Raw genomic sequence first — 44,606 nt, forward strand, 5'->3', positions numbered from 1 at the left:
TGATCCCCGCCGTCGCCGTCTCGGCGCTGCTGTTCGCCGGATGCTCGTCGGACTCGTGGCCACAGCTGGCCGGCAGCCCGACGCCCAGCCCGAGCGAGTCGGTGATCGTGCCCGAGGGCCAGCAGGCTCCGGCGGTCACGAAGGCGCAGGCCGAGCGAATCATCGCCCGGATCGCCTCCGCGACCGCAGCCGCGGACGAGACCATGGATGCGACGCTCGCCGCGACCCGCCTGGAGGGCGCGGTGCTCGCTGAGCGCACGACGAATTACACGCTTCGCGGTGCGCTGACGGACTACCCCCCGCCGGCCGCCATCCCGACCAAGCCGCTCAAGATCGTGCTGCCGCAGGCGTATGACGGCTGGCCGCGTTCGGTCATGGCCGTGGTCAACGACGAAGCCGACAAGACCGCGAGCATCATGCTGGCCACGCAGGAAGACGCGTGGTCGCCCTACAAGCTCACCTACCTCTCGAGCCTCGAAGCGGCCACCCAGATGCCCGACCTCGCCCCGGTGTACGTCGGCGCGCAGCAGGTGCCGCCGGATTCCTCGTTCCTGGTGATGGCGCCCGACCAGCTCGCCGCCGCATACGCCGACGTGATCAACAAGGGCGAGGACAGCGAGCTCTACGATCAGTTCGAGGCCGAGGGCGATCAGTTCCGTGCGAGCGTGGCCGCGGACCGTGAGAAGCGGCTTGCGGACTTCAACACCACGGCGGCATCCACCGGCAGCCTCTCGTTCGACACGATGGCAGGGACGCACCCGCCTCTGGCCCTTGCGACCCTCGAGAGTGGCGCGATCGTCGCGGTGAACGTCAACGAGGTCGACACGGTCAAGCCGACCAACGCCGACGCGGTGATCAAGCTCGACACCAACCCGACGGTGAAGACCCTGGCGGGAGCCGAGCAGTCCGCCACCGGCTTCACGACGACCTTCAGCGATCAGCTGTTCTTCTACGTGCCCGGCCTCGGATCTACGGAGAAGATCCGCCTGCTGGGGTACGCTTCCGAGATCCTCGATGCAAAGGTGATCAATTGACGGACATCCCTCCCGGTGCGCCCCTGCGCGGCGCCGTCGACCTGTCAGCGCTTCGCAATCGCCCCGCTGCGAGCGAGGCGACGGCCGTCGCGCCGACGTCTGCTCCCTCGCTGGTGATGGATGTCACCGACGAGACGTTCCCGCAGGTGCTCGAGCTGTCCCGCTCGGTCCCTGTGGTCATCGATCTGTGGGCGGAGTGGTGCGGTCCGTGTAAGCAGCTGAGCCCCATCCTCGAGCGCGTCGTCCTCGAACTGGGCGGTCGCCTGTTGCTGGCGAAGGTCGACGTCGACGCCAATCCGCAGCTGTCGCAGGCCTTCCGCGCGCAGTCGATCCCGCTCGTGGTCGCGCTCGTGGGCGGTCAGCCCGTGCCGCTGTTCACCGGCGCGGTGCCTGAACAGCAGGTGCGCGAGGTGTTCGCGCAGCTTCTGCAGCTCGCCGCACAGAACGGTGTGACCGGTTCGATCGATCTCTCCGGCGAAGAGGGTGCGGATGCCGAGCCCGTCGAGCCGGCGCTGCCGCCATTGCACGCCGAGGCGTTCGACGCGATCGAAGCGGGTGATTACGTACGTGCGATCGCGGCCTACCAGAAGGCGCTTGCAGAGAACCCCCGCGACGAAGACGCGCGCGCCGGCCTCGGACAGGTGAAGCTCCTGGACCGCGTCCAGGGCCTGGACTCTCAGAATGCGCGGGCTGCGGCTGCGGCCGCACCGCTGGAGGTCGACGCGCAACTGGCCGTCGCAGACCTCGATCTTGCAGGCGGGCACGTTGACGACGCCTTCAGCCGCCTGCTGGATCTGTTCGCCGCACTCCCCTCGGACGAGCGTGCCCCCGTCCGGGAGCGGCTCCTCGAGCAGTTCGCGCTCATCGGCGATGCCGATCCGCGCGTGTTGCGCGCGCGCGGCCGGCTCGCCTCGCTGCTGTTCTAGTCGCCTCTTATCGGCGTCACCCTCAGGGGAGCAGCAGTCGCCCGGTGCTCGTCTGCGAGGGCAGGTTGGCCTGCGGGTCGTGCTGCAGCCACAGCACTCCCAGCGGGGGAAGCACCATGGTCGCGCGGCCGGATTCGCCCGCATGCACGACACCCAGGTTGCCCACGCCGGAGCCGCCGTACTCCTGGGCGTCCGAGTTGAGGATCTCGTGCCAGACACCGGACTCCGGCAGGTCAAGCGTGTAGCCGTGCAGGGGAACGCCGGAGAAGTTGCAGACCACGACCACAGTGTTGCCGTGCCAGTCGCGGCGCGAGAACGCGATCACATTCGGATTCCACGATGGTGCCCCGAGCCGTGAGAACGCGGCACCGTCGCTGTCGCGCGCCCAGAGGGGCGACTGCGCCTTATAGACGCTGTTGAGCGTCGCGACGAAGCTGTGCAGCTGAGCGTGCGAGGGCTGGTCGAGGATCCACCAGTCGAGGCCGCGGCCTTCGGCCCACTCCGAGAGCTGGCCGAACTCCTGCCCCATGAACAGCAGCTGCTTGCCCGGGTGGCCCCACATGTACGCCAGGAACGCACGCATGTTCGCCAGCTTCTGCCAGTGGTCGCCGGGCATCCGGGCGAACAGGCTGCCTTTGCCGTGAACGACCTCGTCGTGGCTGATCGGAAGGATGAAGTTCTCGCTGAATGCGTACACGAACGAAAACGACAGCTCTCCCTCGTGATGCGAGCGGTACATCGGGTCTCGCCCGATGTACTGGAGTGAGTCGTTCATCCAGCCCATGTTCCACTTGAAGCCGAAACCCAGACCCGCCCGGTCGGTGGCAGCGGTGACTCCGGGGAAGCTCGTGGACTCCTCGGCGATCATCGAGATGCCGGGGTAGCGCTTGTAGGAGGTGGCCGTGACCTCCTGCAGGAATCGGATGGCTTCGAGGTTCTCCCGGCCGCCGTGGATGTTGGGAACCCACTCCCCTTCTGCACGAGAGTAGTCGAGGTACAGCATCGAGGCCACGGCGTCGACCCGGAGGCCGTCGATGTGGAACTCCTCGTACCAATACAGAGCGTTCGCGACGAGGAAGTTGCGGACCTCGTTGCGGCCGTAGTCGAAGATGTGCGTGCCCCAGTCGCGGTGTTCGCCGCGGCGCGGATCGGGATGCTCGTAGAGTGCCTCTCCGTCGAACCGGGCGAGTGCGAACGCGTCTTTGGGGAAGTGCCCGGGCACCCAGTCCATGATCACGCCGATGCCCGCCTGGTGCAGCCGGTCGATCAGGTAGCGCAGGTCGTCAGGCATGCCGAAGCGACTGGTGGGGGAGTAGTAGCCGGTCACCTGATAGCCCCACGACCCGCCGAACGGGTGCTCCGACAGGGGGAGGAACTCGATGTGCGTGAAGCCCTGACCGGTCACGTACTCGATGAGCTGGTCGGCCCCGTCGCGGTAGGACAGCCCGGGCCGCCAGGAGGCGAAGTGCACCTCGTAGATCGACATCGGCTGCGAAGAGGGCTGGCTGGATGCGCGCGCCTTCATCCATGCGGCATCCGCCCACGTGTAGGACGAATCGGTGACGACGGACGCCGTCGCCGGAGGTACCTCGGCGTAACGCGCCATCGGGTCGGCTTTGAGCGCCCATTCGCCGCTGCGTCCCATGATCTGGAATTTGTAGGTCGTCCCGATTCCGATGTCGGGCACGAACAGCTCCCAGACGCCGCTGGCGCCCATCGACCGCATCGCGTGCGCCGATCCGTCCCAGCTGTTGAAATCGCCCGCCAGCCGCACGGCGCGAGCGTTCGGTGCCCAGACGGTGAACGAGGTTCCCTCGGTGCCTTCGATCTCGCGGACGTGCGCGCCGAGGACGCGCCACAGCTCCTCGTGGCGGCCCTCGCGGATCAGGTGCAGGTCGACTTCGCCGATCGTGGGTCCGAACCGGTACGGGTCCACGGCGGTGTAGTCGGGTGCATCGTCGTACGTCGTCACGAGCTCGTACATGCCGCTTTCGCCAGAGCGAACGCCTTCCCAGATCCCCGCGCGAACGTGCTCGAGGGGCACGCGCGTGCCGTCCGGGAAGACCGCCGTGACGTTGCGCGCGAGCGGGCGGCGTGCCCGGATTGTCCACTCCACGGAACCGTCAGAGTCTCTGCGGAGATGCATTCCCAGCACGGAATGCGGGTCGTGATGAGAGCCGGCCGCGACGGCGTCGAGCAGATCATCGGTGGGGCTCGTCATCGAGACTCCTTCACGTGCAGAATGTGGACTGGTTCGGTGAAGGCGTCGAGCTTGACGAAGTTGTGATCCGACCACGTCCAGTGCGCACCGGTGAGAAGCTCTTCGACTTCGAACCGCTCACCCGGTTCGACGCCCCAGATGCGGGTGTCGAGGTGCACCATCGTCTGGCGCACCGAGTGCGGGTCGACGTTCGCGACGACCAGGATCGTGTCGGAGTGCCCGGTCGGCGACAGTTCGGCGCCGATGCGCTTGGAGAACACGAGGATCGCGTCATCGTCGCTCCAGTGCACGCGCAGGTTGCGCAGCTGACCGAGCGCGGGGTGTGCGCGCCGGATCTCGTTCAGCTGCGTGAGGTAGGGGGCGAGGGAGTTGCCGTCGGCTTCGGCGGCGGCCCAGTCGCGCACCTTGTACTCGTACTTCTCGTTGTCGATGTTCTCTTCGGACCCGGGACGCGCGACGTTCTCATACAGCTCGTAGCCCGCGTAGACGCCGTAGGTGGGCGCTCCGGTCGCGGCGATCGCTGCCCGGATCTTGTATGCCGGCCGACCGCCGTACTGCAGATACTCGGTGAGGATGTCGGGTGTGTTCACGAAGAGGTTCGGGCGCAGGAAGTCCGCGGTCTCCAGCGCCAGCCCGGTCAGGAACCCCTCGAGCTCGAGCTTGGTGTTGCGCCATGTGAAGTACGTGTAGCTCTGCTGGAAGCCGGCCAGCGCGAGGCCCTGCAGCGGCGCAGGGCGGGTGAACGCCTCAGCCAGGAACACCACATCGGGAGTCTCCGCCGACACGGTCGCGATCAGCCACTCCCAGAACTGCAGCGGCTTGGTGTGCGGGTTGTCCACCCTGAAGATCTTCACTCCCTGTGCGATCCAGTGGCGCAGGACCCGCAGCGCCTCGGCGCGGATGCCCTCCGGGTCGTTGTCGAAGTTGATCGGATAGATGTCCTGATACTTCTTGGGCGGATTCTCCGCGTATGCGATCGAGCCGTCGGGGAGCGTGGTGAACCACTCCGGGTGCGAAGTGACCCAGGGGTGGTCTGGCGCGGCCTGCAGGGCGAAATCCAGGGCGACTTCGACTCCTTCAGCCCGGGCGGACCGGACGAACGCGCGGAAGTCTGCCATCGTGCCCAGATCGGGATGCACCGCGTCGTGGCCGCCCTCGGCGGCACCGATCGCCCACGGCGAACCCGGATCACCCGGCTGCGGATCGAGCGTGTTGTTGCGTCCTTTGCGGTTGACGCGGCCGATCGGGTGGATCGGCGGCAGATAGATCACGTCGAAGCCCATCGCCGCGACGGCGGGCAGCCGGCGGGTGGCCGACCGGAAAGTCCCGCTCTTGATGGTGCCGTCGTTGAGGCGTCGAGCCCCTTCTGAACGGGGGAAGAACTCGTACCATGACCCGAGGCCCGCCCGCTCCCGCTCCACCAGCAGCTCCGAGGGCGGCCCGATGCTCATGAGCGAGGTCAGTGGCCGCATCGCGAAGAACTCGGCGAAGGTCGGGTCGCGAACGATCTCGAGAGTTGCTGCGTCGCCGACATCCGGGTCACGCAGCGAGACCGCCGCGTTCTCCAGTCGACGGCGCTCGGTGATCGGCCTCGTCTTGTCAGCGACGGCGCGATCGAACAGCTGCGCCCCCATCTCGCGCATGACGGCGGTGTCGACGCCGGCTGCGATCTTCAGATCCGCTGCATGCTCCCACGTGGCGAAGTCATCGGCGAAAGCTTCGAACTGGAATCTCCACACGCCCTCCTCGAGCGGCGCCACCGCGGTCTCCCAGCGGTCGAATCCGTCGTTCAGGGCAAGGAGACGGTGCAGCGACTCGTCGCCGGACGGGGAGAACAGCCGCACGTGCACGCCGATGCGATCGTGGCCTTCGCGGAACGCGGTGGTGCGGAAGGGGACGATCTCGCCCGAAAACGCACTGGGCCGGAACCGTCCGTCGGGGACGGACGGCGAAGACAGTGTGATCGGGATGCGGGACGTCACCGTCGTGCGATCGGGCTGGCTGTCGGATGCCGCTCGCACCGGGATCGAAGAGGCGCTGCGCCAAGGGCTTGTTCGCGCGGCGCGCGTCGTCTTGACCACCTCTCGAACCTACCGTGCGCGATGCCGGGAGGACAGCCTGGGGCGCGCCGGATCGTGGTCGGGCTACTCCGCGCGGAACAGTCTCATCGAGGTTCCGGCGAGCGTGACGACTTCGCCCGGGAGGAACTCTGCCGGTGCCGCGTGGGGCGTGTCGTCTTCGCTCGACCACAGTGACAGGAACGAGGCGACGCCCTCGATCACGGGGAGCGTGACATCGACGGGCCTCTCGTTGCCATGCACCATCAGCAGGATCCGGTTGAAGCTCTCATGCTCCGGGGTGGATGCCGCGACGTACTGCAGCGTGCGGTTGGACGGATCGGTCCACTGGTCGATGGACATCGTGCTGCCGGTCTGGTCGTACCACTCCATGACCGACGCGGACGGCGTGCGTTCGTCCAGCTTGGCGAACCGACTCGGGCGCAGCGCGGGGTTCTCGCGGCGCAGGCGCAGCAGGCGCTGCACGTGCGCGAAGAGATCGTCCTGCCATGGCGCGTGATCCCAAGAGATCCAGGTCAGCGGAGAGTCATGGCAGTATGCGTTGTTGTTGCCGCGCTGAGTGCGGGCGAACTCGTCGCCGGCCGTGAGCATCGGAACGCCCGCCGACAGCAGGAGCGTGCCGAGGATGTTGCGCATCGCCTTGCGGCGGGTGGCCAGAATGGCCTCGTCTGTCGTCGGACCCTCTGCCCCGTGGTTGAAGGAGCGATTCGTGTCGGCGCCGTCGCGGTTCTGCTCGCCGTTGCCGACGTTGTGCTTCACGTCGTAGGACACGAGATCGCGCAGGGTGAAGCCGTCATGCGCCGTCACGAAGTTCACGCTCGCGAGCGGGCCGCGCTCGGCGCTGAATGTGTTCGAGGAGCCTGACAGCCGGGTGGCGAAGCCGCCGATGCCCACGGGAGCAGTCGATGCGCGTCGTGCGTAGTCGACGTCGCTCAGCCAGAAGTTGCGCACGCGGTCGCGGTAGCGGTCATTCCACTCCATCCACCCGTCGGCGAAGTTTCCGGTCTGCCAGCCGCCCATGCCGACATCCCACGGCTCGGCGATCATCTTCACGCCGGCCAACGCGGGGTCGTCCATGATGGCGCGCAGCAGCGGGTGGTCGGGCGTGAAGTGGTGCGCGGCATCCCGGCCCAGCGTGGCCGCCAGATCGAAGCGGAACCCGTCGATCTGGACGTCGCCCGCCCAATAGCGCAGCGAATCCAGGATGAGCCGGGCGGCGGCATCCGTCGAGGTGTTCACCGAATTGCCGCACCCGGTCACATCGATGTAGACACCGTCGTCCTGCTGCCGATAATACGAGCGGTTGTCGATTCCGCGCAGGCTCGTGCGAGGACCCCCGATGCCTTCTTCGGCGGTGTGGTTGTAGACCACGTCGAGGATGACCTCCAGGCCCGCCTGGTGGAGCAGCTTCACCATGCCCTTGAACTCGCGGAGGATCGCCTCGGGACCCTGGCGCCGGTTCTCCTCGGTGGCGTACGCGCCGTGGGGGGTGAAGAAGTTGAGCGAGTTGTAGCCCCAGTAGTTCGAGAGGCCGTGCTGCAGCAGCCGCGGCTCGGTCGCGAAGGCGTGCACCGGCAGCAGCTCGATGCTCGTGACTCCCAGAGTCAGGAAGTGCTCGATCATCGCGGGATGGGCCAGGCCCGCGTACGTGCCGTGGAGCGCCGGCGGGACGAGCGGATGCCGCTTCGACATGCCTTTGAGATGACCCTCGTAGATGACCGCCCGGTCCATGGGGACGGCCGGCTTGGCGATCCCGCCCCAGTCGAACGAGCCGTCGATGACGACCGAGCGCCAGTCCTCGTACCCTCCGCTGACCAGGCCCCTGGAATAGGGCTCGACCAGGAGGGTGCCGGGGTTGAAGGTGCCGCCCGGCGTGGAGGGGCCGTCCACGCGGATCGCGTATCTCGTGCCCGGCCGCAGCAGTGGCGTCGTGACGCTCCACACCCCGCCGACGGTGGGCGCGAGGGGGATGGTGTCGGTGATCCAGTCGAGGTCCGCGTCGTCGAAGACGACGAGCTCGATCTCGCCGGCGTGGGCCGACCACACCCGCAGAGTGCCGCCGTCCGGCCCGAGCGTGACGCCGAGATCGTCGAGATCGGAACTCAGCAGTCCTGGCGGGGAGGCCAGCGCTGTCAGGGGTTCGGGCGAAACCATGCGCTCTACAGTAGTAAGGCGGTGAGTCAGTCAGGTTACGTGGAGTGGGGGAATTCCATGGTCGTGTACCTCGACCATGCCGCGACGACGCCCCTGCGTCCCGAGGCGCGGGAGGCGTGGCTCGCCGCGGCGGAGGGTGTCGGCAACGCGTCGTCGATCCACGGCGCGGGGCAGTCCGCACGCCGTCTGCTCGAAGACGCGCGTGAGCGCCTCGCGGCCGCCCTGGACTGCGACCCCGTCGAAGTCGTCTTCACCTCGGGAGGCACCGAATCGGTGAATCTCGGCATCACCGGGCTGTACCGCGCGCGCCGCGAGATGACCGGACGCACCGCAGTCGTCGCTCCCACCGCCGAGCACCACGCGACGCTCGACACGCTGGCCTGGCTCAGCGCGCACGAGGTCGCGGATCTGGAGGGCGTGCCCGTCGATCGCGACGCGCGCGTGGATCTGAGCGCCTGGGAGAGTGCCGTCGGCGGAGGGGATGCCGCCGCAGCGACCCTCCTCGCGGCGAACAACGAGGTCGGCACGCTGCAGCCGCTGGCGGCGGCATCCGCGGCCTGCGCCGAGGCCGGCGTGCCACTGCATGTCGACGCGGTCGGCGCATTCGGGCATGTCCCCCTCTCGTTCCGGGCGCTGCGCACCGCGTCGGGCTCGAGCAGCGCAGGGCTGGTCGCGCTCAGCGTCGCCGCGCACAAGCTGGGCGGTCCGGTCGGCGTCGGCGCCCTCGTCGTGGCGCGCGAGGCGAGAGTGGAGCCTCTGTTTCACGGCGGCGGACAGCAGCGAGGCATCCGTGCCGGGACGCAGGACGCGCCGGGCGCGGCCGCTTTCGCGATCGCCGCCGAGCTCGCCGTCGCCGAGCTGGAGGAGGAGGCGGCGCGGATCGGCGGGCTTCGCGATCGCCTCGAGTCGGGTCTTCGTGAGCGCATACCCGGCATGCGCCCGTCGGCGTCGAGGGCCGAGCGTCTGCCCGGCCACTTCCACGCCGTATTCCCCGGTGCACAGGGCGACTCCCTGCTGCTGCTGCTGGATTCCGCCGGCATCGCGGTCTCGACCGGGTCGGCGTGCCAGGCGGGCGTGCCGGAGCCTTCGCACGTGGTCCGGGCGATGGGCCTCGGCGATGACGCCGCCCGCAGCGCTCTGCGCCTGACCCTGGGCCGCACCACGACCGCGGCGGATGTGGACGCAGTGATCGCGGTGCTTCCGTCCGCGTACGAGCGGGCCCGCACGGCCGGGCTGTCCTCGCGCCGGGTTGGCGCTGCCAGACTCGCCGGAAGCATCGGCTCGTAGACTCGTCTCATGCGCGTGCTGGCGGCGATGAGCGGGGGAGTGGACTCCGCGGTCGCCGCTGCGCGCGCCGTGGATGCCGGCCACGACGTGGTCGGGGTGCATCTGGCGCTCTCCCGCGCCGGCGGAACGCTGCGCGCGGGCAGCCGCGGCTGCTGCACCGTCGAAGATGCGATGGATGCCCGGCGGGCGGCCGACAGGCTGGGCATCCCGTTCTACGTATGGGACTTCTCGGAGCGATTCCGCGACGATGTCATCGAGGACTTCGTCACCGAATACAGCGCCGGTCGAACCCCCAATCCCTGCATGCGGTGCAACGAGCGGATCAAGTTCGCGGCCGTGCTCGAGAAGGCCCTCGACCTCGGCTTCGACGCGGTCTGCACCGGTCACTACGCGATCCTGCGCGAGAGTGCAACCGGCGGACTCGAGCTGCACCGTGCGAGCGATGCGGCCAAGGACCAGTCCTACGTGCTCGGTGTGCTCACGGCCGAGCAGCTCGCCCACACGCTGTTCCCGCTCGGCGAGACTCCGTCCAAGGCGCTCGTGCGGGCCGAGGCCGAGGCGCGCGGTCTGACGGTGGCGCAAAAGCCCGACAGCCACGACATCTGCTTCATCCCCGACGGCGACACGCGCGGCTGGCTGGCAGAACGCGTCGGCGCCGAGCGGGGCGACGTGCTCGACCGGTCCGGCGCGGTCGTCGGCTCGCACGAGGGCGCCCACGCGTTCACGGTCGGCCAGCGACGCGGGCTCGCTCTCGGAGTCCCCGCCAGCGACGGCAAGCCTCGCTTCGTGCTGGAGGTGCGACCCGTATCGAACACCGTCGTGGTCGGCCCGAAGGAGGCATTGGCGACCGCCGAGATCGCCGGGGAGCGCTTCACGTGGACGGGAGAGGCGCCACCGGCATCCGATTTCGCGTGCCATGTGCAGATCCGCGCCCATGCGGAGCCGGTGCCGGCGCACGCGATGCTCGGCGACGGCTGGGTGACGGTCACGCCGGAGACTCCCCTGGACGGCGTCGCACCGGGGCAGACCGCTGTGCTCTACGACGGCACGCGGGTGCTCGGCCAATTCACGATCGACCGCACCGTCTCGGCCGTCGCGGTAGGGGCCTGAGGCTCGCGAGAGCGCCGGGCGCTGTCGCAGGCGGCTCGTAAACTTACCGGCGTGACGGATGCCGCAACCCCCGTAGAGCTCGCTGAACTGTCGCTGGAGGCCGCACGCGCCGAGACTGTGCGGCTGATCGAACTGATCCTCGAGGCCCGCGACGCGTATTACGGCCGAGACACCGTGGTCGTGGACGACGCGACCTACGACCACTGGATGCAGCGGCTCGAGGCGATCGAACGGCTGCACCCCGAACTGCAGGGGCAGGATTCGCCGACTCTGTCGGTGGGAGCGGCATCCGGTTCGCTGTTCGCGCCCGTCCAGCACGCCGAGCGCATGCTCAGCCTGGACAACGTGTTCAGCGCCGAGGAGTTCCTCGGCTGGGCCGCCAAGGTCGAGCGTGATGCCGGCCGGGCGGTGCACTACCTGTGCGAGCTCAAGATCGACGGGCTCGCCCTCTCGCTGCGCTACGAGAACGGCAGGCTCATGACGGCCGCGACTCGCGGTGACGGCCGTGTCGGCGAAGACGTCACCGAGAACGTGCTGCGGGTCGGCGGCATCCCGCATCGCCTGACCGGCACGGGTCATCCGGCGCTGGTCGAGGTGCGCGGCGAGGTGTTCTTCAACGTCGCCGACTTCGAGTCGCTCAACGCGTACCAGGAGCAGATGGGCGACCGGCTGTTCGCCAACCCGCGCAATGCGGCGAGCGGGTCGCTGCGGCAGAAGACCGAGGGCAAGAACGACCGGCAGCTCGATGCGATGCACCAGCGCCTGTCGCGACTGCGGATGACCGTGCACGGCATCGGCGCATGGGCGGATCCGCCGGTCTCGACGCAGAGTGAAATCTACGCGCTCCTGGCCTCATGGGGGCTGCCCACGAGCGCGTACTTCCGAGTCGTCGAGTCGGCCGCCGCGGCCGACGAGTTCATCCAGCACTACGGCGTGCACCGGCACGATCTCGAGCACGAGATCGACGGCATCGTCGTCAAGGTCGACGAGCTCGCGCTGCACGACGAGCTCGGTGCGACCAGTCGTGCCCCGCGCTGGGCGATCGCCTACAAGTACCCGCCGGAGCAGGTGAACACCAAGCTGCTCGACATCGTGGTCTCGGTGGGTCGCACCGGACGCGCGACGCCCTTCGCGGTCATGGAGCCCGCGCGCGTGGCCGGCAGCGTGGTGCGCCAGGCGACCCTGCACAATCAGGAGATCGTCAAGCTCAAGGGCGTGCTGATCGGCGACACCGTGGTGGTGCGCAAGGCCGGAGACGTGATCCCTGAAGTCCTCGGTCCGGTCGTCGAGCTGCGCGACGGCACCGAGCGGGCATTCGTCATGCCGCTGAACTGCCCGGAGTGCGGCTCCCCGCTCGCACCGGCCAAAGAGGGCGACATCGATCTGCGCTGCCCCAACGCGAGGTCCTGCCCTGCACAGGTGCGCGGTCGGGTCGAACACATCGGCTCCCGCGGCGCGCTGGACATCGAGGGGCTCGGTGAGGTCTCCGCCGCCGCGCTCACCCAGCCGGTGCGCCCCGAGATCCCTCCGCTGGTCACCGAGGCAGGGCTGTTCGATCTGCGGGCCGAGGCTCTGTTCCCGATCGACGTCGTGGTGCGCGATGCCGAGACCGGTCTGCCCCGTCTGCTCGAGGACGGCACCCCCGACACGCGCTCCCCTTTCCGGCGTCAGCGCAAGAAGACCGATCCGGCCTTCCATGCCGACGGTCCGTTCGACGGCTCGGCGGACTTCGTGCTTTCGGCCTCGGCGACGCAGCTGCTGGCCAACCTCGAGGTCGCCAAGACCAAGGAGCTGTGGCGTTTCCTCGTCGCCTTCAACATCCGGCATGTGGGGCCGGTCGCGGCGCGCGCCCTTGCGCAGTGGTTCGGGTCTGTCGACGCGATCCGCGCCGCATCTTTCGACGAGCTCGCCGCGGTCGAGGGTGTGGGCGGGATCATCGCCGACTCGCTCCTGAACTGGTTCACGGTCGACTGGCATCGCGAGATCGTGGAGCGCTGGAGCGCCGCCGGTGCCCAGCTGAGCACCCCGGGTCATCCCGGACCGGGCGCTGCCGCCACCGCGGGAGGGGTACTCGAGGGTCTGACCATCGTCGCGACCGGCTCACTCGAGGGGTACAGCCGTGAGGGCGCTCAGGAGGCGATCATCAGTGCGGGCGGCAAGGCCGCATCCAGCGTCTCGAAGAAGACCGACTTCGTCGCGGCGGGACCCGGGGCGGGCTCCAAGCTCGGCAAGGCAGAGGAGCTGGGCGTGCGGATCATCGACGCCGCGCAGTTCCGGATCCTGGTGACCGAAGGTCCCGCTGCGCTCGACGCGCCCGCGCCGGACGCGGGATGATCGACGCATGCCGCAATGGATCTATCGAATCGTCCCGACGCGTCCCGAGATGCTCGCCGCTGCGACCGACGAGGAGTCCGCCGTCGTCGCGGAGCACTTCGGCTATCTGCAGGCGCTGAAGGCAGCCGGCATCCTGATCCTCGCCGGGCGCACTCAGGTGGATGAGGGCACGTTCGGCATCACGATCTTCGAGGCCCCCGATGAGGTCACGGCCCGGGCGGTGATGCAGACCGATCCCGCGGTCTCCGCGGGGGTCATGAGCGCGGAGCTGTACCCGTACGCCGTCGCCGCGCGGGACGGCTTCGCCGACAGCACGATCGCGACCTGATCATCGGGACCGACAGCCCAGGCCTGACGCGTGGCCGCCCGCAGGGGCTCCCCGCGCAGCCCAACTAGACTGGGGGAGTGTCTGAAATCACCCCTGATCTCGTGCGCCATCTCGGCGTGCTCGCCCGGATCCAGCTGAGCGACGAAGAGATCGAACGCCTCACCGGACAGCTTGACGTGATCGTCGACAACATCGCGAAGGTGTCCGAGGTTGCGACTCCCGACGTGCCCGCGACGAGCCACCCGATCCCGCTGCAGAACGTCTATCGCCCCGATGTCGTGGGCGAGACACTCACCCTCGCCCAGGCGCTGCAGAACGCGCCGGACGCCTATGACGGTCGGTTCCGAGTCACGGCGATTCTGGGGGAGGAGCAGTGAGCGAACTCATCCGCCTCAGCGCGGCTGACCTGGCCGCCAAGCTCGCATCCGGAGAGGTGTCGAGCGTCGAGGCGACCCAGGCGCATCTGGACCGCATCGCGGCGGTGGATGCCGACATCCACGCGTTCCTGCACGTCAGCGACCACGCGCTCGACATCGCCGCCGACATCGACCGCCGCCGTGCCGCCGGCGAGGAGCTCGGGCCCGTTGCCGGCGTCCCGCTCGCGATCAAGGACGTGCTCGTCACGACCGACATGCCCTCCACGAGCGGCTCGCGCATCCTCGAGAACTACATGTCGCCGTTCGACGCGACGGTCGTCGCGCGTGCTCGTGCCGCCGGATTGGTGCCGCTCGGCAAGACCAACATGGACGAGTTCGCGATGGGCTCTTCGACCGAGCACTCCGCCTATGGCGCGACGCACAACCCGTGGGACCTCGACCGGATCCCCGGCGGCTCCGGCGGCGGCTCGGCCGCTGCCGTCGCCGCGTTCGAGGCGCCCCTCGCGCTCGGCTCCGACACGGGCGGCTCCATCCGCCAGCCCGCACACGTCACCGGGACGGTCGGGCTCAAGCCGACCTACGGCGCAGTCAGCCGCTACGGCGCGATCGCCCTCGCCTCGAGCCTCGACCAGGTCGGTCCGGTCACCCGCACGGTGCTGGACGCCGGACTTCTCCACGACGTGATCGGCGGCCATGACCCCCGTGACTCGACCTCACTGACCGATGTGTGGCCGTCGTTCGCCGACGCGGCGCGCGAGGGAGCGCGCGGCGATGTGCTTCGCGGTCTGCGGGTCGGCGTGATCACCGAGCTGCCCGACTCCGGCTTCCAGCGCGGTGTCTCGGCGTCTTTCCGCGCGGCTCTGGCGTCGATGGAGGCGCAGGGCGCCGAGATCGTCGAGATCAGCGCCCCGCACTTCGAGTTCGGCGTCGCTGCGTACTACCTGATCCTCCCGGCCGAGGCATCCAGCAACCTGGCGAAGTTCGACTCCGTGCGGTTCGGTCTGCGGGTCACGCCCCCGGGCACGCCGACCGTCGAGAGCGTGATGGCCGCGACCCGAGACGCAGGATTCGGCGACGAGGTGAAGCGCCGCATCATCCTCGGCACCTATGCGCTGTCTGCGGGCTACTACGACGCGTACTACGGTTCGGCGCAGAAGGTGCGTACCCTCATCCAGCGCGACTTCGACGCCGCGTTCGCGCAGGTCGATGTGCTCGCCACGCCGTCGGCACCCACGACGGCGTTCCGCCTCGGCGAGAAGATCGACGATCCCATGCAGATGTACCTGAACGACGTCACGACGATTCCGGCCAACCTGGCGGGCGTTCCCGGCATCTCCGTCCCGTCGGGGCTCGCCGAAGAGGACGGGCTGCCGGTCGGCATCCAGTTCCTCGCTCCGGCCCGCCAGGATGCTCTGCTCTACCGCGTGGGCGCGGCGCTCGAAGCGCTGCTGGTGGATTCGTGGGGCGGACCGCTGCTGGACAGAGCTCCCGTCCGAGGAGGGGCGCTCTGATGGCGATGCATGAGAAGGCACCACAGCTGATGGACTTCGACACGGCGCTCGAGCTGTTCGAGCCCGTGCTCGGCTTCGAGGTGCACGTCGAGCTCAACACGAACACCAAGATGTTCTCGGCTGCCCCGAATTCGTTCGGACGCGAGCCGAACTCCGACCTCGCCCCGGTCGATCTGGGGCTGCCCGGCTCGCTGCCCGTGGTGAACGAGCAGGCCGTGAAGTACTCGATCTCGCTCGGGCTCGCCCTCGGCTGCCAGATCGCGCCGTCGAGCCGCTTCGCGCGCAAGAACTACTTCTACCCCGATCTGGGCAAGAACTACCAGATCTCCCAGTACGACGAGCCGATCGCCTTCGAAGGCTCCGTCGAGGTGGAACTCGCCGACGGCACCCGCGTCGTCGTGCCGATCGAGCGCGCCCACATGGAAGAGGATGCCGGCAAGCTCACGCATGTCGGCGGGTCCACCGGCCGCATCCAGGGCGCCGAGTACTCCCTCGTGGACTACAACCGCGCGGGGGTACCACTCGTGGAGATCGTCACGAAGCCGATCTACGGCGCCGAGCACCGCGCGCCCGAGATCGCCAAGGCCTACGTGCAGACGATCCGTGACATCGTGCTTTCCCTGGGCATCTCCGACGCCAAGATGGAGCGCGGCAACCTGCGCTGCGACGCGAACGTCTCGTTGCGTCCGCGCGGGCAGGAGAAGCTCGGAACCCGCACCGAGACGAAGAACGTCAACTCGATGCGCTCGGTGGAGCGGGCCGTCCGCTACGAGATCCGGCGCCAGGCCGCGATCCTCGCGGCCGGGGGAGCGATCACCCAGGAGACCCGGCACTGGCACGAGGACACCGGTACGACCTCGCCGGGTCGCCCCAAGTCGGATGCCGACGATTACCGCTACTTCCCCGAGCCCGACCTGCTGCCGGTGGTCCCCTCCGCCGAGCTGATCGACGAGCTTCGAGCGGCGCTGCCCGAGCCTCCCGCCGAGCGTCGTCGCCGCCTGAAGGCCGAGTGGGGCTTCAGCGATCTGGAGTTCCAGGACGTCGCCAACGGCGGGCTGCTCGCCGAAGTGTCCGCGACGATCGAAGCCGGAGCGACGCCCGCCGCCGCTCGCAAGTGGTGGACCGGCGAGATCAGCCGCATCGCGAACGCACAGGGTCGCGAGGCGTCAGATCTGGTCGCTCCCGTCGATGTGGCCTCGCTGCAGACGCTGATCGACGCCGGAACACTCACCGACAAGCTCGCCCGGCAGGTTCTCGAAGGGGTGATCCTCGGCGAAGGCACTCCGCAGGAGGTCATCGACCAGCGGGGCCTCGCGGTCGTCTCCGACGACGGCGCCCTGGTATCCGCGATCGACGAGGCGCTGGCCGCGCAGCCGGATGTCCTCGAGAAGATCCGTGACGGCAAAGTCCAGGCGGCCGGCGCCGTCATCGGCGCGGTCATGAAGGCGATGAAGGGCCAGGCGGATGCCGCGCGCGTGCGCGAACTGGTGCTGCAACGCGCGGGTCAGGTCTGACGTTCAGGCCTGGCGCTCGAACGCGGCGAGATGGTTCTGTGAACCGGCGAGCAGCCGCTCGAGCACGATGACGACATCGGCGGGTGCCGTGGCGATCGTCTCGGTCAGGTCGGCGATGTCGGTCTGCTCGATCGTGATTCCCACCTGCAAGGCATCGGGCAGCGACTGCGAGCCCTTGGCGATCAGCTCGTCGTACAGCGACTGAAGCGCGGGGTCGGTGAAGACGCCCACGGCGTCGACGCGGGGGTCCGGGACTCCGTATGCCGGCAGGAGTGCCGCGACCTGATCCTGGTGGGTTGTCTCCGACGCCGCGATGCTGTCGAAGATCCCGGCACCCCAGAGGTCCCCCAGTGTGACGTACACATCGTGGGCCAGCTTCTCCTCCTCGATCAAGTACGTCAACTGGGACTCCACCGAAGCCACCGCCTCGATGGTCGCGGCGGCTGTCGGGGAAGAAGTCGGGGCCGGGGCGGCGTCGGTCGGAGCGCTGGCCCCGGGGCTCACTTCTCCGGACGGAGCGAGGGGCGTGCATCCCACGAATGCTGCTGCGGAGAGCGCAATCGCAGCCAGGAGCATCGGTCGGCGAATCGTGGTGTTCATTTCAGCCTTTCATGTTGATACCCCCTAGGGTATTGAGATCACTTGCGAGTCGCACAGGGAGGATCTAGGGATTCGCTGGGAGATCAGATAGGTCGTGTCGGAGGGTGTTGTCCGTGGTCCGCGAGAGAATCAACGCATGGGACGTGGTGACGGGACCGGACGAATCGTCTCGTCGGACGGCGCCGACGACACCGGCACCGGCATCCTGCACGTCGACATGGATGCGTTCTACGCGTCCGTCGAAGTGCTCGATGACCCGTCCCTGAAGGGTAAGCCGATCATCGTCGGAGGCTTCGAAGGACGCGGCGTCGTCTCGAGCGCGTCCTACGAAGCCCGTCGATTCGGCGTCCGCTCGGCGATGAACGTCAGTCAGGCGTTGCGCCTATGTCCCACCGCGATCACCGTGCGGCCGAACTTCGACCGCTACCTGACGATGTCCAAGGAGGTCATGCGCATCTTCCACGATGTGACCCCCCTCGTCGAGCCGCTGTCGATCGACGAGGCATTCCTCGACGTCCGCGGCGCACGCCGCCTGTGGGGGAGACCCGGCGAGATCGCCCGGTCTCTGCGGCAGCGGGTGCTCGATGAGACCGGGTTGACCTGCAGCATCGGCGTCGCCGCCACCAAGCACGTGGCCAAGATGGCCTCGACGATCAGCAAGCCGGATGGTCTGCTCATCGTGGCGGAGGCCGACACCGAGGCATTCCTGCGTCCCCGATCGGTGCGCGCACTCTGGGGCGTCGGCCCGAAATCCGCTGAGGCGCTCGAGGCACGCGGCATCCACACGGTCTCCGACATCCTCGACGCCCCGCGGTCCGTCTTGGACCGCGCGCTCGGGGTCGCGATGGGGGAGCGCGTCTGGCACCTCGCCCGCGGACTCGATGCGAGGCGTGTCGACACGGCACGCGTGGAGAAGAGCGTCGGCCACGAGGAGACCTTCCCTACCGACATCGACGATCCCGCGGTGGTGCGATCGGAGCTGCGCCGCCTCGCCGACCGCGTCGGTGCGCGCCTGCGCATGCAGGGGTGGGAGGCAAGGACGATCGCGATCAAGGTGCGCTTCGCCGATTTCACCACGATCAGTCGTTCGCAGACGCTCCCCGAGCCCACGGCGGTCGGTCAGCGGATCGGCTGGGCCGCGCTCGAGCTGTTCGACGCGGTCGATCGACCGCTTCCCGTGCGTCTGGTCGGGATCCGTGCCGAGAAGCTCCGAGCTTCCGGTGCGGCCGGCCTCACGCTATGGGACGACGACGAGGAATGGCGTCGCGTCGAAGGCGCCCTCGACGATGCCACCGCCCGATTCGGCCGTGGTGCGGTCACCCGGGCCACGCTCCTGGGCGGAGCGCGGGGCGGGGGCACGCTGCCGTCTCATCCGCGCCCGGCGAGCATGGATTGAGCACGAACCGCTCCGTCGCCCTGGGCATGCCGGTCAGCGCCGAGTAGCGTGGACGCATGCCCAACATCGCACTCGAGCTCGGCAACCAGTCCGCGTCCTTCGGCGTCCACAGCGCCTACGGCGAGCAGATGGACGTCGACGGCGTCCGCATCATCCCGGTCGCGCTGGCGTGGTCCGGATTCGGCGGCGGATCCGATGAGTCCGGAAACGGCGGCGGGGGTGGGGGCGGATACTCCGTCCCGCTCGGCGCGTACATCCGCAAGGGGGACGACCTGCGCTTCGAACCGAACATCGTCTCGGCCCTCGCCGTGGCGATTCCGTTCATCTGGGTCGCAGGTCGTGCGCTGAGCCGTGTCATCCGCGCCCTCAAGCGATAGCGCCGATCCCGTCTCGATCACGCTCAAGGCCGCCGCATCACATGTACTGGAGTCGGTCGCGGGCGTCGGGGCCACGAATCCGGTCGTTCTCATCGACGGTCGCAGCGGGTCCGGCAAAACCTCGCTCGCTCGCATCCTCGTCTCGCGGTGGCCCCTGCCCGGGCGAGTGCAGCTCGTCGCGCTCGATTCGCTCTACCCCGGCTGGGACGGTCTGGAAGATGGCGTCCAGGCGGCACGCGAGCTGATCCTCGTCCCGCACGCACGCGGGCTCAATGGAGTCTGGGCGCGGTGGGACTGGGAGGCGTCGGCGCCGGCTGAGACCCATGCCGTCGATCCGTCCCTCCCGTTGATCGTCGAGGGCTCGGGTCTGCTCACTGCGGCGACGGCGCGACTGGGCGAGGTCCGAGTGTGGCTGGAGTCGCCGGTGCGGTCTCGCATGCGCCGCGCGCTGGACCGGGACGGTGACACCTATCGTCCGCACTGGAAGCGCTGGGCCGAGCAGGAGGAACGTCATCTGTCCCGCGACGAGCCGACGCGTCGCGCCACGCACGTCTTCGCGATTCCCTGAACCGTCAATCGTCGTCGGACGCGGCCTGCACGAGACCGTTGAGGCGGTAGCCGAGCCACTCGTAGATGCCGAACCGCGGGTCGTCCACGTCGTGGTCCTCCTCGCTGCGGATCTCGAGGCGCGTCGCGAGCACGAGCCGAATCGCGGCCAGAGCGCGAAGCCACGCCTGCAGCACGTCGCGCTCGAGTCGCAGCTCGACCAGTTCCATCAGCACCTCGTCGCCAGGCTCGGCATCCTCCGGGAGGGTCGCCGCCTCGCCGAGCGAGGAGAGCACCATGTCGGCATCCTGTCGGCGTCGCTCCAGCAGATCGCCCTCGGTCATGTCGCGGAAGTTCTGGGCCGCCTCGGCGTCGTCGGCGTACGCGTCGGGGACGAGGCGCGCGATCGCGGGGTCTCCCGCCGAGCTCTCGGCGTCTTCGAGGAGTTCGGCGAACTGCGTGACGAGCCCCGCGAGATGCGCTGCCTCCATCCGGGTCAGCTCGAGCATCACCGTGCGCGGCGCGTTCACTGCGGCGCCTGTCGGATCGTGGCCCACAGGCCGTAGTCGTGCATGGCCTGGGCGTGCAGTTCCATCTGCTCGCGCGCGCCCTCTGCGACGACGGCATGGCCGTCGTGGTGCACGGCGAGCATCAGTCGCTCTGCGTGCGGACGATCGAACCCGAAGTACTCACGGAAGACATGCGTGACATAGCCCATCAGATTGACCGGGTCGTTCCAGACGACCGTCTGCCAGGGCCGCATCGTCTGCTCGTCATGACGGATGCCGACCTCCTCGTCGAGCTCCGGGCTCGCCAGCATGGCCATCATGCCCACCCGAGGTCGTGCAGCCGCTCGTCGTCGATCCCGTAGAAGTGTGCGATCTCATGGACCAGCGTCGTGTGAACTTCATCCCGCAGCTCTTCCTCGGTGTCGCAGGTCGCCAGGTGCGGCTCGCGGTAGACGATGATGCGGTCGGGCAGCTCGCCGGCCCCATACCGGTCGCGCTCGGTGAGCGCCCACCCGTCGTACAGGCCGAGGAGGTCGAGACTGCCGTCCTCGGGGCGGTCCTCCACCACGAAGATCACGTTGTCGAGGCCGTCGACCATGTCGTCGGGAAGCCGATCGAGTTCGTCGGTGACGAGAACCTCGAACGCCACGGCATCCATGTCAACCATTGGGGTGAGTAACGGGGCTCGAACCCGCGACATCGGCCACCACAAGGCCGCGCTCTACCAACTGAGCTATACCCACCATGTCTCCCGCGCGCGGCGGGCAACCCGAAAATTCTCTCATACTTCGGTGGCGAACGCCGAAACGGCAGCGCTCGCCGCGGCACGTGCCCCATCGCTGGTCGGACCCGGTTCGGGAACGAAGACGGCCGAGCGATAGTAGGACAGTTCCAGGATCGATTCGCGGATGTCGGCGAGGGCGCGGTGGCCGCCGCTCTTCGCTGGGGCATGGATGTAGGCACGGGGGTACCAGCGTCTGCTGAGCTCCTTGATGCTGGACACATCGACGTTGCGATAGTGCAGCCAGCGGTCCACCCGCGGCATGTACTTGGCCAGGAACATGCGATCTGTGCCGATGGTATTGCCGGCCAGCGGCGCCTTGCCCTGAAGTGGGACGAAGCGCTGGATGTACTCGAGCGCCTCGAACTCGGCCTCGGCCAAGCTCACGCCCTCGGGGATCTCGGTCAGCAGCCCGGACTTCTCGTGCATCGCCGTTACGAAATCATTCATGTGCGCGAGTGCCGAGGCATCGGGTTTGATGACGATCGAGAACCCGGGGTCGAGCGGACGAAGCTCGAAGTCGGTCACGACGACGGCGATCTCGACGAGTTCGTCGATCGCCAGGTCGAGCCCGGTCATCTCGCAGTCGATCCATACGAGACGGTCGTTGTCGGAAGCTCCCACCATGCGCTCCATCCTAGTGACGGGCCTCGGACACGGACGGGCAAACCGGGCCGTCCTCGCAGCGGGTCTCGTCGGCGGGTGGCCCCCCCGGAGAGATTCGAACTCCCGACCAGCCGGGTAGAAACCGGACGCTCTTCCACTGAGCTACGGGGGGTGACCCGTCTACGGTACCGGCGACCCGGGGGCGGATGCACGTGAGCCATGCATGCACACGGGGATCCGCCCGAAAGAGTCTGGCAGGTTGCGGTCAGCGGGCGTAACGTCGAACCGACGGAAGGATTCGATGATGAGCACGACTGATGCGCATCACACCCTCTGGGTGGCTTACGGGCAATCCGGGGTGGTCGGCAGCATCCGCAAGGACGACGACGGATACACGGTGACCATGGCGGGAGCCGATGCCTCCGCGGGGACTTACCCTTCGATGGAGATCGCGAAGAGCGCTCTGCACGCGCGCATGATCCCCGGCAGCGACTGGCCGGAGTTCCGCGAGCACTGAGACGGTCAGCCCACAGGGCCCGTGGGGGTCGACTCGACCCGCACCCGCGTACTGATCGGACGTGCCGTGTCGAGCAGCGGCAGTGCGATGTGCACGAGTGGTCCGATGAGGGCGGCGAAAAGCACCGTGCCGATTCCCACGGTTCCGCCCAGCAGCCACCCGAGCGCGAGCACGGTCACCTCGACAAGAGCCCGGCACACCCAGATCGGCCAGCCCAGGCGCGCGTGCAGCCCCGTCATGAGTCCATCCCGCGGTCCCGGGCCGAAGCGTGCGCCGATGTAGAGTCCTGAGGCCACCGCGACCAGAAGGATGCCGCCCAGCAGCACGCCGATCTGAAGGGTGAGACCGGTGACCGGGGCCATCAGCCAGAGCACCACCTGCATGCTCGTCCCGACCAGCAGGATGTTGGCAACGGTTCCGATGCCCGGCTTCTGATGCAGCGGGATCCACAGCAGGAGCACGAGGAAGCCGACGATGTTCGTCACCCAGCCGATGCCGATGCCGGTGTGGACCGACAGGCCCTGCGCGAAGACGGTCCATGGGTCGACGCCGAGGCCCGCTTCCACGGTGAGGGCGCAGCCGGCGCCGTAGAGGACGAGTCCGATGAGGAGCTGCAGCAAGCGACGAACCATGTAACCATCCAATCGAATAATTGGATCGCGTCATGCAGTCCAATTCAAGTATTCTGGCTTCATGGACTCCCGGATATCGGCCCGTGCCCTGTGCGCCGCCCTCGGCGGCTGGCGCACACGCGAACCCGCTTACGAGGCGCTGGCGGACGGCATCCGCCTGCTGTGTCTGGACAATCGGGTGGCGCCGCGCACCGCCCTTCCTGCGGAACGCGAACTCTCCGCGGCGCTGGAGGTGAGCCGCAGCACGGTGGCGGCCGCGTACCGCAGCCTTCGGGACTCGGGTCACATCGCGAGCACCCGCGGATCCGGCAGCGTGACGCTGCCCCTTCGGCGTAGGGATCCGGGGCGTGCGTCGACCAGTGAGGGCGCGATCGATCTGCAGCAGGCCAGTCCTCCAGCCTGGCCCGGTCTGGCCGGGCTCATCTCGGACGTGGCCCTGTCGGCATCGACGATCGTCTCGCGCACCGGCTATGACGTGCTCGGGCGGATCGAGCTGCGCGAGGCGATCGCCGCACGGTACTCGCAACGCGGCATCCCGACATCGCCGAACGAGATCGTGGTCACCACCGGCGCGCAGAGCGCGATCCATCTGCTCGCCGCCGTGCTGCTGGGCCGCGGAGATCGGGTTCTCATCGAGACGCCGACCTACCCGCACGCCGCGGATGCGCTCCGGCGCGCCGATGCGCGCCTGGTCGGCGTGCCGGTGACGACCGAGCACGGTTGGGACCTGGATCGCGCCGAGCAGGCCTTCGCGCGCACGCTGCCGGTGCTCGCCTACCTCATGCCGGACTTCCAGAACCCGACCGGTCGCTCGATGACCGCCCTGGAACGCGCCGCCATTCTGGGTGCGGCGGAGCGATCGGGGACGATCCTGGTGCTCGACGAGACGACCGCCGATCTCGACATCGACCGGGGGCCCGTCCGCTCGGGCTTCATGGATGGTGATCCCGCGCTCGTCGTGAGGGTGGGATCCCTCGGCAAGACGGTCTGGGGTGGACTGCGCGTCGGCTGGATCCGCGCGGAGTCCGACCTGGTGCGACGTCTCGTCGCGGCCCGCCCCGCGCACGATCTGGGCACACCCGAATTCGAGCAGGCCGTGGCCGCGGCGGTGTTCCCGCAGTACGCGGCCGTCGTCGTGCAGCGTTCGCACGTGCTGCGCGCGGGTCGGGATGCCGCCATCGCGGAGATCGCACGCCTGCTGCCGGAGTGGCGGGTCCCCACCGTGCACGGCGGAGTGTCGCTGTGGATCGGGCTCGACGCGCCACTGAGCTCGGCGCTCGTGATGGATGTCCGCTCTCGCGGCCTGCTGCTGTCGGCGGGTCCGCGGTTCTCGGTCGAAGGTGGTCACGACCGGCATCTGCGCATTCCGTTCACGGCGGCACCCGAAGAACTCGCCCGCGCGGTCAGCACGCTGGCCGAGGCGTGGCCGCGAGTACTGCAGGGCGCGCCGGTCTCGGTGACGGAGCAGTTCGACTCCGTCGTCTGAGCGCACAGCGCGTCGCTGCTGATCAGCGCGTGAACACCACGCACTCGACGGCGTCGTCGACCGACCAGAACTCACCGAGATCGTGGAACGCGCGGCTCGGCGCATGGAATCTGCGTGCCCGATACCGGATTTCGGAACCATTCCGCACCGCCTGCAGGTGACCGATCACCCGGCCGACGCGATCGACGATCCGCCAGAGCAGCGGGCCCGCCGCGACGAGGCGGACGTTCGCCGCGCGCGTGGACGGGGGCAGTGCGCAGAGCGAAGTCTGCAGTGTGAGTGTCATGAGCGTTCCCTTCCGATTCGAAGATAGGTTCTCCCCCCGACATTGCGGACGGGATCATCCACTCCTCCCCAGCTGCTCGCACACTCGGGGTTTTCCGCAGAGCGGAGGAGAGGACCTGCCGCGGAGGCGCTGCGGAGCCAATCTGAGGGGGCGCCGGTGTCCGACGGGCACTCGGGCACCGGCGCGACCCCGGGGACCGTCCTCGGGCAGAGAGGATGCGAGATGAATGACACGATCACGATCGTCGGCACCGTCGGCACAGACCCGGAGAAGAAGGTGCGCAACGGCGTGCCGATCACGACGTTCCGGGTGGCGAGCAAGGAGCGCCGCTTCGACCGCGCAACGGGAACGTGGGTCGACGGCGAGACCAACTGGTACACGGCCTCGGCCTACCGTCGGCTCGCTGAGCATGTGTTCGAGTCGGTGCACCGGCGCGAACGCGTGGTGCTGACCGGTCGGCTCCGCGTACGCAACTGGGATACCGGAGAGAAGCGGGGCACATCCGTCGACATCGACATCGACGCGATCGGACACGACCTGCTCTTCGGGACGACGACCTTCCGATCCGATGACGCGGCCGCCATCAGCTCGTCGTCGGCGTCCACCGATTCCTGGGCACCGGGCGATGCTGCGGACGGCGGCTGGGCGAGCCCCGGCGTAGACCGCGGGGACGATGCCGGTGCTCATCAGGAAACGGCGACGAGCGGATGGCCGGACTCCACGACCGAACCCGAACCGCGGCCGCTCACTCTCGCGGGAGTGGAGGCGCCGTTCTGAAACGGCACGGCAGGCGCCCGGGGTGGCGCACTTTAGACTGGTATGGTGTCCCGCCACTCTGAGCGCCGCCGCCCGGTCCCGATCGGGCTGCGCCTCGCCGGTATCGGTATCGGTATCGGCCTCGCGCTCGCACTGACCGGCTGCACAGCGGCGCAAGTCGAGACCGGCGCGTCGCCGACCGCGAGCAGCGCTGTGACTCAGATTGCCACTGCGTCGCCGTCGCCGTCCGTGGCGACGGGGCCGGTGCTCGTGCCCGACGGCACGGCTCAGGACAATCTGCCCGTCTTCTCCGCGGTGGTGGCCGCGGTGTGGGAGACACCGCAGCAGGTCATCGGTCAGGCGTACGTCGACTCGCTGGTCGCTGCCGGATTCGACAAGGCAGCAATGCAGCTCACCCCCGACCAGAGCACCGTCGGCAATGCGGCCGAGAGCATCCAGTTCTCCGTGCGCTGGGGCGGCGAATGCCTCGTGGGACAGGTCGGACCCGCGACCGGGGCGCCCGTCACGGCGGTCGTGCCGGTCATCGACGAAGACACGTGCCTGGTCGGCGATACTCGCGCGATCGACTGGTGAGCCGCCCCGCGCCGGCGCCGGGACGGCGAAAGCCGCCGCCGGTCGGCCCGTAGACTGGTCGGGTTATGGCTGAATACATCTATTCGATGGTCCGTGCCCGCAAAGCTGTCGGCGACAAGGTGATCCTCGACGACGTCACGATGGCGTTCCTGCCTGGAGCGAAGATCGGCGTCGTCGGCCCCAACGGGGCGGGAAAGTCCACGATCCTCAAGATCATGGCGGGTATCGACACCCCGAGCAACGGCGAGGCCAAGCTCAGCCCCGGCTACAGCGTCGGCATCCTGATGCAGGAGCCCGAGCTCGACGAAGACAAGACGGTGCTGGAGAACGTGCAGCAGGGTGTCGGTCCGATCATGCAGAAGCTCGATCGGTTCAACGAGATCTCCGGGTTGATGGCCGACCCGGATGCCGACTTCGACACGCTGCTGGCGGAGATGGGCACCCTGCAGGAAGCCATCGACGCCGCTGACGCATGGGATCTCGACTCCCAGCTCGAGCAGGCCATGGACGCACTGCGCACGCCGCCGTCCGAGGCCATCGTCAGCAACCTGTCCGGCGGCGAGAAGCGCCGCGTCGCCCTGTGCAAGCTGCTGCTGCAGAAGCCCGACCTGCTGCTGCTGGACGAGCCCACCAACCACCTCGACGCCGAGAGCGTGCAGTGGCTGGAGCAGCACCTCGCGAAATACCCTGGCGCCGTGCTCGCCGTGACACACGACAGGTACTTTCTCGACCACGTCGCGGAGTGGATCTGCGAGGTCGACCGCGGTCGGCTCTATCCGTATGAAGGCAACTACTCGACCTACCTCGAGAAGAAGCAGGAGCGGCTCCAGGTGCAGGGCAAGAAGGACGCGAAGCTCGCCAAGCGCTTGGCCGGCGAGCTCGAATGGGTGCGCAGCAACGCGAAGGGCCGCCAGACCAAGTCGAAGTCCCGTCTCGCACGCTACGAGGAGATGGCGGCCGAGGCCGACCGCACTCGCAAGTTGGACTTCGATGAGATCGTCATCCCGCCCGGGCCGCGCCTGGGCCAGGTGGTGCTCGAGGCGAAGAAGCTGCAGAAGGGCTTCGACGGCCGGAGCCTGATCGACGGCCTGAGCTTCAGCCTTCCTCGCAACGGCATCGTCGGCATCATCGGCCCGAACGGCGTAGGCAAGACCACGCTCTTCAAGACGATCGTCGGTCTCGAGCCACTCGACGGCGGCGAGCTGAAGGTCGGTGAGACGGTCGAGATCTCGTACGTCGACCAGAGCCGCGGCGGCATCGACCCCAACAAGTCGCTGTGGGAGGTCGTCAGCGACGGCCTGGACTGGATCCAGGTCGGCAAGGTCGAGATCCCCTCGCGCGCCTACGTCTCCCAGTTCGGGTTCAAGGGGCCCGACCAGCAGAAGAAGGCAGGAGTGCTCTCCGGCGGTGAGCGCAACCGGCTGAACCTCGCACTCACGCTCAAGCAGGGCGGCAACCTGCTCCTCCTCGACGAGCCGACCAACGACCTCGATGTCGAGACCCTCGGAAGCCTCGAGAACGCCCTGCTCGAATTCCCCGGCTGCGCCGTGGTCATCACTCACGACAGGTGGTTCCTCGACCGCATCGCGACGCACATCCTCGCGTATGAAGGCACTGAAGAGGAGCCCGACAAGTGGTACTGGTTCGAGGGCAATTTCGAGGCGTACGAGGAGAACAAGATCGAGCGTCTGGGCGCCGATGCTGCCAACCCGCACCGCTCGACGTATCGCAAGCTCACGCGCGACTGACCGGCCGTGCGACTCAGCGACTGAACGGAGCGCCATGCGGCTTCACATCCCCATCCACCTCCGCTGGGGGGATCTCGACGCGTTCAACCATGTCAACAACACGGCGATGCTCCAGCTGCTCGAGGAGGCACGCGTGCGCGCGTTCCGGCAGCCGCTCCCCGGCGAGCACGCCCCCACGACCGCGGTCATGGATTCGAGCCAGGGCAGCGGCATCCTGAGCCTGATCGCCCGGCAGGAGGTCGAGTACCTCGCCCCTGTGCCGTACCAGCGGTTCCCGCTCGATGTGCAGCTGTGGTTCGGGGCGCTCGGCGGCTCCAGCATGGAGGTCTGCTACGAGGTGTGCGGACCGCGCCAGACCGCTGACCAGGTCGGCTCCCAGGTGGTCTACGCCCGAGCGACCACGGTGAGCGTTAAGGTGGATGCCGCGACCGGCCGCCCGATGCGGCTGTCCGCCGAGGAGCGCGCGGCGTGGGAGCCCTACCTGGGCGAGCCCCTGATCTACACGCACCGGCGCTAGCCCGGGCTACGTGGCCTTCGCCACCGGCAGACGCACCGTGATCTCCTGTGAGACCGAGGCGAGCAGCCGGCCGTCGCGGGCATAGATGCGCCCCGTCGACAGTCCGCGGCCGCCGCGCGCGCTCGGAGACTCCTGCACGTAGAGCATCCACTCATCGACCCGCCCGAATCGGTGCCACCACATGCCGTGGTCGAGGCTCGCGACTTTGAGGCCGCGAGTCGCCCATCCGACGCCGTGGGCGCGCAGCACCGACTCCTGGATCGTCAGGTCGCTCATATACGCCAGCGCCGCACGGTGCATCCGCGGATCGTCGGGGAGGGCACGCCGTGTGCGCATCCACACGGCCTGCCGCGGCATCCGCTCACCGTCGACGGTGAGATAGATCGGCGAAGGGATGTGGCGCAGGTCGACCGGGCGATCGGTGAAGAAGCGCTTGGTCAGCGGGTGCACGCCCTTGAGGTGATCTTCGACGTCGGGCAGGTCATCCGGCTCGGGAACACCGTCGGGCATCGCCTCCTGGTGTTCGAGACCCGGTTCCTCGTCTTGGAAGGAGGCGATCATCGAGAAGATCGGTACGCCCTGCTGATACGCCTGGGTGCGGCGGGTGGAGAACGAGCGGCCGTCGTGGATCCGGTCGACAGCGAAGGTGATCCCCTGGGTCGAATCTCCCGGGCGGAGGAAGTACCCGTGCATCGAGTGCACCGTGCGCGCATCGGGCAGAGTGCGCGCCGCCGCGATCAGCGACTGCGCGAGCACCTGGCCGCCGTACACGCGGCCGAGCGGCATCCATTGAGAGACGCCGGTGAAGATGTCTTCGTTGGTACGCGCCGCGGAGTCCGAGAGCTCGAGCACCGCCAGCAGCGACGCGATCGGGTCTTCAGAGGCTTCGTCGCCACCGGTGCGCGGGCCGTCGAGATCGTTCACGGCGTCTCCTGTCATCCGTCGGCGCCTACCGCTGTGCCGGTACTTGGTAGTTTAGGCGGGATGTCAGAGCGCCTTCTCTTCGTCGACAGCGACTCGGCCGCCGATGCGCTCACGTTCGCCGGCCGCGCCGCGCGGCTCACTGAAGACGCCGTGCGCCTGCAGGCGGCGGGGGGCGTGCTCGCGATGTCGACGCCGTCGCTGGTGCCGCGTGGGCTTCTCGATGAGACGCCCACGATCCTCGGCATGCGCACGCTCGCGGTGGACCCCGAGCTCGTGTGCGACATCGTCGTGCGCGCGGGGGAGCTCGCTCGGGATGCCTCGAACCCCGCCGCGATCCTGCTGCCGCCGATCGGGCTCACGGCGGCGTGGGCGGGCGTTTCGGCACCGCGTGGGGCGTGGATGCCGCGGGCCGAGCTTGCCGCGTCGGTGCTCGCCGCGCGCGCCCGGTGGGGGATTGCTGCGGTAGCTGAGGCCGTGCCCCGAGACGCGGGCGAAGAGGTGGTGCGCGCCGTGCGCGGCGATATCTGGGGCCGGCCGGACGATGAGCTGGCGGGGGTGCCGCTGGGTGTCGCCTTCACCGCCGTCACCCTGGGCTTCATCGCAGGCGAAGAGGTCGCCGCGGTGCGCACGAACGGACCGTGGACCCGGGTCTCGCTGGCCCGCGGGGATGTGCTCACGCGTCGGCAGACCGGCGTCGGGCTGACGCCGGTGCGCGCGACCGGACGCCCCCAGGGCTGAACGGCCACCGGGCGGGTGACCGCTTCCGTGGCGGCGACGAGCGCTGCCAGTCCCCAACCGATGACGGGACAGCCGTGGATTCCGCGGTCGGCGGTGCGGAAAAGGCTACCCTTCGTCGGCATCCTCCGGCGATCAGTGCGGGGCGGACGGCGGCGGAACGGCGTTCGGAGGAGGACTCGACGATACCGGGAGGGATGCCGCTCCGCGCCCGTCCGCGGACGGGCCGATACCGGAGGGCTCGAACGTGTTCACCATCGCGAACGCGGCGCGCTGCAGGTAGTCCCACAGCGTCGCCTCGTGCAGCGGCGGGAGTTCGAGCTCGTCCACCGCGGTGCGCATGTGGGCGAGCCAGCGGTCACGGGCGTCGGGGTCCACATGAAACCCCGCGTGCCGCATCCGCAGGCGCGGGTGTCCGCGCTGCTGGCTGTAGGTGCCCGGGCCTCCCCAGTACTGCTCGAGAAACAGTGTGAGGCGCTCCTTGGCCGGGGCGAGATCCGCTTCCGGGTACATCGGCCGCAGCACCTCGTCGTCCGCGACTCCACGGTAGAAAGCGTCGACGAGGCGGACGAACGTCTCGTGACCGCCTACCTCGTCGTAGAAGGGGATGCTCATGCCGACCCCTCGGGCGTCTCGGGCGGGCTCTGCGGGGTCTTCTTCGGCCGCCACACGGGGCGCTCGGGCGGCGGGGGAGGCTGGGTGACCGTCGTGGGCTTCGTCTTGGGCGGGTTGGCGCCGCGCACCCGCTGGGCGCCCTCCAGCCCGCTGAGCACGATCGAGTTGAGCTGGGGGAGCTCCAGACCCAGCACGTTCACGGCGTTCAGGACGCGCATGCGCAGTTCGCGTCCGACGTCGTCCTTGGCGTTGGCGCGCGTCTTCATGACGAGCCGGATGACCAGTGCATCGCCGGAGACCGACTCGAGACCCCACACCTCGGGCTTGTCGATGATCCGGGTGCGCCACTTCGGGTCCTTCGCGAGGTCATTCATGGTCTCGAGCATGGCGTTCTCGACGACACCGATGTCGGTATCCACGGGGAGGGCCAGATCCACGATCACCCGCGACCATCCCATCGACATGTTGCCGATTCGGGTGATCTCGCCGTTGCGGACGTACCAGAGCGTGCCGTTGACGTCACGGACGGTCGTGATGCGCACGCTCACATACTCGACGATTCCGGTCGCCAGTCCCAGGTCGACCACGTCTCCGATCCCGACCTGATCCTCGGCGACGATGAAGATGCCGTTCAGGACATCCTTGACGATGTTCTGCGCGCCGAATCCGAGGCCGGCGCCGATCGCCGCGGTGAGCAGAGTCAGTGAGGCCAGTGCGCTCGGCGCCAGCAGATTGACGACGAGCAGCAGCGCGATGATCACGATCGACACGTTGACGATGTTCTGCAGGATCGAGCCCAGCGTCCGGGTCCGCTGCACGAGGCGGATCGACGCGAGCGGCGAGCGTTCCAGCGCCTGGGTGTCGTCGACGTTGGCCTTGTTCTTCGCGCCGTTGACGATGCGCTTGACGACCCGCCGAATGACGATCTTCAGGATCCAGGCCAGCAGGAACGCGCCGAGCACGATCCCGGCGGCGCTCGCCACCATGAGTCCGATATCGCCGAGGACGTTCAGGAACTGCTCCCACAGCGTCGGAGCCGGAGCGGCGTTTTCGAGGATGAGGCTGTCCATCGGATCGATCCTAGTTGCGCCGCCCGCTGCGAGAGCTGTGTGCGAGATGGGATGCGGATGCCCCGGTCACAGCGAGACGCGGTCCGGGGCATCCGATCGGCGACTACGATGCGTCGCGGTCCTGCACGGCCAGCGCGCGCTCGACGCCGGCGAGGTTCTCCTCGACCAGGCGGCGCAGCGCGGGTGCCGCCTGCGCGTTGGCACTGAGCCAGGCACGGGTTGCGTCGCGCAGCTCGAGATTCGCCAGCGGCGCGGGGTACAGCCCGACGATGAGGTATTGCGCGATCTGATAGGAACGCGAATTCCAGATCGGGAGGAGCATGTCGAAGTACGGCTTCACGAATTCAGACAGCTGCGCGACGGTGGCCGGATGCTGGAACCCCAGTGCCGTGGAACGGACGATCGTGTTCGGCTGATCGTCGCGCTCGATGAGCGAGTCCCAGGCTGCCAGCTTCGACGCCGTGTTCGGAATCGAGGCCTTGGCCTGCGCGGCGAACTCGCCGCCCTTGGCGGTGTTGTCCGCCGCGAGTGCGTCCTCGATCTCCTTCGCGTCGGCCACCCCGCCGGCGGCGAGCGAGATCAGCAGCTGCCACGCCATGTCGGTGTCGATCTCCAGACCGTCGAGGGCCGTCGCACCGTCGCGCAGCGACCGCAGCGTCGACCAGTGCGCGGGTCTCGACGCCGCGGTCGCGAACGCCGTGACGAACTGCAGCTGACTGTCGCTGCCGGCCTCGGCCGCCTGCGCGAGAGCCCACAGACCGTCAGCCACCTTCGCGCGGGTCGCTTCGCGCTTCTCCGGGGCCACGTACGAATTGGCCGCGAGCTGCAGCTGCGCCAAGGTCGTCCGCACGGTCGTGGACTCGGTCTCGCGGCCGATGTTGCGCAGCACGAGGTCGACGTAATCGCTCGGTGAGGATTCGGCATCCCTCGTCTGATCCCATGCGGCACCCCACACGAGCGAACGCGCCAGGGGGTCGGCGATGTCGCCGAGGTGCTCTACAGCCGTCTTCAGCGATCGGGCGTCGAGACGGATCTTCGCGTACGCGAGGTCTTCGTCGTTGAGGAGGATCAGATCGGGGCGCTTGTGCCCCTTCAGCCCGGGCACCTCGGTGCGGTCGCCGTCCACGTCGAGCTCGACGCGGTGCACCCGCGCGAGCGCACCGTCGGTCACGTCGTAGAACCCGACGCCCAGCCGATGCGGGCGGATCGTCGGGTAGTCGGCGGGGGCGGTCTGCGTGATCGCGAACCGTGTGATCGTGCCGGTCGCGTCCTCATCGATCACCGGCGCCAGGGTGTTGACGCCCGCGGTCTCGAGCCACTTCTTCGACCAGGTGGCCAGCTCGCGGCCGCTTGTCTTCTCCAGCTCCGAGAGCAGATCCGACAGCTCGGTGTTGCCCCACTCGTTCTTCCTGAAGTATTCGGCGACGCCGGCGAAGAAGGCCTCGATGCCGACCCAGGCCGCGAGCTGCTTGAGAACGGACCCGCCCTTGGCGTACGTGATGCCGTCGAAGTTCACCTGGACATCTTCGAGGTCGTTGATCTCGGCGACGACGGGGTGAGTCGACGGGAGCTGGTCCTGACGGTAGGCCCAGGTCTTCTCCATCGCGTTGAACGTCGTCCACGCCTCGGTCCACTCGGTGGCTTCGGCCGTCGCGATCGTGGAGGCCCACTCGGCGAAGGACTCATTCAGCCAGAGGCCGTTCCACCACTTCATCGTGACGAGATCGCCGAACCACATGTGCGCGAGCTCGTGCAGGATCGTGACGACGCGCCGCTCCTTGACAGCATCCGTCACCTTCGACCGGAACACGTACGTCTCGGTGAAGGTGACCGCGCCCGCGTTCTCCATCGCGCCCGCGTTGAACTCGGGGACGAACAGCTGGTCGTACTTGGCGAAGGGGTACGGGTAGTCGAACTTCTCCTCGTAGTACGCGAAGCCCTCACGCGTCTTGTCGAAGATGTAGTCGGCGTCGAGGTGCCGCCACAGGCTCTTGCGACCGTAGACGCCCAGCGGGACGACGCGTCCGGATGCACTGGTCAGCTCGGAGAAGACTTCTTCGTACGGACCGGCGATGATCGCCGTGATGTACGACGAGATCGGCGGCGTCGGCTCGAAGCGCCAGGTGGCGCGCCCGTCGCCGTGCTTCTCGGGGTCGGGCGCAGGGGAGTTCGAGACGACCTTCCACGGCTCGGGCGCGGTGACGATGAACTGGAATGTGGCCTTGAGGTCGGGCTGCTCGAACACGGCGAACACGCGTCGGGAGTCGGGAACCTCGAACTGCGAGTACAGGTAGACCTCGCCGTCGACGGGGTCGACGAACCGGTGCAGGCCCTCGCCGGTGTTCGTGTACAGGCAGTCCGCCTCGACGATCAGCTCGTTCTCGCTCTGCAGACCCCGCAGGGCGATCCGCGAGTCGGCGAACGCTGTGACGGGAACATCGCGTCCGTTCAGCGTGATCGCCTGCACATCGCGGGCGATCAGGTCGATGAAGGTGTCCGCGCCCGCGGTGGCGGAGAAGCGCGCGACGGTGCGGGATCCGAAGATCTCGGCACCCCTCGTCAGGTCGAGACTGACTTCGTACGAGTGGGTGTCGACGATCGCGCGGCGCTCCTGCGCCTCGATGCGGGTGAGGTTCTCTCCAGGCACTGCTGCTCCCAGGTTCTACGGGGTCGTGTAGGGGGTTCGGATGTCGCGAGGCCGGCGGGTGGCCGACGCTGACAACCTCCCCAGCCTACGTCAGGCTCGCGCGGGGGACCCGGCACCGTCAGGTGCCGTCGCCGGCCCGCGCGACGTGGCTGCGCGCATGGGCGACAGCAGGAGCCAGCTCGTCGAAGAGGTGTTTGCTGTGGCGGAGCGAGCTGAGCACCCCCACCGTCCTGAAGAGTTCGACATGACCTTCGCGCACGCCCTTGATGAGCACGGTCACTCCGCGTCGTTCCAGCTGCTGGACGATCTCGGACAGCACGTGCGCACCGGTTGCGTCGACCAGTTCCAGCTGAGACATCCGCAGGATCACCACGGTCACCCCGTGCAGCGACGTGACGGTCTCGAGCACCCGGTCCGCGGCCGCGAAGAACAGCGGTCCGTCCAGGCGGATCACCGCGATGCGATCATCGCCCGGCTCCGGGACACCCTCGATCGGTTCGCGGTGCACGCCCGTGGCCCGCGAGAGACCTCGGATCGCGAAGAGTCCGGCCACCGCCATGCCGATGACCACCGCCACGATCAGGTCGACCGAGACCGTGACGACCGCGGTCACGACGTAGGCGATCGCGTCCGCCCTGGTGGAACGCAGGATCGACCGCGCGGTCGCGAGATGCACCATGCGCACTGCGGTGACCATGAGCACGCCCGACAGTGCCGCGAGGGGGATCGCACCGACCGGCCCCGCCGCCACCAGCACCACCAGCAGCAGCACGAGCGCGTGGAAGATCGCCGCGACCCTCGTCTTGGCCCCTGCACGGACATTCACCGCCGTACGGGCGATCGCCCCCGTCGCCGGCATGCCTCCGAAGAGTCCGGCGCCGATCGAGGCGAGTCCCTGCCCGACCAGCTCGCGGTCGGGGTCATACGGTCCGGTATCGGCGAGCGAGGCCGCGACGCGCGCCGACAGCAGCGACTCGATCGCCGCGAGCGCCGCGACGGCGACCGCGGGCAGGAGGAGCTGTGACAGGGTCTCGAGCGAGAACGAGGGCAGCCCGATGGCGGGCAGAGCGGTCGGCAGCGCGCCGATCACGGCGAGCGGCGACGGCAGCACCAGCGTCAGCACCGTGACCAAGACGATGCCCACCAGCGATCCTGGGATCGAGCGGTGCACGAGCGGCAGCAGATACATGCAGGCCGCGACGATCGCCACCGCGCCGAGCGACCAGACGAGATAGATCGGGTCCGCCGCGGCGAGCGACGACAGCGCGGTCACCACGACGTTGGTGTGCAGGATGCTGCCGGCATCGGCTCCGGTGAGTGCGGGCACCTGCTGCAGGAAGATGATGACCGCGATGCCGAGCGTGAACCCCTCGATCACGGGCCATGGAATGAACGACACTGCTCGCCCGAGTCGTGCGGCCCCGGCGATGACCACCATGATCCCCGCGAGCACGCTCACCACGGCTACGGCGGCCATGCCGTGCGCGGCGACGATCGGGGCGAGAACGACGACCATCGCGCCGGTCGGCCCCGACACCTGCACGTTCGACCCGCCGAACACCGCAGCGATCACTCCGGCGACGATCGCGGTGATCAGCCCGGCTGCCGCGCCCGCCCCGGAGGCGATGCCGAATCCGAGGGCGAGCGGCAGCGCGACGATCCCGACGGTGAGCCCCGCCAGCAGGTCTCCGCGCCACGTCCGGCCGATCGATCGGTAGTCCCGACCGGTGGGCAGGAGGGCGCGGACGTAGCTCCCCGCCCGGCTCACGCGCTCGGACCGAGGGCGGGGAGGGATGCGGCATCCGCCACACGTTCTCCGTCGGTGGTCACGATCTGCAGCAGCAGACGGCGGGCGATCGTGAGCAACTCGGCCACCTCCGGGTAGGCGAGCCGGTAGTAGACGCTGCTGCCGCGACGATCGGACTCGACGAGCCGGTTGCGTCGCAGCACCGCGAGGTGCTGGGAGAGGTGTGATGCCTCGAGTTCCGTCTCGGACTGCAGGTCGGCGACCGACCGCTCCGGCGTCGTGGAGAGCAGTTCGAGGATGCGGATGCGCAGCGGGTGCGACAGTCCTTTGAACAGCCCCGCCTTCACCTCGTAGAGCGGACGCTGACCCACGGTTATCGACATGATGGATCCATCATATCGCGTCGTGAACTGGCTCGCTGAACCCCGGCACGGCCACGCTCGATAGACGGCACGGCCACGCTCGATAGACGGCCATGCTCAATAGACTGATGGGCATGCGCATCCACATCGCGACCGACCACGCCGGCCTCGAGTTCTCCACGCGGTTGCAGCATCACCTCGCCGGCCAGGGCCACGATGTCGTCGATCACGGACCGGTGGACTACGAGCCGCTCGATGACTACCCGGCGTTCTGCATCCGCGCCGCTCAGGCGGTCGCGGCTGACCAGAACGCGGGCATCGAGACGCTGGGCGTGGTCTTCGGCGGTTCGGGCAACGGCGAGCAGATCGCCGCGAACAAAGTGCGCGGCATCAGGGCGGCGCTGGTATGGAGCGTGGCGACGGCCGAGCTGGCGCGCGAGCACAACGACGCGAACGTGATCGCGATCGGCGCGCGCCAGCACACGTTCGAGGAGGCCGCTTCGTTCATCGATCTGTTCATCGCCACCCCGTTCTCGGGCGAGGAGCGGCACGTCCGCCGGATCGGGCAGATCGCGGCGTTCGAAGATGACGGCGCGCTCGAGCCCGTCCCGCGTTCGACCTCGGGCCGGCCCGACGTCCTGGCGGCCGAGGACAGCTCGTTCGACCCCGAAGCCGGCTGATGCCGGAGGGCCATTCCGTCCATCGGATCGCCCGCCAGTTCGACCGCAACTTCGTCGGTCGTCAAGTGGCGGCATCCAGTCCGCAGGGTCGTTTCGCCGAGGGCGCGCGGGTCATCTCCGGCCGCACGGCGACCGCGGTGCGTGCCGTCGGCAAGCAGATGTTCCTCGAGTTCGACGACGACCTGTGGCTGCGTGTGCACCTCGGGATGTACGGCGCATGGGACTTCGCGGGCGAGGTCATGGTCGATCCGACGATCGCCTCCGCCAACGGCCGCCGGGCCCACGCGCCCCGAGGCTCCGCCCGCCGCGACAGCGGCGAGCGGAGTGGGCACGGGGAGGGCCAGACCGATCAGCGCGGCGCCGAGCTCGAGGTGCCCATCCTCGACACGGCCGGCGAGAACTCGGTGACCTCGATCGGGGCACCTCGCCGCGCCCGCGTGCGCATGTCCGAGCAGACCACCAGACTCGCGGACGAGGATGGGGGCTGGCCGCCACCCGTCGTCGGGCAGGTCCGGCTGCGCCTGCTCACGGAGGTCACCTGTGCGGATCTGCGAGGTCCGACGGCGTGCGAGCTGCAGACGCCCGACGAGGTCGCTGCGACGATCGCGAAGCTCGGCCCTGACCCGCTCGTGGATGACATCACGGAGGGCGAGGAGCAGTTCACCGCGGTGGTGCGGCGCAAGCCGACGCCGATCGGCCAGCTCCTGATGGATCAGAGCGTCGTCAGTGGAATCGGCAACGTGTACCGCGCCGAACTGCTGTTTCGAGCGCGCCAGAACCCGCACACACCGGGCCGCGAGGTGAGCGATGAGATCGTGCGCGCGCTCTGGCGTGATTGGGTCAAACTGCTCGCGATCGGAGTCGAGACCGGTCAGATGATGACGATGGACGACCTGGATCCTGCCGCCTATCGGGCCGCCATGGCCAGCCGTGATGACCGCCACTGGGTGTATCACCGCGCCGGGCTTCCCTGTCGCGTCTGCGGCACGGTGATCGCGGCCGAGGAGATGGCCGCCCGCATGCTCTACTGGTGCCCGAAGTGCCAGGCATGACGCTCTCGTAGGCTGGAACCATGCGCCAGAACCCGAGCTTCGCGATGACGGATGCGGCGGAGTTACGTCGCCTGATCGACGACAACCCCTGGATGACCCTCGTCAGCCACACGCCGGACGGCCTCGTCGCCTCGCACTACGCCATGCTGCTGGATGAGGACCGCGACGACCTCACCATCGTCGGACACGTCGGCAAGCCCGACGACATGATCCACGGCCTGGGGGAGCGGGAACTGCTGGTCGTGGTGCAGGGCCCGCACGGCTACATCTCGCCCGGCTGGTACGGCGATGTGGCCGCCGTGCCCACGTGGAACTTCGTCTCCGCCCATCTCAGCGGCGTGCCCGAAGTCCTCACCCCCACAGAGAACCTCGCCGTACTGGACCGGCTGGTCGCGCGCTTCGAGGGCCGGATGCCGGATCCTCGCCTGATGTGGGAGCGGCCGAACGATCCGGCCTACATCGAGCGGCTCGAGCGCGGCACCGTCGGATTCAGGCTCACGCCGACGCGCGTGGTGGCCAAGCGCAAGCTGAGCCAGAACAAGACCGCCGAGGTGGTGGAGACCGTGATCGCCGAGTTGACGGGCGACGGCCCGTACGGCAACCCGGTCCTGGCTGCCGAGATGCGCCGGGCGCACGACGCTATGGTGCGCCCGTGATCGGGGACCGCGTCGGCACGATCACAAACGCCCGGGTCGGCGGCGCAGGGCGTGAGCTGCTTCCGACCGAGGGGCCGGTCGACGTCTTCCTCTTCGGAGGAGTCATCGCCGACATCGCCCCGGCAGGCGTCCTCCGCCCCCGCGGTGAAGTGCTCGATGCCGACGGCGCATGGCTCATCCCGGGTCTCTGGGACCACCACGTGCATGTCTTGCAGTGGGCGCTCATCGCCCAGCGCCAGGCGCTGGGGCGCGCCGAGTCGGCCGCCCACGCTGCGCGCCTCGTGGCTGCGGCTCCAGTGCTGGCCGACGGCCGCCGCGTGGGCACCGGATTCCGCGATGCGCTGTGGAGCGACCCACCGAGCCTCGCCGTGCTCGACGCCGCCACCGGCGACGTGCCGACCTACCTGATCAGTGCCGATGTCCACAGCGTGTGGCTGAACACGTCCGCGCTGCGCCGTGAGGGTCACGAGCCCGACGGGATCGGCATCCTGCGCGAGGGTCCGGCGTTCGAGATCTCCCGACGCCTCAATGACGTCGACCCCGTGCTGGGTGACCAGCTGGTCGCTGAGATGGCGCGGGATGCGGCATCCCGCGGCGTCGTCGGACTCGTCGATCTCGACATGGCGTGGAACGAGAGCGCGTGGGAGCGTCGGCTGAACGGCGGCTTCGACTCGCTGCAGGTCGAGTTCGGCATTTATCCGGAGTTCCTCGAGCGGGCGATCGTCGAGGGTCTGCGCACCGGCGACGCCGCGCGCGGTGCCGCATCGTCTCTCGCGCGGGTCGGATCGCTCAAGGTCATCACGGACGGCTCGCTCGGCACCCGGACAGCCGCGTGCTCGCACGCCTACCCGGGTGACCCGCGCGATCACGGGGTGCTCGCGGTTGCTCCCGAGGCACTGCTCGAGCTCATGACCGCCGCGACCGGCGGGGGGCTGGCGTGCGCGATCCATGCGATCGGCGACATCGCCAACTCCTACGCGCTCGACGCGTACGCGACCACCGGCGCGGTGGGCACGATCGAGCATGCGCAGCTGGTCGCGCACGCCGACATCCCGCGATTCGGCCGTCTCGGCATCGGGGCGAGCGTTCAGCCCGAGCACGCGGTCGATGACCGTGACCTGACCGACACGATCTGGGCGCAGCAGACGGCGCTGCCCTACCCGCTGCGCGGCCTCGCCGACACCGGCGCGAATCTGCTCTTCGGCTCTGACGCCCCGGTCTCGCCGCTCGATCCCTGGGCGGCGATGGCCGCAGCGGTGTTCCGCACCCGCGACGGCCGCCCGGCCTGGCGACCCGACCAGGGGGTGGATGCTGCAACCGCGCTGGCTGCTTCGACCCACGGCGGTTCGACCTCCGGCACGCTCATCGAGCCCGGCGCCGGGGCCGATCTGGCGCTGTGCGAGCGCGACCCGCTCGCAGCCACGGAACCGGAGCTGCGGGCGATGAGGGTCTCAGCGACGCTCCTCGCCGGCCGCGTCACCCACCTGATCTGACGCGGGGGTCAGCACCGCCGATCGACATGCCGCGACGACGCAGCCCCGACGACGCAGCCCCGACCCGCCGACGGGTCGGCTTCGGATGCCGCGACCCACCGACTAGCGTCGAGGGGTGCCCTCCGCCGACCACGACCTCGGACCGCAGCACCTGAACGAGCCTTCTCGCCCTGTCCTGCGCGAGCCGATCAGCAGCTCGCCGGAGCATTCGGAGCCGTCGCGGTTCATTCCGCACGTTCAGGGACTGCGCGCGATAGCCGTGCTCGCGGTCGTGCTCTATCACTTCTGGCCCGCACGGTTCTCGGGCGGCTACGTCGGGGTCGACATCTTCTTCGTGATCTCAGGCTTCCTGATCACTGCGCATCTGATGCGGGAACTGACGGCGACCGGAACCGTGCGGCTCGGCCAGTTCTGGGCGCGACGCGCGCGACGCCTGCTGCCGGCATCCCTGCTCGTGCTGCTGTTCTGCGCCCTGGTCGCCATGTCGCCATACCTGACCCCGACCTCTGCGCTGCCCAACGAAGTGCGCGAGATCCTCGCGTCGACGTTCTACGTCGAGAACTGGTACCTCGCTCTCAACTCCGCCGACTACCTCAACCACGCGGGCGACCCCACGACGGTGCAGCATTACTGGTCGCTCTCGCTCGAAGAGCAGTTCTACGTCATGTGGCCGCTCATCATGCTGCTCGCGGCATGGATCGCGGTGAAGTGGTTCCGCGGCCGCCGGAGGCGGGCAGTCATCACCGCCCTCGGAATCGTGACCGCGGCATCATTCCTCTTCGGCGTGATCTTCACGATCACCAATCCCGCGCCGGCGTACTTCGTCACGTTCGGGCGCATGTGGCAGTTCGGGGTGGGCGCCATGGTGGCGCTCGTTCCCGCACTGAGGATCCGCAACGCGGTCGGCAGCTTCGTGCTCGGCTGGGCCGGGGTCGTCGTGCTGGTGTTCGTGATCTTCCGCTTCGACGGGCAGACCCCGTTCCCCGGCTACATGGCCGCGATCCCCACCCTCGCCGCGGCGGCAGTGATCGCCGCATCGAACACCGAGCGCTGGTGGTACCCGACGCGCCTGCTCGCGGTCCGCCCCGCGCAGTTCATCGGCGACATCTCGTACTCGCTGTACCTCTGGCACTGGCCGCTCATCATCATCGCGCCGTCGGTTCCGTTCTGGGGCCTCACGATCTACCATCGTGTCGCCCTGCTGGGAATCTGCTTCGTGCTGGCGTGGCTGACGAAGCGGTTCGTCGAAGACCCGGTCCGCGGGTGGAAGGTGCTGACCTCACGGCCGGCCCGGGTGACGCTCTGGTCGTCGCTCGCGGCGATGGTCGTCGTCGGCAGCACCGCCGGCATCGCGTGGGCCATCAACGCCCCCGCCTACACGGAGGGCGTTCGTGCCATCCAGGAGCTGCGTGAGAACCCGCCGGACTGCTTCGGCGCGGCCGTCGTGCTCGACGAGGCCTGCGCCGGGACCGACTTCGGCGACACGATCCTGCCCGCACCGGGTTTCGCGGGCGTGGATCGGCCCGGCGACGAGCAGTGCTTCGTGCAGTTGAACGACTCGCGGACAGTTTCGTGCGAGTTCGGATCGCGCTCCGCCGACGCGCCGCGCGTGGCGCTCATCGGCGACAGCCACGCCTACCAGCTGCTTTCCACCTTCCAGCGAATGGCAGACGAGAACGGCTGGCATCTCACGACGTACTTCAAAGGCGCGTGCCCATGGAACACGACACCGCTCTCGACTCCCGGGGAGTTCGGCGCAGCGTGCACCGAATGGCGGGACGGTGTGCGCGACGCGCTGGCGGACGCCGACCTCGACGCGGTCTTCACCGCGGCGATCTCCACGACGCCCTATTCGCCTGCCGGGTACGACTCGGCGCATGACGCCGCCGTCGCCGGATACCGCGACGCCTGGAGCGAAGTGCTCGATCGCGGCATCCCCGTCATCACGGTCGTGGATAATCCGGTGTGGGAGACCGACCCCAACAAGTGCCTGCGCACCCGCGGGTCGGGCGCGTGCGACGGGCTGCGGGCCGAGCTTCTCGTCGCCGATGATCCACTGAGGGATGCCGCATCCGGCCTGACCGGGGCCACCCTGCTCGACTTCACCGATGTCTTCTGCGGCCCCGACCTCTGCGCCCCGGTCGTGGGCGGCGCGAATGTATACCGCGACCAGGATCACCTCACGGTGACATTCACCGACACGCTGGCACCCTGGTACACCGCGGCGATCGTCTCGGCGCTGGGTCAGTCCACTCCGTAGCGGTCAGCGTGACCAGTTCAGATCGCTTCGTCCCAGCACCCGGCCGAGCTCGTCCGAGAGTTCGCGGCAGCGCCGGGCGATCTCGATAGTGCGCCGCGCGGCATCGGTCATATCCCGAATGAGGTCAACGTGCTCGGAGATGCTCACGTGGCCCACGACAACCCGCATGCGTTACAGCGATGTGGCTCCTGGGTAACCCCGCGGGCGTGTCGCGCCTCGCGGTATGGTCGGGTCATGACGATCGCCACGGGTGCCTCTGTCCTGTCCGCCGCCGGCCGCTCGCCGGTCCTCGACCCCAGCGCGTTCGTCGCCGCTGGAGCGCGGGTGATCGGCGGAGTGGTCCTCGGCGAGGGCTCCAGCGTCTGGTACAACGCCGTCCTCCGCGCCGACGGCGACACGATCACCGTCGGGGCGGGCAGCAACCTGCAGGACAACGTGTCGGTCCATGTCGACAGTGGGCGCCCCGTCCTGATCGGCGAGAACGTCTCGGTGGGCCACAACGCCGTGGTGCACGGGTGCACGGTCGGCGACGGGTCGCTCATCGGCATGGGCGCCGTAGTGCTGAGCGGGGCGGTGATCGGTGAGGGCTGCCTGATCGCGGGCGGCGCCGTCGTCCTGGAAGGGGCAGTGATCCCGCCCGGGTCGCTCGTCGCGGGCGTTCCGGCGAAGGTCAGGCGCGAACTCACCGCAGACGAGCGGGCCGGCATACTCGGCAATGCCCTGGCGTACCGCGCGCACGTCGTCGAGCACGAGGGTGCCCGCCCGGCGTAGGGGGCTCGCGTGCTTCAGCTGTCGACCGCAACCGGGTGATAGGCGCCTCGGAAGCTCTCGAAGACGCGCGCACCGGCGGAGCCCGGCAGATCCGTGATCGGCTTGTCGTCCATGAAGCGACGGATCACGTGGGCCAGCTCCCGCGGGTGACTGAAGTTGATCGCATGTGCGGCTCCGTCGAGCACCACGAGCAGGACATGGTTCTGGTCCTGCGCGAAGACCTGCTTGACGCGCTCAGGACCGGGCATGAGCGGATCCTTCGTCCCCATCACGACGAGAGTGGGCACCTTCAGCTCCAGAAGCCGCTGCAGCGAGGGGTATTGCGTGAGTGCGTTGAACATCTTGAAGGTGCTGGGAACCCCGAAGCGCAGGTAGTCGGGTGTCGCGACGGTGATCATCTTGCGCGGCTCGCGCCCGCCGTCCTTCGCGAGTTGACCGATCGCCCGCCGCAGCGGCTGGTTCTGGATCCCTCCCGCGGGAGAGACGAGCACGGCGCGCTCGATGCGCTCGGGGTAGCGATGCGCCAGTTCGACGATCACCGGGCAGCCCATCGAGTTGCCCACCACGCTGGTCTTCTCGACACCGCGCTCGTCGAGGAATCGCACCGCCGCATGGGCGAGATCGGGGATGTCGAGTGCGGCGCCGGCTTTGCCGCTGCGGCCGAACCCCGGCAGGTCGGGCACATACGTGTGGAACTCGTCGGCCAGCAGCTCTGCGGTCGGCAGCAGGTAGCGGCCCGACAGGCCGAATCCGTGCAGGTGCGTCATGACCCGCGCGTCCGGAGGGTTGGCGGATTCGCGGTAGAACACGTCGACGCCGTCGATCATCGTCCACCGTTCGGCCAGGGCGGACGCGGGCTTGCGCGGAGTCATCCTCGCCCGATGGCGGTACGACTCCTTCTCGGCGTTCTTGACCACGGCCTGCTCTCTCCCCACCGGACTACGCAATGGCCCGGAAAGTGCCGGGCGGTGGCGTCGTGTCAATAGTGGCCGGGGCTTGCGGCCAGGGCGTCGCCCTCGAAGGGTGAGGTGGGGTTCGGTCGTGATGTGGAGGGGCTGACGAGAATCGAACTCGCATCATCTGTTTGGAAGACAGAGGCTTTACCACTAAGCTACAGCCCCACACTCGGCGGGCATCCGCCGAGATGTGTCTGTTCAGTTCTGGCCGATCGTTTGAGTTCTGGTCGATCGTGCTCCGCAGCGCAAGGCCGCGGCATCCACGATTCTATGGCATGACGCAGCGATGCCTGTGCTCAGAGGGCCGTCGGCTAGACTTCTCGGGGCCGATCAGCACGAATTCACGTGCGCACCTGCCCGGGGCGTAGCTCAGCTTGGTAGAGCGCCCGCTTTGGGAGCGGGAGGCCGCAGGT

43 protein-coding genes and 3 tRNA genes (1 of these 46 cut by a window edge) are annotated in these 44,606 nt (G+C 68.6%); 25 read left to right on the forward strand and 21 right to left on the reverse strand.

The genetic code is table 11. From position 1 onward, the window contains the following. Positions 1-1,034: the 3' portion of a glycosyl transferase gene (locus QZV84_RS08780; RefSeq protein ID WP_292828386.1), read on the forward strand. It extends 775 nt beyond the left edge of the window; the window shows 1,034 of its 1,809 coding nt (coding positions 776-1,809); its start codon lies off the left edge, out of view; the stop codon is at positions 1,032-1,034. Continuing rightward, the gene (locus tag QZV84_RS08785) at positions 1,031-1,960 is read left to right on the forward strand and encodes a tetratricopeptide repeat protein (RefSeq protein ID WP_292828389.1); all 930 of its coding nucleotides are present in this window, start codon (positions 1,031-1,033) and stop codon (positions 1,958-1,960) included. Before QZV84_RS08780 ends, QZV84_RS08785 begins: the two co-directional genes overlap by 4 nt. 22 nt (positions 1,961-1,982) lie before the next feature. Here QZV84_RS08785 and glgB read toward each other — a convergent pair whose 3' ends face one another. The 3 genes from glgB to glgX all read right to left on the reverse strand — a co-directional run bounded on the left by glgB (position 1,983) and on the right by glgX (position 8,413). Next, positions 1,983-4,181 carry a 1,4-alpha-glucan branching protein GlgB gene (glgB, locus tag QZV84_RS08790; protein ID WP_292828392.1) on the reverse strand — a complete coding sequence of 733 codons (2,199 nt, stop codon included), beginning with the start codon at positions 4,179-4,181 and terminating at the stop codon, positions 1,983-1,985. Next, a complete protein-coding gene (locus tag QZV84_RS08795; RefSeq protein WP_292828529.1) occupies positions 4,178-6,145 on the reverse strand; it encodes an alpha-1,4-glucan--maltose-1-phosphate maltosyltransferase in 1,968 nt (655 codons plus the stop codon). Before QZV84_RS08795 ends, glgB begins: the two co-directional genes overlap by 4 nt. Before the next feature lie 180 nt (positions 6,146-6,325). Further along, positions 6,326-8,413, reverse strand: coding sequence for a glycogen debranching protein GlgX (gene glgX, locus QZV84_RS08800; protein ID WP_292828395.1), 2,088 nt, complete (start codon positions 8,411-8,413; stop codon positions 6,326-6,328). A 57-nt stretch (positions 8,414-8,470) separates the two neighbouring features. On the opposite strand from glgX, the gene QZV84_RS08805 reads away from it, so the two are divergent. From QZV84_RS08805 to gatB, 7 genes are all read left to right on the forward strand, one after another. Further along, positions 8,471-9,700, forward strand: a complete 1,230-nt coding sequence (locus QZV84_RS08805; protein WP_292828532.1) for a cysteine desulfurase family protein — start codon at positions 8,471-8,473, stop codon at positions 9,698-9,700. A gap of 9 nt (positions 9,701-9,709) precedes the next feature. Next, entirely contained in the window at positions 9,710-10,810 is a 1,101-nt protein-coding gene (gene mnmA / locus QZV84_RS08810; RefSeq protein ID WP_292828398.1) for a tRNA 2-thiouridine(34) synthase MnmA, read from the forward strand. A 51-nt stretch (positions 10,811-10,861) separates the two neighbouring features. Continuing rightward, positions 10,862-13,144, forward strand: coding sequence for an NAD-dependent DNA ligase LigA (gene ligA, locus QZV84_RS08815; protein ID WP_292828401.1), 2,283 nt, complete (start codon positions 10,862-10,864; stop codon positions 13,142-13,144). 7 nt (positions 13,145-13,151) lie between these two features. Continuing rightward, positions 13,152-13,472, forward strand: coding sequence for a YciI family protein (locus QZV84_RS08820; protein ID WP_292828404.1), 321 nt, complete (start codon positions 13,152-13,154; stop codon positions 13,470-13,472). A 77-nt stretch (positions 13,473-13,549) separates the two neighbouring features. Beyond that, complete coding sequence (gatC, locus tag QZV84_RS08825) at positions 13,550-13,849, forward strand: Asp-tRNA(Asn)/Glu-tRNA(Gln) amidotransferase subunit GatC (RefSeq protein ID WP_292828407.1); 300 nt, start codon at positions 13,550-13,552, stop codon at positions 13,847-13,849. After that, positions 13,846-15,360, forward strand: a complete 1,515-nt coding sequence (gatA, locus tag QZV84_RS08830) for an Asp-tRNA(Asn)/Glu-tRNA(Gln) amidotransferase subunit GatA (protein WP_292828410.1) — start codon at positions 13,846-13,848, stop codon at positions 15,358-15,360. The genes gatC and gatA overlap by 4 nt, the downstream gene beginning before the upstream one ends. A gap of 5 nt (positions 15,361-15,365) precedes the next feature. After that, entirely contained in the window at positions 15,366-16,874 is a 1,509-nt protein-coding gene (gene gatB, locus QZV84_RS08835; protein WP_292828536.1) for an Asp-tRNA(Asn)/Glu-tRNA(Gln) amidotransferase subunit GatB, read from the forward strand. A gap of 3 nt (positions 16,875-16,877) precedes the next feature. Here the strand turns inward: gatB and QZV84_RS08840 are convergent, their stop codons facing one another. Next, a complete protein-coding gene (locus QZV84_RS08840; protein ID WP_292828413.1) occupies positions 16,878-17,288 on the reverse strand; it encodes a DUF2202 domain-containing protein in 411 nt (136 codons plus the stop codon). Between the two features lie 322 nt (positions 17,289-17,610). Here QZV84_RS08840 and dinB point away from each other — a divergent pair, with 322 nt between their 5' ends. The 3 genes from dinB to QZV84_RS08855 are packed head-to-tail and all read left to right on the forward strand — an operon-like array spanning position 17,611 to position 19,815. Next, entirely contained in the window at positions 17,611-18,870 is a 1,260-nt protein-coding gene (dinB, locus tag QZV84_RS08845) for a DNA polymerase IV (RefSeq protein ID WP_292828416.1), read from the forward strand. 56 nt (positions 18,871-18,926) lie between these two features. Further along, the gene (locus QZV84_RS08850; protein WP_292828419.1) at positions 18,927-19,247 is read left to right on the forward strand and encodes a hypothetical protein; all 321 of its coding nucleotides are present in this window, start codon (positions 18,927-18,929) and stop codon (positions 19,245-19,247) included. Next, positions 19,222-19,815: a hypothetical protein gene (locus tag QZV84_RS08855; RefSeq protein WP_292828422.1), complete on the forward strand. Its 594-nt coding sequence runs from the start codon at positions 19,222-19,224 to the stop codon at positions 19,813-19,815. Before QZV84_RS08850 ends, QZV84_RS08855 begins: the two co-directional genes overlap by 26 nt. A 4-nt stretch (positions 19,816-19,819) precedes the next feature. Here QZV84_RS08855 and QZV84_RS08860 read toward each other — a convergent pair whose 3' ends face one another. The 6 genes from QZV84_RS08860 to QZV84_RS08885 all read right to left on the reverse strand — a co-directional run bounded on the left by QZV84_RS08860 (position 19,820) and on the right by QZV84_RS08885 (position 21,861). Beyond that, positions 19,820-20,323, reverse strand: coding sequence for a DUF2017 family protein (locus tag QZV84_RS08860; RefSeq protein ID WP_292828425.1), 504 nt, complete (start codon positions 20,321-20,323; stop codon positions 19,820-19,822). Beyond that, positions 20,320-20,613, reverse strand: coding sequence for an ATP-dependent Clp protease adapter ClpS (gene clpS / locus QZV84_RS08865; protein ID WP_292828538.1), 294 nt, complete (start codon positions 20,611-20,613; stop codon positions 20,320-20,322). Before clpS ends, QZV84_RS08860 begins: the two co-directional genes overlap by 4 nt. Positions 20,614-20,618: 5 nt before the next feature. After that, complete coding sequence (locus QZV84_RS08870) at positions 20,619-20,969, reverse strand: metallopeptidase family protein (RefSeq protein WP_292828428.1); 351 nt, start codon at positions 20,967-20,969, stop codon at positions 20,619-20,621. Next, a tRNA-His gene (locus QZV84_RS08875) sits at positions 20,970-21,045 on the reverse strand. A gap of 38 nt (positions 21,046-21,083) precedes the next feature. Next, positions 21,084-21,710 (reverse strand): oligoribonuclease, encoded by a 627-nt coding sequence (gene orn / locus QZV84_RS08880; protein ID WP_292828431.1) that lies wholly within the window; start codon positions 21,708-21,710, stop codon positions 21,084-21,086. A gap of 76 nt (positions 21,711-21,786) precedes the next feature. Further along, a tRNA-Arg gene (locus tag QZV84_RS08885) sits at positions 21,787-21,861 on the reverse strand. 132 nt (positions 21,862-21,993) lie between these two features. Here QZV84_RS08885 and QZV84_RS08890 point away from each other — a divergent pair. Continuing rightward, a complete protein-coding gene (locus QZV84_RS08890; protein WP_292828434.1) occupies positions 21,994-22,206 on the forward strand; it encodes a methyltransferase in 213 nt (70 codons plus the stop codon). A gap of 5 nt (positions 22,207-22,211) precedes the next feature. Here QZV84_RS08890 and QZV84_RS08895 read toward each other — a convergent pair whose 3' ends face one another. Next, positions 22,212-22,838, reverse strand: a complete 627-nt coding sequence (locus QZV84_RS08895; protein WP_292828437.1) for a hypothetical protein — start codon at positions 22,836-22,838, stop codon at positions 22,212-22,214. Between the two features lie 61 nt (positions 22,839-22,899). On the opposite strand from QZV84_RS08895, the gene QZV84_RS08900 reads away from it, so the two are divergent. After that, a complete protein-coding gene (locus QZV84_RS08900; RefSeq protein WP_292828440.1) occupies positions 22,900-24,324 on the forward strand; it encodes a PLP-dependent aminotransferase family protein in 1,425 nt (474 codons plus the stop codon). Between the two features lie 22 nt (positions 24,325-24,346). Here QZV84_RS08900 and QZV84_RS08905 read toward each other — a convergent pair whose 3' ends face one another. Next, positions 24,347-24,610: a hypothetical protein gene (locus tag QZV84_RS08905; protein WP_292828443.1), complete on the reverse strand. Its 264-nt coding sequence runs from the start codon at positions 24,608-24,610 to the stop codon at positions 24,347-24,349. A 222-nt stretch (positions 24,611-24,832) separates the two neighbouring features. On the opposite strand from QZV84_RS08905, the gene ssb reads away from it, so the two are divergent. The 4 genes from ssb (at position 24,833) to QZV84_RS08925 (ending at position 28,225) form a co-directional block, all read left to right on the forward strand. Then, positions 24,833-25,387: a single-stranded DNA-binding protein gene (gene ssb / locus QZV84_RS08910; protein ID WP_292828446.1), complete on the forward strand. Its 555-nt coding sequence runs from the start codon at positions 24,833-24,835 to the stop codon at positions 25,385-25,387. Positions 25,388-25,432: 45 nt separating this feature from the next. Beyond that, positions 25,433-25,960, forward strand: a complete 528-nt coding sequence (locus QZV84_RS08915; RefSeq protein WP_292828449.1) for a hypothetical protein — start codon at positions 25,433-25,435, stop codon at positions 25,958-25,960. 65 nt (positions 25,961-26,025) lie between these two features. Beyond that, positions 26,026-27,708, forward strand: a complete 1,683-nt coding sequence (gene ettA / locus QZV84_RS08920; RefSeq protein WP_292828452.1) for an energy-dependent translational throttle protein EttA — start codon at positions 26,026-26,028, stop codon at positions 27,706-27,708. 34 nt (positions 27,709-27,742) lie between these two features. Next, the gene (locus tag QZV84_RS08925) at positions 27,743-28,225 is read left to right on the forward strand and encodes a thioesterase family protein (protein WP_292828455.1); all 483 of its coding nucleotides are present in this window, start codon (positions 27,743-27,745) and stop codon (positions 28,223-28,225) included. Between the two features lie 6 nt (positions 28,226-28,231). Here QZV84_RS08925 and QZV84_RS08930 read toward each other — a convergent pair whose 3' ends face one another. Then, positions 28,232-29,164, reverse strand: a complete 933-nt coding sequence (locus QZV84_RS08930; protein ID WP_292828458.1) for an acyl-CoA thioesterase II — start codon at positions 29,162-29,164, stop codon at positions 28,232-28,234. A 45-nt stretch (positions 29,165-29,209) separates the two neighbouring features. On the opposite strand from QZV84_RS08930, the gene QZV84_RS08935 reads away from it, so the two are divergent. Continuing rightward, positions 29,210-29,887 (forward strand): hypothetical protein, encoded by a 678-nt coding sequence (locus tag QZV84_RS08935; protein WP_292828461.1) that lies wholly within the window; start codon positions 29,210-29,212, stop codon positions 29,885-29,887. 132 nt (positions 29,888-30,019) lie between these two features. On the opposite strand, the gene QZV84_RS08940 is transcribed toward QZV84_RS08935, so the two are convergent. The 5 genes from QZV84_RS08940 to QZV84_RS08960 all read right to left on the reverse strand — a co-directional run bounded on the left by QZV84_RS08940 (position 30,020) and on the right by QZV84_RS08960 (position 36,346). Then, positions 30,020-30,499 carry a globin gene (locus QZV84_RS08940; protein WP_292828464.1) on the reverse strand — a complete coding sequence of 160 codons (480 nt, stop codon included), beginning with the start codon at positions 30,497-30,499 and terminating at the stop codon, positions 30,020-30,022. After that, the gene (locus tag QZV84_RS08945) at positions 30,496-31,485 is read right to left on the reverse strand and encodes a mechanosensitive ion channel domain-containing protein (protein ID WP_292828540.1); all 990 of its coding nucleotides are present in this window, start codon (positions 31,483-31,485) and stop codon (positions 30,496-30,498) included. Before QZV84_RS08945 ends, QZV84_RS08940 begins: the two co-directional genes overlap by 4 nt. A 187-nt stretch (positions 31,486-31,672) precedes the next feature. Next, positions 31,673-34,216, reverse strand: coding sequence for an aminopeptidase N (pepN, locus tag QZV84_RS08950; RefSeq protein WP_292828467.1), 2,544 nt, complete (start codon positions 34,214-34,216; stop codon positions 31,673-31,675). Positions 34,217-34,334: 118 nt separating this feature from the next. Then, the gene (locus QZV84_RS08955) at positions 34,335-35,984 is read right to left on the reverse strand and encodes a SulP family inorganic anion transporter (RefSeq protein WP_292828471.1); all 1,650 of its coding nucleotides are present in this window, start codon (positions 35,982-35,984) and stop codon (positions 34,335-34,337) included. Next, complete coding sequence (locus QZV84_RS08960) at positions 35,981-36,346, reverse strand: metalloregulator ArsR/SmtB family transcription factor (protein WP_292828474.1); 366 nt, start codon at positions 36,344-36,346, stop codon at positions 35,981-35,983. The genes QZV84_RS08955 and QZV84_RS08960 overlap by 4 nt, the downstream gene beginning before the upstream one ends. Positions 36,347-36,459: 113 nt before the next feature. On the opposite strand from QZV84_RS08960, the gene QZV84_RS08965 reads away from it, so the two are divergent. The 5 genes from QZV84_RS08965 to QZV84_RS08985 all read left to right on the forward strand — a co-directional run bounded on the left by QZV84_RS08965 (position 36,460) and on the right by QZV84_RS08985 (position 42,466). Then, positions 36,460-37,005, forward strand: coding sequence for a ribose-5-phosphate isomerase (locus QZV84_RS08965; RefSeq protein WP_292828477.1), 546 nt, complete (start codon positions 36,460-36,462; stop codon positions 37,003-37,005). Continuing rightward, complete coding sequence (locus tag QZV84_RS08970; RefSeq protein ID WP_292828479.1) at positions 37,005-38,057, forward strand: DNA-formamidopyrimidine glycosylase family protein; 1,053 nt, start codon at positions 37,005-37,007, stop codon at positions 38,055-38,057. Before QZV84_RS08965 ends, QZV84_RS08970 begins: the two co-directional genes overlap by 1 nt. Positions 38,058-38,077: 20 nt before the next feature. After that, positions 38,078-38,713, forward strand: a complete 636-nt coding sequence (locus tag QZV84_RS08975) for an FMN-binding negative transcriptional regulator (RefSeq protein ID WP_292828483.1) — start codon at positions 38,078-38,080, stop codon at positions 38,711-38,713. Next, positions 38,710-40,206 carry an amidohydrolase family protein gene (locus QZV84_RS08980; RefSeq protein WP_292828486.1) on the forward strand — a complete coding sequence of 499 codons (1,497 nt, stop codon included), beginning with the start codon at positions 38,710-38,712 and terminating at the stop codon, positions 40,204-40,206. The genes QZV84_RS08975 and QZV84_RS08980 overlap by 4 nt, the downstream gene beginning before the upstream one ends. A 115-nt stretch (positions 40,207-40,321) precedes the next feature. Next, a complete protein-coding gene (locus tag QZV84_RS08985; protein WP_292828489.1) occupies positions 40,322-42,466 on the forward strand; it encodes an acyltransferase family protein in 2,145 nt (714 codons plus the stop codon). Between the two features lie 3 nt (positions 42,467-42,469). On the opposite strand, the gene QZV84_RS08990 is transcribed toward QZV84_RS08985, so the two are convergent. Next, positions 42,470-42,613: a hypothetical protein gene (locus QZV84_RS08990; RefSeq protein WP_292828492.1), complete on the reverse strand. Its 144-nt coding sequence runs from the start codon at positions 42,611-42,613 to the stop codon at positions 42,470-42,472. An 87-nt stretch (positions 42,614-42,700) separates the two neighbouring features. Here QZV84_RS08990 and QZV84_RS08995 point away from each other — a divergent pair, with 87 nt between their 5' ends. Next, positions 42,701-43,237 carry a gamma carbonic anhydrase family protein gene (locus QZV84_RS08995; protein ID WP_292828495.1) on the forward strand — a complete coding sequence of 179 codons (537 nt, stop codon included), beginning with the start codon at positions 42,701-42,703 and terminating at the stop codon, positions 43,235-43,237. Between the two features lie 14 nt (positions 43,238-43,251). On the opposite strand, the gene QZV84_RS09000 is transcribed toward QZV84_RS08995, so the two are convergent. Then, positions 43,252-44,172, reverse strand: a complete 921-nt coding sequence (locus tag QZV84_RS09000; RefSeq protein WP_292828498.1) for an alpha/beta hydrolase — start codon at positions 44,170-44,172, stop codon at positions 43,252-43,254. A gap of 112 nt (positions 44,173-44,284) precedes the next feature. Beyond that, a tRNA-Gly gene (locus QZV84_RS09005) sits at positions 44,285-44,358 on the reverse strand. Positions 44,359-44,606: the final 248 nt, after the last annotated feature.

Origin of the sequence: Microbacterium sp., assembly GCF_011620715.1 — a bacterium.
Taxonomy (GTDB): domain Bacteria; phylum Actinomycetota; class Actinomycetes; order Actinomycetales; family Microbacteriaceae; genus Microbacterium.

Bases quoted from the DNA above. Each gene is read 5' to 3' on its own strand.
- glgB (WP_292828392.1), bottom strand. From the start codon at position 4,181: ATGACGAGCCCCACCGATGATCTGCTCGACGCCGTCGCGGCCGGCTCT.
- glgX (WP_292828395.1), bottom strand. From the start codon at position 8,413: ATGGTTTCGCCCGAACCCCTGACAGCGCTGGCCTCCCCGCCAGGACTG.
- QZV84_RS08805 (WP_292828532.1), top strand. From the start codon at position 8,471: ATGGTCGTGTACCTCGACCATGCCGCGACGACGCCCCTGCGTCCCGAG.
- mnmA (WP_292828398.1), top strand. From the start codon at position 9,710: ATGCGCGTGCTGGCGGCGATGAGCGGGGGAGTGGACTCCGCGGTCGCC.
- QZV84_RS08820 (WP_292828404.1), top strand. From the start codon at position 13,152: ATGCCGCAATGGATCTATCGAATCGTCCCGACGCGTCCCGAGATGCTC.
- gatB (WP_292828536.1), top strand. From the start codon at position 15,366: ATGCATGAGAAGGCACCACAGCTGATGGACTTCGACACGGCGCTCGAG.
- dinB (WP_292828416.1), top strand. From the start codon at position 17,611: ATGGGACGTGGTGACGGGACCGGACGAATCGTCTCGTCGGACGGCGCC.
- QZV84_RS08850 (WP_292828419.1), top strand. From the start codon at position 18,927: ATGCCCAACATCGCACTCGAGCTCGGCAACCAGTCCGCGTCCTTCGGC.
- clpS (WP_292828538.1), bottom strand. From the start codon at position 20,613: ATGCTGGCGAGCCCGGAGCTCGACGAGGAGGTCGGCATCCGTCATGAC.
- QZV84_RS08870 (WP_292828428.1), bottom strand. From the start codon at position 20,969: ATGGTTGACATGGATGCCGTGGCGTTCGAGGTTCTCGTCACCGACGAA.
- orn (WP_292828431.1), bottom strand. From the start codon at position 21,710: ATGGTGGGAGCTTCCGACAACGACCGTCTCGTATGGATCGACTGCGAG.
- QZV84_RS08890 (WP_292828434.1), top strand. From the start codon at position 21,994: ATGAGCACGACTGATGCGCATCACACCCTCTGGGTGGCTTACGGGCAA.
- QZV84_RS08895 (WP_292828437.1), bottom strand. From the start codon at position 22,838: ATGGTTCGTCGCTTGCTGCAGCTCCTCATCGGACTCGTCCTCTACGGC.
- QZV84_RS08900 (WP_292828440.1), top strand. From the start codon at position 22,900: ATGGACTCCCGGATATCGGCCCGTGCCCTGTGCGCCGCCCTCGGCGGC.
- QZV84_RS08905 (WP_292828443.1), bottom strand. From the start codon at position 24,610: ATGACACTCACACTGCAGACTTCGCTCTGCGCACTGCCCCCGTCCACG.
- ssb (WP_292828446.1), top strand. From the start codon at position 24,833: ATGAATGACACGATCACGATCGTCGGCACCGTCGGCACAGACCCGGAG.
- ettA (WP_292828452.1), top strand. From the start codon at position 26,026: ATGGCTGAATACATCTATTCGATGGTCCGTGCCCGCAAAGCTGTCGGC.
- QZV84_RS08925 (WP_292828455.1), top strand. From the start codon at position 27,743: ATGCGGCTTCACATCCCCATCCACCTCCGCTGGGGGGATCTCGACGCG.
- QZV84_RS08930 (WP_292828458.1), bottom strand. From the start codon at position 29,164: ATGACAGGAGACGCCGTGAACGATCTCGACGGCCCGCGCACCGGTGGC.
- QZV84_RS08935 (WP_292828461.1), top strand. From the start codon at position 29,210: ATGTCAGAGCGCCTTCTCTTCGTCGACAGCGACTCGGCCGCCGATGCG.
- QZV84_RS08940 (WP_292828464.1), bottom strand. From the start codon at position 30,499: ATGAGCATCCCCTTCTACGACGAGGTAGGCGGTCACGAGACGTTCGTC.
- QZV84_RS08945 (WP_292828540.1), bottom strand. From the start codon at position 31,485: ATGGTGGCGAGCGCCGCCGGGATCGTGCTCGGCGCGTTCCTGCTGGCC.
- QZV84_RS08960 (WP_292828474.1), bottom strand. From the start codon at position 36,346: ATGTCGATAACCGTGGGTCAGCGTCCGCTCTACGAGGTGAAGGCGGGG.
- QZV84_RS08965 (WP_292828477.1), top strand. From the start codon at position 36,460: ATGCGCATCCACATCGCGACCGACCACGCCGGCCTCGAGTTCTCCACG.
- QZV84_RS08970 (WP_292828479.1), top strand. From the start codon at position 37,005: ATGCCGGAGGGCCATTCCGTCCATCGGATCGCCCGCCAGTTCGACCGC.
- QZV84_RS08975 (WP_292828483.1), top strand. From the start codon at position 38,078: ATGCGCCAGAACCCGAGCTTCGCGATGACGGATGCGGCGGAGTTACGT.
- QZV84_RS08995 (WP_292828495.1), top strand. From the start codon at position 42,701: ATGACGATCGCCACGGGTGCCTCTGTCCTGTCCGCCGCCGGCCGCTCG.